Origin of the sequence: Citrobacter sp. ANG330, assembly GCF_047467925.1 — a bacterium.
GTDB lineage: Bacteria > Pseudomonadota > Gammaproteobacteria > Enterobacterales > Enterobacteriaceae > Citrobacter_A > Citrobacter_A amalonaticus_G.
In genome coordinates, this window is sequence record NZ_JASJUI010000013.1 from 57,672 (window position 1) to 107,617 (window position 49,946).

Genomic DNA, 49,946 nt, shown 5'->3' on the forward strand with positions numbered 1-49,946 from the left:
TAATACCTCGCCGGATGACGGTTCGCTTATCCGGCCTACCTAAAAAGCGCAGCGTTGTCATCCGACAACAGGCTCAATCCTTAACGTTGCCTCCGACAACCGCCTCAATCCGTTCCTGCATATAAGCAAAGAACGGATTTGAGGTGACGCGCATTAACGTATCCAGCCCCACCAGCAGCGTGGAGGTCTCCCCACGCAATGCAATCGTGCCCAGACTCAACCCATAGCGATTCAGCTCATCCGGCTTCAACCCATACAGCGAGTCGGTAATCGGAAACGGCACCGCCACATGCGACAGTGAGTACATCTCCTGCGGCCAGGCTTCCTGTAGCGGCTGAACCTGCACGTCACGCGTTCCGGCGAGGGTGTCGCTCGCCACCACGGCCAGCGTTTCCGCTGTGGCGTTGGTGACCACCGTTGTGCGATAAGTACGCGGTACGGATGGCAACAGCGTCGTCGCGGCGGTATAAGAAGACGCCCGCAGAAGAGGACGCAGGTTAGCCGCCTGATTGATATCAAATAGCACCAGTTCGCTGCCGTTAGCGCCCAGATAGCGATATAACGACTCCACCACCGCCCGGGTGCTGACGGTAGAGTCCATCACCGACTGGAAGGTCAGCACCGGCGGCATTTCGTGAAGTCGCGTATTCTGCGCATCCTGAACAATTTGCTGCTGTAGCGCTTTGGTTAGCAGATAAGACTGCCGCGCCGCATTGACCGGAAACGAATTGTATTTGAAGGGATTATACTCTGGCGTGACATTGAGCCACGCCGCTTTGGCAAAGGCGGGGAACATGGCTGGCAGTCCCGCCAGCCCGGCAAAACGGGCGAAGGAGGTGACACCAATCATCGGCGACAGCAACACCAGTTGCTGAGGGCGTCGCAGCGTAACGTCGTCCAGACTGTCCAGCGTGTATTTCAGCGCCAGCGCGCCGCCATTAGAGTATCCCACCAGATGCAGCGGCACGTCTTTACCCGCCAGTCGTGTCGCTTCACGAACCGCCAGGCGCGTCGTGGCCAGCCACGCATCCCAGTCAACCGCCGTTAACGCGCCTGGCGCGGTGCCGTGTCCGGGCAGGCGGGGCACCACGGCGATAAATCCCTGCTGCTGGTAGATCCGGGCGATATATTTCAGGCTGTAGGGCGAGTCGGTCAGGCCGTGCAGCATCACGGCAACGCCGCGCGGTTTGCCATGCGGCATCAACACGAATGAACGGTTCCCGTTGGGGGCAAATTGCATGGGATAAACCCGACTCCCAGACCAGAAACGGTTGATCGGCGTTTGCTCATCCGGGCTCAGTTTGTCACCCACCTGTTTTTGTAAATCGACGAACAGCGCCTCTTCCCGCACCAGATAGTGTGCAAACGTTGCGTTATCCAGCGCTGCCACACTCATTTCATTCCCCTGCCAGGTGTGCCAGGGATGAAGGTCAGGCCCGCTCTCGGTCTGATACACCCGCACGCCGAGGAAAATAATCAGCACCACCAGCAGCGTCAGCGCCACGTGTTTGACCAGCACCAACAGGCCGGAACTGACCCACTTCACCCGGCGAAAGAGGTTTTTAATGACCATGTTTATCCTAATCTTCGCTTATCAGCCGCACCACAACCGGCGTTAGTGTAGGTTAACCAGCGGTTTCCTCAACCATTTCCACCTTTTTCTGCCGGTATGCCTCCTCTTGTCCCTGCATTTAATAATGTTAAATATTTGTTGGTTTTGATCACAAAAAAGAAACAAAAAGTTCATTTTGTGCGCGTTTATCGAAAATGTAGATATTTTTAATTTATGGCTACGAAATGAGCTTCGCCATGTCTCCCTGACCATCTACTGAGAGGATCGATTCTGATGAATGCACTGACTGCCGTTAAACCAAACGCTGAAGATCCAGGCCAATACGACAACGGATTTACGTTGAAACCGTCAGCCCAGTCCCCGCGGCTGCTGGAGCTGACCTTTTCCGCCCGGACGACGGAACACTTTCTCCAGCAGGTCGCACAGTGGCCGGTGCAGGCACTGGAATACAAATCCTTCCTGCGCTTCAAAGTGGGCAAGATCCTTGACGATCTTTGCGACAACCAGTTGCAGCCGCTGCTGCTGAAAACGCTGCTGGATCGCGCTGAGGGTGCGCTACTGATCAACGCAGAGGGCATCAATGACGTGGAACAGGCTGACGATATGGTCAAACTGGCAACGGCGGTGGCGCATCTGGTTGGACGTTCCAATTTCGATGCGATGAGCGGCCAGTACTATGCGCGCTTCGTAGTGAAAAATGTCGATAACTCAGACAGCTATCTGCGTCAGCCGCATCGCGTTATGGAGCTGCATAACGACGGTACTTATCTTGAAGAAGTCACCGATTACGTGCTGATGATGAAAATTGACGAGCAGAACATGACTGGCGGTAACTCGCTGCTGTTGCATCTCGACGACTGGGAGCATCTCGACAAGTACTTTAGCCATCCGCTGGCGCGTCGTCCGATGCGTTTCGCCGCGCCGCCGAGCAAAAACGTCAGCCAGGAGGTATTCCACCCGGTATTTGACGTCGACCAACAGGGTCGCCCGGTCATGCGTTATATCGATCAGTTCGTACAACCGAAAGATTTTGAAGAGGGTGTCTGGCTGAGCGAGCTGTCTGATGCGCTGGAAACCAGTAAAAGCATTCTGTCCGTTCCGGTATCGGTGGGTAAATTCCTGCTGATTAATAACCTTTTCTGGCTGCACGGTCGCGATCGCTTTACCCCGCACCCGGATCTGCGCCGCGAACTGATGCGCCAGCGCGGCTACTTCGCGTATTCCACCCACCACTACCAGACGCATCAGTAAGCGCGAAGGAAAAAAGCGGATGTATGATTTTGTGATCATTGGCGGCGGCATTATTGGCATGTCGACCGCCATGCAGTTAATGGATGTTTATCCGGACGCCCGTATCGCACTGCTGGAAAAAGAGTCCGGTCCGGCCTGCCATCAAACGGGCCACAACAGCGGCGTGATCCATGCCGGGGTTTATTACACCCCCGGCAGTCTGAAGGCGCAGTTTTGTCTCGCCGGTAACCGTGCGACCAAAGCCTTTTGCGATCAAAACGACATCCGCTACGACACCTGCGGCAAGATGCTGGTCGCCACCTCGGAACGGGAAATGGAACGGATGCGCGCTCTGTGGGATCGCACTGCCGCCAATGGCTTAGAGCGCGAATGGCTGAGTGCACAGGAATTGCGCGAGCGCGAACCGAACATTACCGGGCTTGGCGGCATTTTTGTACCCTCCAGCGGGATCGTCAGCTACCGGGAGGTCACGGCGGCGATGGCGAAAATCTTCCAGGCCAGAGGCGGCAAAATTATCTACAACGCCGACGTCATCGCCCTCAAAGAGCATGCCACGGGCGTGGTAGTACACACCCGCCAGGGGCAGGAATTTGAAGGGGCGACGCTAATTACCTGCTCCGGGCTGATGGCTGACCGACTGGTGAAAATGCTTGGCGTCGAACCCGGTTTTATCATCTGCCCATTTCGTGGCGAGTACTTCCGCCTGGCGGCGGAGCACAATCAGGTAGTCAACCATCTGATCTACCCAATCCCCGATCCGGCGATGCCGTTTCTCGGCGTCCATCTCACCCGCATGATCGACGGCAGCGTCACGGTCGGGCCGAATGCGGTGCTGGCGTTTAAGCGCGAAGGCTATCGCAAACGCGACTTTTCACTCAGCGATACGCTGGAGATCCTCGGTTCTTCCGGCATTCGTCGGGTTCTGCAAAACAACCTGCGCTCAGGCTTAAGCGAGATGAAAAACTCGCTGTGCAAGAGTGGCTATTTGCGACTGGTGCAAAAGTACTGCCCGAGCCTGACGCTCAACGATCTGCAGCCGTGGCCCGCTGGCGTCCGCGCTCAGGCGGTGTCGCCGGACGGCAAGCTAATTGACGATTTTCTGTTTGTCACTACGCCGAGATCGATCCACACCTGCAATGCCCCCTCCCCGGCGGCGACGTCAGCGCTGCCTATCGGCGCACACATCGTCAGTCAGGTCCAGACGTTACTGGCAAACCAGAGCACTCCCGGACGCACGCTGCGTGCGGCACGTAGCGTGGACACCTTACACGCCGCTTTCACCCGTTAACCTTTTTTCAGACAGGAAGCCATCATGCAACTAAACGATCCGACGTTGTTCCGCCAGCAGGCCTTGATCGACGGCCAGTGGCGCGATGCCGATAGCGGCGAAGTCATTGCGGTGACTAACCCGGCCAACGGTCAGACGCTGGGCAGCGTGCCGAAAATGGGCAGTGCGGAAACCCGCGACGCCATTGAGGCCGCAAACCGCGCACTGCCTGCCTGGCGCGACCTCACCGCCAAAGAGCGGGCGAATATTCTGCGTCGCTGGTTCAATCTGATGCTGGAGCATCAGGACGATCTCGCCCGCCTGATGACCCTGGAACAGGGCAAGCCGCTGGCAGAGGCCAAAGGGGAAATCAGCTATGCCGCCTCCTTTATTGAGTGGTTTGCCGAAGAGGGCAAACGTATTTATGGCGACACTATTCCCGGACACCAGGCCGACAAACGCCTGATCGTCATTAAGCAGCCGATTGGCGTTACTGCCGCCATTACGCCGTGGAACTTCCCGTCAGCGATGATCACCCGCAAAGCCGGTCCGGCACTGGCGGCTGGCTGCACGATGGTGCTTAAACCCGCCAGCCAGACGCCGTTCTCCGCGCTGGCGCTGGCGGAACTGGCAAACCGCGCCGGGATCCCGCCGGGCGTATTCAGCGTTGTCACCGGTTCGGCGGGCGCCGTCGGTAACGAACTGACCCAAAATCCGCTGGTGCGCAAACTGTCGTTCACCGGCTCGACGGAGATTGGTCGCCAGTTGATGGAACAGTGTGCCAAAGACATCAAAAAAGTCTCCCTGGAGTTGGGCGGTAACGCGCCGTTTATCGTCTTTGACGATGCGTGCCTCGATAAAGCAGTAGAAGGCGCGCTGGCTTCTAAGTTCCGCAACGCCGGGCAGACCTGCGTCTGCGCCAACCGTTTGTATGTCCAGGAGGGCGTTTATGAGCGCTTTGCGGAGAAACTGCAGCAGGCGGTGGAAAAACTGCAACTCGGCGACGGTCTGGCACCCGAGGTCACTACCGGCCCACTGATTGATGAGAAAGCCGTCGCCAAAGTGCAGGAGCACATTGCCGATGCGCTGGAAAAAGGGGCGCGCATCATTACCGGCGGAAAACCGCATGCGCTGGGCGGCAATTTCTTCCAGCCCACCATTCTGGTGGACGTGCCAGACAACGCGAAAGTCGCCAAAGAAGAGACCTTCGGCCCGCTGGCTCCACTGTTCCGCTTTAGGGATGAAGCCGACGTGATCAGACAGGCCAATGACACCGAGTTTGGTCTGGCGGCCTATTTCTACGCTCGTGATTTAAGCCGCGTCTTTCGCGTTGGCGAGGCGCTGGAGTACGGCATCGTCGGCATTAACACCGGCATTATCTCGAACGAAGTCGCGCCCTTTGGCGGAATCAAAGCCTCCGGTCTTGGCCGTGAAGGCTCCAAATACGGCATCGAAGATTATTTAGAAATCAAATACCTGTGCATTGGCCTTTAATAATAAATCGACTGGAGAACACCTGATGAGCACCAATAATGAATTAATGCAGCGCCGCAGTAACGCCGTTCCGCGTGGCGTAGGACAGATCCATCCTATTTTTGCCGAGCGTGCGGAAAACTGTCGGGTCTGGGACGTGGAAGGCCGCGAGTTTCTGGATTTTGCTGGCGGCATCGCGGTGCTGAACACCGGACACCTGCACCCGCAAATTGTCTCGGCAGTCGAAGCGCAGTTGAAAAAACTGTCCCATACCTGCTTCCAGGTGCTGGCCTATGAGCCGTACCTGCAACTGTGCGAAATCATGAACCAGAAAGTGCCGGGCGACTTCGCCAAGAAAACCCTGCTGGTCACCACCGGTTCCGAAGCGGTGGAAAACGCGGTGAAGATCGCCCGCGCGGCAACGAAACGAACGGGGACCATCGCCTTCAGCGGTGCATATCACGGCCGCACCCATTACACCCTGTCGCTGACCGGAAAAGTGAATCCGTACTCCGCCGGAATGGGGCTGATGCCGGGTCACGTCTATCGTGCGCTCTATCCGTGTGCCCTGCACGGCATTAGCGAAGATGACGCCATCGCCAGCATTCACCGCATCTTTAAAAACGATGCCGCGCCGGAAGATATCGCCGCCATTGTGATTGAACCGGTACAGGGCGAAGGCGGTTTTTACGCCGCCTCTCCGGCTTTTATGCAGCGCCTGCGCGCGATTTGTGACGAACACGGGATCATGCTGATTGCCGATGAAGTACAGAGCGGTGCGGGTCGTACCGGTACGCTGTTTGCGATGGAGCAGATGGGCGTGGCGCCGGACATCACCACCTTCGCCAAATCCATCGCCGGGGGCTTCCCGCTGGCGGGCGTCACCGGACGCGCCGAGGTGATGGACGCCATCCCGCCGGGTGGACTGGGCGGTACCTATGCCGGTAACCCGATTGCCTGCGCCGCCGCATTAGCGGTACTGAACATTTTCGAGCAGGAAAATCTGCTGCAAAAAGCCAGCGAACTCGGAGAAACCCTGCGCAACGGTCTGCTGGCGATTGCCGAAACGCATCGTGAAATCGGCGATGTTCGCGGGCTGGGAGCGATGATCGCCATCGAACTGTTCGAAGACGGCGACCACAACAAGCCTGATGCAAAACTGACGGCGGAGATCGTCGCGCGCGCCCGCGACAAAGGGCTGATCCTGCTCTCCTGCGGGCCGTACTACAACGTGCTGCGCGTCCTCGTTCCGCTCACCATTGAAGACGCGCAGATCCGCCAGGGTCTGGACATTATTGCCGAGTGTTTTGATGAGGCGAAGCAGAGTTAACCCTTACAGCCAATTGCCGGATGGCGCTTCGCTTATCCGGCCTACAGAGTCGGCATGGTTTGTAGGCCGGATAAGGCGGAGCCGCCATCCGGCAAACGACTCAATAACAATAACGAGGTCATAAGATGGGGCAAGTGTCACAATCACATGATTTAGGGGGCGGGCTGAAATCACGCCACGTCACCATGCTGTCTATTGCCGGGGTTATCGGCGCAAGTCTGTTTGTGGGTTCCAGCGTGGCGATAGCCCAGGCCGGGCCCGCAGTCCTGCTGGCCTATCTGTTTGCCGGGTTACTGGTGGTGATGATTATGCGCATGCTGGCCGAAATGGCCGTCGCCACGCCGGACACCGGTTCCTTTTCTACGTACGCCGATAAAGCCATCGGACGCTGGGCCGGCTATACCATCGGCTGGTTGTACTGGTGGTTCTGGGTGCTGGTGATCCCGCTTGAAGCGAATATCGCGGCGATTATCCTCAATTCCTGGGTTCCTGGCGTTCCGATCTGGCTGTTCTCGCTGGTCATCACGCTGGCGTTAACCGGCAGTAATTTGCTGAGCGTCAAAAACTACGGTGAGTTTGAGTTCTGGCTGGCGCTGTGCAAAGTGATTGCCATTCTTGCCTTTATTGCGCTGGGCGCCGCGGCAATCAGCGGCTTTTATCCTTACGCTGAAGTCAGCGGGATTTCACGTCTGTGGGATCACGGCGGCTTTATGCCGAACGGCTTTGGTGCCGTACTGAGCGCCATGCTGATCACCATGTTCTCATTTATGGGCGCGGAAATTGTCACCATCGCCGCTGCCGAATCCGACACGCCGGATAAGCACATCGTTCGCGCCACTAACTCGGTTATCTGGCGTATTTCTATCTTCTATTTGTGCTCGATCTTTGTCGTCGTCGCCCTGATCCCGTGGAACATGCCGGGTCTGAAAGAGGTAGGTTCCTATCAGTCGGTGCTGGAACTACTGCATATTCCGCATGCCAAACTGATCATGGATTGTGTGATCCTGCTGTCGGTGACCAGTTGCCTGAACTCTGCGCTGTACACCGCCTCCCGCATGCTTTATTCCCTGAGCCGCCGTGGCGACGCGCCGGCCATGATGGGCAAAATCAATCGCAGCAAAACTCCCTGGGTGGCGGTACTGCTCTCAACCGGCGCCGCATTTTTAACCGTGGTGGTGAATTATTACGCCCCGGCGAAAGTGTTTAAGTTCCTGATCGACAGTTCCGGCGCGATCGCCCTGCTGGTGTACCTGGTTATCGCCGTTTCCCAGTTACGGATGCGCAAAATCCTGCTGGCGGAAGGCGGTGAGATCAAACTGAAAATGTGGCTCTATCCGTGGCTGACCTGGCTTGTGATTGGCTTTATCATCTTTGTGCTGGTTGTGATGCTCTTCCGCCCGGCACAACAGCTGGAAGTAATTTCCACAGGGTTACTGGGGCTGGGGATTATTTGCACCGTGCCGATTATGTCGCGCTGGAAAAAACTGGTATTGTGGCAAAAGACACCGCTACAAAATACCCGTTAAATGATTTCCCGGCGCAGGCCGGGAACACGATTCAGGAGTAAGACCATGACCGCCATTTCCCATCCGACGGCCATAGATGGATACCGCTGGCTTAAGAACGATATTATCCGCGGTATTTATCAGCCTGATGAAAAACTGCGCATGAGTTTATTAACTTCACGTTATTCACTTGGCGTTGGACCGCTCCGGGAGGCGCTTTCTCATCTGGTGGCGGAACGGCTGGTCACGGTGGTGAATCAGAAAGGGTATCGGGTGGCGTCTATGTCAGAGCAGGAGTTGCTCGATATTTTCGACGCCCGCGCCAATATGGAGGCCATGCTGGTAAGGCTGGCGATTGAACGCGGCGGTGACGAATGGGAAGCCGAGATCCTCGCCCGCGCCCACATGCTCAGCAAACTTGAGGCCTGCGACGCCAGCGAACACCTGCTGGATGAGTGGGATTTGCGCCATCAGGCATACCACACCGCCATCGTTGCCGGATGCGGTTCGCAGTATCTGCTGCAAATGCGCGAACGGCTGTTTGATCTCGCGGCGCGCTATCGATTTATCTGGCTGCGAAAAACGGTCTTGTCGGTTGAAATGCTGGAGGATAAACACGTTCAGCATCAGGCGCTAACCGAGGCAATTCTGGCGCGCGATGCGACGCGCGCCAGTGAACTGATGCGTCAACATTTACTGACGCCAATTCCTGTTATCCAGCAGGCCATGGCCGGTAAACTGCTGGCACAAAAATCCTGACGGCACTTATTCTTCCGGAATACGCAGCACCTGGCCGGGATATATTTTATCCGGGCTTTTAAGCATCGGCTTATTCGCCTCGAATATTTTGTTATACAGGTTGGCATTGCCGTAAACCTGTTTCGAAATAGCGCTCAGGGTATCGCCGGATTTCACCGTGTAGAACTGACTCTCGGCGGCAGGCGCGTCGGTTTTAACCTGATCCTCCACGCTGGCAATCCCGGAAATATTCCCGACCGCAATCAGGATTTTTTCTTTCGCTTCCTGGCTTAATCCGTCGCCCGTCACCGTCGCCTTACCATCAGCAATTTGTACATTCACCTTGTCGGCATCCGGAATACCGGTTTTATTCAGGTGGTCCTGCACCTTTTTTGCTAAATCGTCTTTATCGTGATTACCGGTTACTGCATCCCACAGTTTTTCCCCGGCATCTTTTACAAAGTTGAAAAGTCCCATATCCACCTCGATCATTGACAATAAACACTCAGGAAGTGTAGCAGAAAGTTTCACTTAAAATTCTGACGGGGCGGCGACTGGCGTGGCCCGATAACGTCACGCTATCGGGCGGTATCATGACGGTTAAGAAAGAGACGAAGAACGGGTTTGCACCCAGAACGCGTGAATCAGACCAGGAATATAGCCCAGTAACGTCAGAACGATATTAAGAATGAACGCCCAGCCGAATCCTTTACCCAACAGGACACCCAGCGGCGGCAGAATGATCGTAAATACAATTCTCCAGAAACCCATACACACTCCAAAAATAAAATTACTCATTGTTTAAAAAGGGGTTTATTCCTAAGCGTAGCGAGCTTAGCGAAGTTCGCCAGTTATCACTCCTGCTTTTACCCTCTTTTACGATTTTTACGCTGGCAGTCGTTTCATTTTTATTTTAGACTTTACTTAATTTAGAAAAAGCTAAAGTAAATATGAGCGAACTCGAACAACTCCAGGCCAGCGCGGAACAGGCCGCGGCCCTGCTGAAAGCAATGAGCAACCCTAAGCGGCTGCTGATCCTGTGTATGCTTTGCGGTTCGCCGGGAACCAGCGCGGGCGATCTGGCACGTGCTACCGGGCTAAGCCCGTCGGCCACCTCACAGCATCTGGCAAAAATGCGCGAAGAAGGGCTGATTAGCAGCCAGCGCGATGCTCAGCGCATCCTCTATTTCATTAAAAATGCAGCGGTGAACTCACTCATTGCCACATTGAAAAACGTCTATTGTCCATAAGGAGTGAACATGACCATCGGGACGATTTCCCCGCGCGACGCAAAGGCCCGTATCGAGCAAGGCGCCAGACTGATTGATATTCGCGATGCCGACGAATACCGGCGTGAGCATATTCCGCAGGCCCATCTCGCACCGCTGGCGGCACTTGAACAGAGCGGCTTTCCTGCCAGATTGCGGGGTGAGCAAGTCATCTTCCATTGTCAGTCCGGGAAACGGACACAAAACAATGCAGCAACATTGCAGGCTCTTGCCGCACCGGCAGAAGCCTTGTTACTGGAAGGCGGCATTGAAGGCTGGAAAGCGGCAGGTTTCCCCACAGCAGAGGATAAATCGCAACCGCTTCCACTGATGCGCCAGGTACAAATTGCAGCAGGTGGATTGGCGTTACTGGGCGTTGTGCTGGGGTACAGTGTCAGCAGTGGCTTTTTCCTGCTTAGCGGGTTCGTAGGCGCGGGATTATTGCTTGCCGGGCTGACAGGCTTTTGTGGCATGGCGCGACTGCTCGACAAAATGCCGTGGAATCGTCGTCCTCAATAATGACGGGAAATAAGCGGTGAGGAACACCTCACCGCTTACAGAATTAGATCAGAAAATCGTCCAGAGATTGACCTGCCGCCAGTGCCTGGGCAATGGGTTTTGGCGTACGTCCCTGACCAGTCCAGGTTTTACTTTCTCCATTCAGATCGGTATAGCGATATTTCGCCGGACGCGGCTGGCGTTTTTTACCCACTCGTGCGCTCGCCACGTCACCACCCAATAACTCTTCCGGGCTAATTCCGTCGGCCTTCATCAGTTCCAGCAAGGTATTAATTTTCTGCTGCTGTTCAGCGCGCTGACGCTGTAACTGTTCTTCTTCGTCACGTCTTTCTTTAGTGACGACCCTGAATTTTTCCAGCATTTCTTCAAGAACGTCAATGGAGAATTCGCGAGCCATGGCGCGTAATTTACGAATATTATTTAAGTTCTGTAACATCAAATTCATAATAATTAAAACCTTTTAACGCTAAAAAAGTATTACATGGGCAATTGTATTATATTATTAGATACTTTTCCAGACCCTGTCATATAACAAAGAGAATACCTACAGCCTGTCGTAATAATAGGATTACGTCATCCTGAATAATATCCAGACTTATATTTTCATCCCCTGGCAAATAATCTTCATGTCAGGTCCCCACGCCTGAGAGGCGTTTTTTAGCTGATGTGGGAGGACCGCAACCAGCGCATTAACATAACCACTTGATTTTTAATGATTTAAAAGACAACAACAACAAAAACTCTATGTAGAACAAAAATCAGTCGATTACAGAGTATTTTATCGACAAAAAGCGTAAAAATAAAAACATTACGCTAGTTGATAGTTACAACCCAGCAATATACTCTATCATCAAGCGAAAATACTACGCTAAAACACTAAGCCAGGCTCATTTAACGACGATTTTCCCCTTTTTTACAAGGAGCATTAGCATGTTCTCACCACAGTCACGCTTGCGTCATGCGGTAGCAGACACGTTCGCGATGGTTGTTTATTGTTCTGTTGTGAACATGCTGATCGAGATATTCCTCTCCGGAATGACCTTTGAGCAATCACTTTCTTCCAGACTGGTCGCCATTCCGGTCAACATACTGATCGCCTGGCCTTACGGAATGTATCGCGATCTCTTTATGAAAGCGTCACGTAAAATGGGTTCTGCCGGGTGGCTGAAAAACCTGGCGGACGTGCTGGCTTATGTCACCTTCCAGTCCCCGGTTTATGTCGCTATTCTGCTGACGGTGGGCGCTGACTGGCATCAAATTACCGCCGCAGTCAGTTCTAATATCGTCATATCGATGTTGATGGGGGCGGTATATGGCTATTTCCTGGATTATTGCCGCCGCCTGTTTAAAGTGAGTCGCTACCAGCAGGTTAAAGCCTGAAGCCACTTAGCGACTGGCATCGCCAGTCGCTAAATTAATTCGCCTCGCCAAACAAACCATTCAAATAACGCTCAAGCGCAATACGCGAACTAAAGCCGTGGGGAATACCGTAGTGTTCGTGTGTGTCCCCGGCTAAATAAAGCGGAAAATGCTGATAATGATCGCAGGTTTTAATATCCGATGCTGGTTCAGCCAGAGAAGAACTCCGCTCTTTTAATGTCGGATGGATAACCAGCGCTGTGCGTCCCATACGCGCTTCGCGATTAACATAGACATAATTCTCGCCACGTCGATAACCGTACGTTTTCTGTGTCACCACATCAACGGTAAACCCCACTTTTTCAAGTACGCGCGCCACCTCGTCAGGTCGTAAATACATATGTTTTCCTCGTTATCTTTTACTGCGGGCTTACCTTACCTGATTCAGCATTAGCAACGCTTTCAGAAAAGTCCATAAACGCGTAATAACGGCGTGAACGGCCTCATAAGTTAAAAATATCGACTAAACTAAAAGTCACATCGAAATCACAGGAGGATCATATGTTTAACCGACCTAACCGAAACGACGTTGATGATGGCGTGCAGGATATTCAAAACGACGTCAATCAACTGGCCGATAGTCTGGAAGCCGTTTTGAAATCCTGGGGCAGCGATGCGAAGGATGAAGCAGAGGCTGCGCGACATAAAGCACAAGCGCTACTGAAGGAAACCCGCGCCAGAATGCATGGCCGGACCCGCGTACAACAGGCTGCCCGGGATGCCGTAGGCTGCGCCGATACGTTTGTCCGTGAGAAGCCCTGGTGTAGCGTCGGGACTGCCGCCGCGGTAGGGATCTTTGTCGGCGCGCTGTTGAGCCTTCGTCGCTAACGCTCTCAGGCGTATCCGGCCTGCAACGACTCTTGCTTACCGGATACGCTTCGTTTACGCAATCGCCTGTCGCAGCCGTTTTGCCACCTGACTCGCCATCTCTGGAGACGTGATATTCGTAAATGAAAGCAGCATTCCCCCCTGTCCGGCTGATTTGACCCGCCAGCGGCTAAGCGCCTGAACAGCCAGATTTGCCTCATTGGCTTTACGTACCCGCGCGACATCATCACCATCAACCGCAATTACCAGTTGTATCCCACCCTGTTGGGGCACGACCTGAAAACCTTGTTCGCCCAGCGCCTTTTCAGTCCATTCTCTTCGCTGTACATAGTGCTGACGCATTTTTTTCAGGTGTCGCCAGAAATGGCCATCGTGGATGAAATCCGCCAGTGTTTGCTGCCAGAGCAGCGGTACGCTACAGGCCATTCGTACTGCCTGCTGACGAAATCGTTCAACCTGGTTTACTGGCACCACTAGCCACGCACAGCGTAAGGCGGGGAACAACGATTTGCTGAACGTACCCGCGTAAATCACCCGCTGTGGCGCATCAAGACTTTTTAACGGCGGCAGCGGTTTACCGTGATAGCGAAATTCACTGTCATAATCATCCTCAACAATCCACGCCTGGGTATGGGATGCCCACTCCAGGAGTTGATGACGCCGTGATAATGACAGCGCGACGCCAAGCGGACTTTGATGTGCCGGAGTAAGCAACGCAAAACGCGCATTTGGATAGTCGCGGATCCCGACCGCCACATTCAGCCCGTCGTCATCCACCGGAACCGGCAGCAGCTTGACATTTTCCTGTTCAATCACCGGGCGGATCAACGGAAAGCCGGGATCTTCAATCCACATGCCATCGCCTGGCGTTGCCAGCGCACGCAGGATGAGGGTCATCGAAGCCGCATAGCCAGAAGTGATAAAAATCTGCCCGGGCAAACATTCAATACTGCGCGACACGCGCAGATAATCCACGATCGCCTGGCGCAATACGGCTTCACCGCACACGTCGCCGAGAGCCAGATCAAAACGTGTCTGCGTGCGTAATCGTCGCCCCATCACCCGCGCCCAGATATCCCGCGGAAAGAGATCCAGTGCGGGAAGCCCCATCTGAAAAGGCTGAGGGATTGTACTTTCCCCGGCAAAGACCAACGGTTCACTGATCGCCTGTTCCGGCTGCAATTGGGCGCTGACAAACGTTCCGGCCTGCCCGCGCCGTTCAAGCCAGCCCTGCGCCACCAGCTCCGCATAGGCGCTTTCCACCGTTGAACGTGAAATTCCCAGTTCCTGTGACCAGGTACGGCTGGATGGCAATCTGGCGCCGGGCTTGAGTTCCCCGCGCGCAATGGCGGTTTTTAACTGACGAGCAATGTCCTGGTAGCGCGGCATATGGTCTGCTTTTTCTATAAAAATATGGCTCTCTGATGCAGGCCATTATAGTGCTACATTGCCGGCCATCAACATGAGGAGATGCACAATGACGACGTTACGCCAACCCTACTACGAACTCAGCCCTGAAGTTTATAACGCACTGGTACAGGCGAAAACGGCACTGGAAAACAGCGCGCTGGATACCACGCTGATGGAATTAATATACCTGCGGATTTCGCAAATTAATGGCTGCGCGTTTTGTCTGGAGATGCACAGCAAAGCGCTGCGTAAAGCGGGCGTCGCGCAAAGCAAACTGGACGCGCTGGCCGGTTGGCGAGTCAGCCATCATTTCAGCGCGCAGGAGCAAGCGGCGCTGGCGTGGGCCGAATCAGTCACCGACATCGCCAGAACTCATGCCGAAGATGACGTTTATCTGCCGCTGCTCACGCATTTCAGCGCCCGCGAAATCAGCGACCTGACTTTTGCGATCGGCCTTATGAACTGTTTTAACCGCCTGGCCGTAAGCATGCGGATGTAATCCGGCGATTTTTCAGCATAAACTCCCGCTCCCCGCCGGGCTCATCGGTGGGGAGAAATCAATCGATAATTCCCATATCTTGTATGGTTGAAACTTATTTCAACTACATCTAGTATTCTCTCTATCAGTACACACCCAATCCGACGCGACTCATCGCGCCGTTTTCTCATTTTAGATGGAAATACGAATCATGCGCATTACTATTTACACTCGAAATGATTGTGTTCAGTGCCACGCCACTAAACGGGCGTTGGAAAGCCGTGGATTTGAATTTGAGATGGTAAACGTCGATCTGGTGCCCGACGCGGCCGATACCCTGCGCGCGCAAGGTTTTCGTCAGTTGCCGGTTGTCATTGCCGGCGAAACCCGTTGGTCAGGATTTCGTCCGGATATGATCAACCGTCTGCATCCGGAGCCTCGGGTAGCCAGCGCATGAACCCGCTCGTCTACTTTTCCAGCAGCTCCGAAAATACGCACCGCTTTATGCAGCGTCTGGGGCTGCCCGCTATTCGCATTCCGCTGAATGAACGCGAACGGATCCGGGTAGACGATCCCTACATTCTGGTGGTGCCTTCCTACGGTGGCGGCGGCACGGCTGGCGCAGTGCCGCGACAGGTGATCCGCTTTTTAAATGATGCTCACAACCGGGCGTTAATTCGCGGCGTCATTGCCTCTGGCAATCGTAACTTCGGCGAGGCGTATGGTCGCGCAGGGGAAGTGATCGCCCAAAAATGTGCCGTGCCCTGGCTCTATCGTTTTGAACTGATGGGAACCCCCGCCGACATCGACAACGTTCGAAAAGGAGTAAGCGAATTTTGGCAACGACAACCGCAGAACGCGTAACGCAGGAATCGCTGGATTACCATGCGCTGAACGCCATGCTGAATCTGTACGATAAAGCAGGCCGTATTCAGTTCGATAAGGACCGGCAGGCGGTAGACGCCTTTTTTGCCGCCCATGTTGTCCCCCACTCTGTCACGTTTAGCAGTCAGGAGGAACGTCTGCAAACGCTGGTGCGCGAAGGGTATTACGACGAAAGCGTTCTGGCACGCTACGATCGCGCTTTCGTGGTATCGCTGTTTGCCCGCGCCCACGCCAGCGGTTTTCGTTTCCAGACCTTCCTTGGCGCCTGGAAGTTTTACACCAGCTACACGCTGAAAACCTTTGATGGCAAACGCTACCTGGAAGATTTTGAAGACCGGGTGGTGATGGTCGCGTTGACGCTCGCGCAGGGTGATGAAGCGCTGGCGTCACAACTCACCGATGAGATGCTCTCGGGGCGTTTCCAGCCCGCCACGCCCACCTTCTTAAACTGCGGTAAACAGCAGCGCGGTGAACTGGTCTCCTGCTTCCTGCTGCGGATTGAAGATAACATGGAGTCGATTGGCCGGGCGGTGAACTCCGCGCTTCAGCTCTCCAAACGCGGCGGCGGCGTGGCGTTTTTACTCTCAAATCTGCGCGAAGCCGGCGCGCCCATCAAGCGCATCGAAAACCAGTCTTCCGGGGTGATCCCGGTGATGAAGATGCTGGAAGACGCCTTTTCCTATGCCAACCAGCTCGGCGCGCGTCAGGGGGCGGGCGCAGTCTATTTACATGCTCATCACCCGGATATTCTGCGTTTCCTCGATACCAAACGCGAAAACGCCGACGAAAAGATCCGCATTAAAACGCTCTCGCTTGGCGTGGTTATTCCGGACGTGACGTTCCGTCTGGCGAAAGAGAATGCGCAAATGGCGCTGTTTTCGCCGTATGACGTCGAGCGTCTTTACGGTAAACCCTTCGGCGATATCGCGATAAGCGAACAGTATGACAAGCTGGTTGCCGACGAACGCGTGCGCAAGAAATACATTAATGCCCGCGACTTTTTCCAGACACTGGCAGAAATTCAGTTTGAATCCGGCTATCCCTACATTATGTATGAGGATACGGTGAATCGCGCCAACCCGATTGCAGGCCGCATTAATATGAGCAATCTGTGTTCGGAAATTTTGCAGGTCAACAGCGCCTCTACCTGGGAGGAGAATCTTGACTACGCCCAAATCGGGCATGACATCTCTTGCAACCTCGGCTCGCTGAATATTGCCCACACCATGGATTCTCCGGACTTTGGCCGGACGGTTGAGACGGCGATTCGCGGGCTGACGGCGGTGTCAGATATGAGCCATATTCGCAGCGTCCCGTCGATTGCCGCCGGTAATGCCGCCTCCCACGCCATCGGACTGGGACAGATGAATCTGCACGGCTATCTGGCGCGTGAAGGTATTGCTTATGGTTCGCCAGAAGGACTCGATTTCACCAATTTTTACTTTTACACCATCACCTGGCATGCCCTGCATACATCGATGATGCTGGCGCGCGAGCGTGGACAGACATTTGCCGGATTCGCGCAGTCGCGCTACGCCAGCGGCGAGTTCTTCACGCAGTATCTGGAGCAGAACTGGACGCCGAAAACCGAAAAAGTCCGTGCGCTGTTTGCCCGTAGCGGCATCACGCTGCCGACGCGTGAAATGTGGCTGCAATTGCGCGACGAAGTGATGCGCTATGGCATCTACAACCAGAATTTACAGGCGGTGCCGCCGACCGGTTCGATCTCCTACATCAATCATGCGACGTCGAGCATTCACCCGATTGTTTCGAAAATAGAGATCCGCAAAGAGGGCAAAACCGGGCGCGTCTACTATCCGGCCCCGTTCATGACCAATGAGAATCTGGATATGTATCAGGACGCCTGGGAAATCGGCGCACAGAAAATCATTGATACCTACGCCGAAGCCACTAAACACGTCGATCAGGGCCTGTCGCTTACGCTGTTTTTCCCCGATACCGCCACCACTCGCGATATCAACAAAGCGCAGATTTACGCCTGGCGAAAAGGCATTAAGTCGTTATATTACATTCGCTTGCGACAGCTGGCGCTGGAAGGTACTGAAATAGAAGGCTGCGTCTCGTGCGCACTGTAAGGAGAGCGGTATGACATTATCACGCGTGAGCGCCATCAACTGGAATAAGATTCAGGACGACAAGGATCTGGAAGTCTGGAACCGCCTGACGAGTAATTTTTGGCTGCCGGAAAAGGTGCCATTGTCTAACGACATTCCGGCATGGCAAACCCTGAGAGCCGCTGAGCAGCAGCTCACCATCCGCGTTTTCACCGGGTTGACATTGCTCGACACCATCCAGAATATCGCGGGTGCGCCATCGCTGATGGCAGATTCCCTGACGCCGCACGAGGAGGCAGTGCTGTCGAATATCAGTTTTATGGAAGCGGTGCATGCCCGCTCCTACAGCTCCATCTTCTCTACACTGTGCCAGACTAAAGATGTCGACGCCGCTTACGCCTGGAGTGAAGAAAATGCGCCGTTACAGCAGAAGGCGCAAATTATCCTCGCGCATTACGCCAGCGACGACCCCTTAAAGAAAAAGATTGCCAGCGTATTTCTGGAATCGTTTCTGTTCTATTCCGGCTTCTGGCTACCAATGTATTTCTCCAGCCGCGGTAAGCTCACCAATACCGCCGATCTTATCCGTCTGATCATTCGTGATGAAGCGGTTCATGGCTATTACATTGGGTATAAGTACCAGAAAGGGCTGGAAAAACTGCCTCAATCCAGACGTGATGAGCTGAAGAATTTCGCCCTCGAGCTGCTGATGGAACTGTACGATAACGAAGTCCGTTATACCGAACAACTGTATGCCGACACCGACTGGGCTGAAGAGGTTAACGCGTTCCTTTGCTATAACGCCAACAAAGCGTTAATGAATCTGGGCTATGAGGCGTTGTTCCCGGCGGAAATGGCGGAGGTGAATCCAGCGATCCTTGCCGCATTGTCACCCAACGCCGACGAAAACCACGACTTTTTTTCCGGCTCGGGATCGTCTTATGTGATGGGAAAAGCCGTCGAAACGGAAGACGAAGACTGGAATTTTTAACGAAAATTAATACGGGGAATATCATTACAATATTTACGTTAATATTTTAAGCGGATCACGTTTTTATCACCCAACTATTTCAGGGTGATCTACACTCAATAGTTGCTGTCATATTCGCCTGAATTGCTGAAATTCAGGCGCATTTTTAGTGGTCTTGACAAAAAATATTGATCGGCGGTGGCTTGCTCTCAGCCCTTATATCATGGGAAGTCCCGGCAATTTGCCTTCTCTTCTATTTCCCCTCATGTCACATTCAGGGTTGTCTCAGATTCTCAGTATGTTAGGGTAGAAAAAGGTGACTATTTCTATCAGGTATCATATCGACATAAATAAATAACAGGAATCTTTCTATTGCATGGCAATTAAATTAGAAGTGAAAAATCTATATAAAGTATTTGGAGAGCATCCACAGCGCGCCTTCAAATATATTGAAAAAGGACTTTCGAAAGAACAAATTCTGGAAAAAACAGGGCTATCGCTTGGCGTTAAAAACGCCAGTCTGGCCATTGAAGAAGGCGAGATATTTGTCATCATGGGATTATCCGGTTCGGGTAAATCCACAATGGTACGCCTTCTCAATCGCCTGATTGAACCCACCCGCGGACAGGTACTGATCGACGGCGTCGATATCGCCAAAATATCGGATGCCGAACTCCGCGAGGTGCGCAGAAAAAAGATTGCGATGGTCTTCCAGTCATTTGCGCTGATGCCGCATATGACCGTTCTCGACAATACTGCATTCGGCATGGAATTAGCCGGAGTAAGTGCTGAGGAACGTCGCGAAAAAGCGCTGGATGCCCTGCGCCAGGTGGGACTTGAGAATTACGCCCACGGCTATCCGGATGAACTTTCCGGCGGGATGCGTCAACGTGTTGGTCTCGCCCGCGCATTAGCCATTAACCCTGACATCTTATTAATGGATGAAGCCTTCTCCGCGCTCGATCCCTTAATTCGTACCGAGATGCAGGATGAACTGGTGAAACTGCAGGCGAAACATCAGCGCACCGTGGTCTTTATTTCCCACGATCTCGACGAAGCAATGCGTATTGGCGACCGAATTGCCATTATGCAAAATGGCGAAGTGGTTCAGGTCGGTACACCGGATGAAATTCTGAATAATCCGGCGAATGATTATGTTCGCACGTTCTTCCGTGGCGTTGATATTAGCCAGGTCTTTAGCGCGAAAGATATTGCCCGCCGTAGCCCGGTCGGATTGATCCGTAAAACGCCGGGCTTTGGCCCGCGTTCTGCGCTGAAATTATTGCAGGATGAAGACCGGGAATATGGTTACGTCATCGAACGCGGTAATAAGTTCGTTGGCGTGGTCTCTATCGACTCATTAAAAGCGGCATTAAGTCAGGCCCAGGGCATTGAAGGGGCGTTGATCGACGAGCCACTGGCCGTCGATGCGCAAACCCCGCTTAGCGAATTGCTCTCTCATGTCGGACAAGCGCCGTGCGCGGTGCCGGTTGTCGATGAGGAACAACAGTATGTCGGCATTATTTCAAAACGCATGCTGCTGCAGGCTTTAGATCGCGAGGGGACAAACAATGGCTGATCAATCTAATCCGTGGGATACCGCACCGGCGGCCGATAGCGCCGCACAATCCGCTGACGCATGGGGCACGCCGTCCGGGACGCCTGCCGATAGCGGCAGCGCAGACTGGCTGACCAGCGCACCTGCGCCAGCACCGGAACATTTCAACATTATGGATCCCTTCCATAAAACGCTGATCCCGCTCGACAGTTGGGTCACCGATGGGATCGACTGGGTAGTCACTCATTTTCGTCCTGTCTTCCAGGGCATTCGCGTTCCGGTGGATTACATTCTTAACGGTTTCCAGCAACTGCTGCTGGGAATGCCGTCTCCGGTGGCGATTATCGTTTTCGCCCTGATCGCCTGGCAGATTTCCGGGGTGGGGATGGGGGTTGCAACGCTTGTTTCCCTGATTGCCATTGGCGCTATCGGCGCCTGGTCGCAGGCGATGATTACCCTGGCGCTGGTGCTAACCGCCCTGCTCTTTTGCGTGGTGATCGGCCTGCCGATGGGGATTTGGCTGGCGCGCAGCCCACGGGCGGCGAAGATTGTCCGTCCGTTGCTCGACGCCATGCAGACAACGCCGGCGTTTGTCTATCTGGTGCCGATTGTGATGCTGTTCGGTATCGGGAACGTGCCGGGGGTAGTCGTGACGATCATCTTTGCGTTGCCGCCGATTGTGCGCCTGACGATCCTCGGGATTAACCAGGTTCCGGCTGATTTGATCGAAGCGTCACGCTCGTTCGGAGCCAGTCCGCGTCAGATGCTGTTCAAAGTTCAGTTACCGCTGGCGATGCCCACCATTATGGCGGGGGTTAACCAGACGCTCATGCTTGCGCTCTCGATGGTCGTGATCGCCTCTATGATTGCCGTCGGTGGTCTGGGCCAGATGGTACTGCGCGGTATCGGTCGTCTCGATATGGGGCTGGCTACCGTCGGCGGGGTCGGCATTGTGATCCTCGCCATCATTCTGGACCGTCTGACCCAGGCCGTGGGTCGTGACTCACGCAGCCGCGGCAACCGTCGCTGGTACACCACCGGTCCCGTCGGGCTCATCACGCGCCCTTTCATTAAGTAATTCACCTGTTGCCCGGTGGCGCTGCGCTTACCGGGCCTACACGTCCCTCCAATAATTAAGGAACAACGATGCGACAGAAAATCATGATTGCCACAGCGTTTGCCACCCTTGTCTCTACCAGCGCTTTCGCTGCCGACCTGCCAGGCAAAGGCATTACCGTCCAACCGGTACAGAGCACCATCACCGAAGAAACCTTCCAGACGCTGCTGGTGAGCCGTGCGCTGGAGAAACTCGGTTATACCGTAAACAAACCGAGCGAAGTCGACTATAACGTGGGCTACACCTCTATTGCCTCTGGCGACGCCACCTTTACCGCCGTCAACTGGCAGCCACTGCACGACGATATGTACTCTGCGGCTGGCGGGAATAAGAAGTTCTGGCGCGAAGGCACGTTCGTCACCGGCGCCGCGCAGGGTTACCTGATCGATAAGAAAACCGCTGAGCAGTACAACATCACCAATATCGCCCAGTTGAAAGACCCCAAAATTGCGAAGATTTTTGACACCAACGGCGACGGCAAAGCGGACATGATGGGCTGCTCGCCAGGCTGGGGCTGTGAAGCCGTGATTAACCACCAGAACAAAGCGTTTGATCTGGAAAAAACCGTCGACGTCAGCCACGGTAACTACGCGGCGATGATGGCCGATACCATCACCCGCTTTAAAGAAGGTAAACCGATTCTCTATTACACCTGGACGCCTTACTGGGTGAGTGACGTAATGAAGCCAGGTAAAGATGTGGTCTGGTTACAGGTGCCGTTCTCCTCACTGCCGGGCGAACAGAAAGATATCGATACTAAACTGCCGAATGGCGCGAACTATGGCTTCCCGGTAAACACCATGCACATCGTTGCCAACAAGGCCTGGGCAGAGAAAAACCCGGCGGCGGCGAAACTGTTTGCCATCATGAAACTGCCGCTGGCGGACATTAACGCGCAGAACGCGATGATGCATGAAGGCAAAGCGTCGGAAGCTGACGTTCAGGGCCATGTTGACGGCTGGATCAAAGCCCACCAGCAGCAGTTCGACGGCTGGGTGAACGACGCGCTGGCAGCGCAGAAGTAATAGCCTCCTGAATGCCGGATGGCGCGCGATGCGCTTATCCGGCCAGGGATGGCCGGAAACGCGGTTCCCGGCCTGTTCCCTTCATTCTTCTCCCCTGACCGCACAATCCGGCACGCAACAAATTCCCCGCATTCATAAATGTCCGCTATGATTGATTCCCAAAGAAATCATCACCTGACTCACGATTGCGAACATAATGACCAAAACATCTCACGGGCTGAACCCGGCACTGATCGTTCTCATGTCAGTGGCAACCGGTCTGGCCGTCGCCAGCAACTATTATGCACAGCCACTGCTCGAAACCATCGCACGCAACTTTTCGCTTTCCGCAAGCTCAGCCGGTTTTATTGTTACCGCAGCACAGTTAGGCTACGCCGCCGGTTTGCTGTTTCTGGTTCCGCTTGGCGATATGTTTGAACGCCGGACGCTGATCGTCTCTATGACGCTGTTGGCGGCGGGCGGGATGCTCATTACCGCCAGCAGTCAGTCGCTGGCGATGATGATCCTCGGCACGGCGCTGACCGGGCTCTTTTCCGTGGTCGCACAGATTCTGGTACCGCTGGCGGCGACGCTTGCCACGCCGGATAAACGCGGCAAAGTGGTCGGGACCATCATGAGCGGTCTGCTGCTGGGCATTTTGCTGGCGCGAACCGTGGCGGGACTGCTGGCGAATCTCGGAGGTTGGCGCACCGTCTTCTGGGTCGCCTCCGTATTGATGGCGCTGATGGCTATCGCGCTGTGGCGCGGCTTGCCAAAGGTGAAGTCAGAAACCCATCTGAACTACCCGCAGTTGCTGGGTTCGGTATTCAGTTTGTTTGCCCGCGATAAACTGCTGCGCACGCGTGCGCTACTGGGCTGCCTGACCTTTGCTAATTTCAGCATTCTCTGGACCTCAATGGCCTTTTTACTGGCCGCCCCACCGTTTAACTATTCTGAAGGGATGATTGGCCTGTTTGGGCTGGCGGGTGCCGCTGGCGCGCTCGGCGCACGTCCGGCTGGCGGTTTTGCGGATAAAGGACATTCTCACCTCACTACCACCTATGGCCTGCTGTTATTGTTGCTTTCCTGGCTCGCTATCTGGCTGGGACACGCCTCAGTACTGGCGCTGATTGTGGGGATCCTGGTTCTGGATCTCACCGTACAGGGGGTTCACATCACTAATCAGACGGTGATTTACCGTCTTTATCCGGAGGCCCGAAACCGTCTGACCGCCGGGTATATGACCAGTTACTTTATCGGCGGCGCAGCAGGGTCATTGATCTCCGCCTCGGCCTGGCAGCATGCCGGATGGCTGGGCGTTTGCCTGGCAGGGACGACCGTTGCCGTACTGAACCTGCTGGTCTGGTGGCGAGGATTTCACCGACAAGAAGCTGCAATTTAAGCGCCCGGCAAGCGTTTGGGCTCCTGAGGGTGTTAAGGAGCCCCCCAGTCTGTTAAGGTGATAGGGATTATTAACCCTGATAATTTTAACATTGGTGATAACGCGCAAAACTCTATGGAAAGGCCCGCTTCTCTGCCCAATATCCCTCCGGCTACCTGCGCGGAAGGATTCAAAGACAGCTTACCCATCGTCATCAGCTATATTCCTGTTGCCTTTGCATTTGGTCTCAATGCCACCCGTCTCGGGTTTAGCCCGATTGAGAGCGTATTTTTCTCCTGCATTATTTATGCCGGCGCCAGCCAGTTCGTTATCACCGCCATGCTCGCCGCAGGCAGCACATTATGGGTTGCCGCCCTGACCGTCATGGCGATGGATGTACGCCATGTTTTATACGGTCCTTCCCTGCGCAGTCGTATCGCTCAGAAACTCAGTAAACCGAAAACCGCCCTGTGGGCGTTTGGTCTCACCGACGAAGTCTTTGCCGCTGCCACCGCGAAGCTGGTGCGGGATAACCGTCGCTGGAGCGAGAACTGGATGATTGGCATCGCGTTTTGCTCCTGGGCCTCCTGGGTGCTGGGAACCGTGCTCGGCGCCTTTTCCGGCAGCGGTTTATTGAAAGGATTCCCGGCGGTCGAAGCGGCGCTCGGTTTTATGCTCCCCGCGCTGTTTATGAGTTTTCTGCTGGCGTCATTCCAGCGTAAACAGTCCCTGTGCGTGACCGCCGCATTAGCGGGCGCACTGGCGGGCGTGACGCTGTTTTCCATCCCCGCAGCCATTCTTGCGGGGATTGTGTGTGGTTGTCTGACCGCGCTGATTCAGGCTTTCTGGCAAGGAGTTCCCGATGCGCTATGAGGTGCTGCTGCTCGGATTGCTGGTCGGCTGTGTAAATTATGGGTTTCGCTATTTACCGCTACGTCTGAAGATGGGCAATACCCGTCCGGGCAAGCGTGGCGCAACCGGCGTTTTACTCGACACCATCGGCATTGCATCAATTTGCGCCCTGCTGGTGGTGTCAACGGCCCCCGAGGTAATGCACGATGCCAGTCGCTTCGTGCCGACGCTCGTGGGTTTTGCTGTACTGGGTGCAAGTTTTTATAAAACGCGCAGTATCATCATTCCTACGCTATTAAGTGCTCTGGCCTATGGATTAGCGTGGAAAATGTTGGCGGTTTTATAGGTTGGAAAAATCATTTTAATTTAATAATACATTTACTTTATTTGTCACTGTCGTTACTATATCGGCTGAAATTAATGAGGTCATGCCCAAATGGATAGTTCGTTTACGCCCATTGAACAAATGCTAAAATTTCGCGCCAGCCGCCACGAGGATTTTCCGTATCAGGAAATCCTGCTGACTCGTCTTTGCATGCATATGCAAGGGAAGCTGCTGGATAACCGCAATAAAATGCTGAAAGCTCAAGGGATTAACGAGACGTTGTTTATGGCGTTGATTACGCTGGAGTCTCAGGAAAACCACAGCATTCAGCCTTCTGAACTGAGTTGTGCCCTGGGGTCATCCCGTACTAACGCGACACGTATCGCTGATGAGCTGGAAAAGCGTGGTTGGATCGAGCGCCGTGAAAGCGACAACGATCGTCGTTGCCTGCATCTGCAGTTAACCGATAAAGGCCATGCTTTTTTGCGCGAAGTATTACCGCCGCAGCATAACTGCCTGCATCAACTGTGGTCCGTTCTTAACACCGCAGAAAAAGAACAGCTTGAGCACATCACTCGTAAGCTTCTGACGCGTCTCGATCAGATGGACCAGGATGGGGCTATCCTTGAGGCGCTGAGCTAACGCGTCGACTCGCTCAATAATCCAGATTACCAAAGAAAATTGACTGGCCAGCACCTGAACGTGCTGGCCTTTCTGATAAACAGCTCGGCTCAGCCGACGAAAAAATAAGATCGTGGAGAACAACATGAGCGCAAATGCGGAGACCCAAACCCCGCAGCAACCGGTTAAGAAGAAAAGCAAACGTAAAAGTACGCTGCTCCTCCTGACCTTGCTCTTTATCATTATTGCCGTGGCATATGGGATTTATTGGTTTTTGGTACTGCGTCACGTCGAAGAGACCGATGATGCGTACGTGGCAGGGAACCAGGTTCAAATCATGGCACAGGTATCCGGCAGTGTGACGAAAGTCTGGGCGGATAATACGGACTTTGTTAAACAGGGTGACGTGCTCGTCACGCTCGATCAGACGGATGCCAGACAGGCATTTGAAAAAGCGAAGACCGCGCTGGCCTCCAGCGTCCGTCAGACGCATCAGTTAATGATCAACAGCAAGCAGTTGCAGGCGAACATTGCGGTGCAGAAAACAGCCCTCGCCCAGGCGCAAAGCGATTTTAACCGTCGCGTACCGCTCGGTAACGCCAACCTGATTGGTCGCGAAGAACTGCAACACGCGCGGGATGCCGTGGCCAGCGCTCAGGCGCAGCTTGATGTTGCCATTCAGCAATACAATGCCAATCAGGCGATGATTCTGGACAGCAAGCTGGAAGATCAGCCCGCCGTTCAACAGGCCGCCACCGAAGTGCGTAACGCCTGGCTGGCGCTCGAGCGAACGAAGATCGTCAGCCCGATGACCGGCTACGTGTCGCGCCGCGCCGTGCAGCCTGGCGCGCAGATCAGCCCCACCACACCGCTGATGGCTGTGGTTCCGGCCACTAATCTGTGGATTGACGCTAACTTCAAAGAGACGCAGCTTGCCCACATGCGCATCGGCCAACCGGCAACCGTGATCAGTGATATCTACGGCGATGACGTTAAGTACACCGGTAAAGTGGTCGGTCTGGATATGGGAACCGGTAGCGCCTTCTCTCTGCTGCCGGCTCAGAACGCAACCGGCAACTGGATTAAAGTGGTTCAGCGTCTGCCTGTCCGTATCGAACTGGATGCACAGCAACTGGCGCAACATCCGCTGCGGATTGGTTTATCGACGCTCGTCACCGTCGATACCGCGAACCGCGACGGCCAGGTGCTGGCCAGCCAGGTTCGCACCACGCCGGTGTCTGAGAGTAACGCCCGTGAAATCAGCCTTGCCCCGGTCAACAAACTGATCGAAGAGATTGTGCAGGCCAACGCAGGCTAATCTGAGGTGCGTGTGATGCAACAGCAAAAACCGCTGGAGGGCGCGCAACTCGTCATTATGACGATTGCGCTGTCGCTGGCGACATTCATGCAGGTGCTGGACTCCACCATTGCTAACGTGGCGATCCCCACTATCGCAGGGAACCTGGGCTCATCGCTGAGCCAGGGGACGTGGGTGATCACCTCTTTCGGGGTGGCAAACGCCATCTCGATTCCCATCACCGGCTGGCTGGCGAAGCGCGTCGGGGAAGTGAAGTTGTTCATGTGGTCAACGGTGGCGTTTGCCATTGCCTCATGGGCGTGCGGTGTCTCCAGCAGCCTGAACATGCTGATCTTCTTCCGCGTCGTCCAGGGCGTGGTTGCCGGACCGCTGATCCCGCTTTCGCAAAGTCTGCTGCTTAATAACTACCCTCCCGCTAAGCGCTCAATTGCGCTGGCGCTGTGGTCGATGACGGTGATCGTCGCGCCGATTTGCGGCCCGATTCTGGGCGGCTATATCAGCGATAACTATCACTGGGGCTGGATCTTCTTTATCAACGTGCCGATCGGGATTGCGGTGGTACTGATGACGCTGCAAACCCTGCGCGGTCGTGAAACGCGTACCGAGCAACGGCGCATCGACGCCATCGGGTTGGCGCTGCTGGTAATTGGCATCGGTAGCCTGCAGATTATGCTCGACCGGGGGAAAGAGCTGGACTGGTTCGCCTCACAAGAGATCATCATTCTGACCGTGGTGGCGGTGGTCGCCATTAGCTTCCTGATTGTCTGGGAGCTTACCGACGATAACCCCATTGTCGATCTCTCGCTGTTTAAGTCGCGAAACTTCACCATTGGCTGCTTGTGTATCAGCCTGGCCTATATGCTTTACTTCGGGGCAATTGTTCTGCTACCGCAGCTTTTGCAGGAGGTCTACGGCTATACCGCGACGTGGGCGGGTCTGGCCTCCGCGCCGGTAGGGATCATTCCGGTGATCCTGTCGCCGATTATTGGCCGCTTTGCCCATAAGCTGGATATGCGCAGGCTGGTGACGTTTAGCTTTATTATGTACGCCGTCTGCTTTTACTGGCGTGCGTGGACGTTTGAACCGGGAATGGACTTCGGCGCTTCTGCCTGGCCACAGTTTATTCAGGGCTTCGCGGTGGCGTGCTTCTTTATGCCGCTGACGACCATCACGCTGTCTGGCTTACCGCCCGAGCGTCTGGCGGCGGCATCGAGTTTGTCTAACTTTACGCGAACGCTGGCGGGTTCTATCGGGACATCGATCACCACCACCATGTGGACCAACCGGGAATCGATGCACCATGCACAGTTAACCGAGTCGGTGAATCCGTATAACCCGAATGCGCAGGCAATGTACGATCAGTTACAGGGACTGGGCATGACGCAGCAACAGGCGTCTGGCTGGATAGCCCAGCAGATAACAAATCAGGGGCTGATTATTTCAGCTAACGAGATCTTCTGGATGTCGGCGGGGATCTTCCTGGTGTTGCTCGGTCTGGTCTGGTTCGCCAAACCCCCGTTTGGTGCAGGCGGTGGCGGCGGTGGCGCGCATTAGATGACAGCGATAAAAAAGCCCGTTCATAGACTGAACGGGCTTTTTTTGCCGGTAACCACACCGACAGCTAGATGTGGAGTTCCTGCAACTTCTCTTTCGGCAGAGCCAGCTCTTCATTGCTGTTGACGCGGACGTCGTGCTCCAGGATATGACGTGCGATATCCTGTGCTTCGCTCAGGGAGTGCATCTGATACGTGCCGCACTGGTAGACGTTCAGTTCCGGGATCTGATTCTGATCCTGCACTTTCAGCACATCGGCCATCGCCGCTTTCCAGGCATCTGCCACGCGCTGCTCATCCGGCGTACCAATCAGGCTCATATAGAAACCGGTACGGCAACCCATCGGGGAGATATCGATAATCTCGACGCCGTTACCGTTGAGATGATTACGCATAAAGCCTGCGAACAGATGCTCCAGCGTGTGAATCCCTTTCTCCGGCATCACCTCTTTGTTTGGAATGCAAAAACGCAGGTCAAACACGGTAATAGCGTCGCCATGCGGGGTATTCATCGTTTTCGCCACGCGGACTGCAGGTGCTTCCATCCGGGTATGATCGACAGTGAAACTATCTAACAACGGCATTTAGCCACCTCCGATAATTTTTTTTAAATAAACTGAACTCTTTGTTCCGGTGCGAGTCTGAGTATATGAAAGACGCGCATTTGTTATCATCATCCCTGTTTTCAGAGATGAAATTTTGGCCACTCACGAGTGGCCTTTTTCTTTTCTGTCAGGCCTGTTTTTCCAGCCAGCTTTCAAACGGCTCGGTATCCGCCGCTTCAATCTCACGCTGGCGGCGTTTTGAAGCCTCACGTTCAGCGACAAAGTCTTCTTCCTGCAATAATTCCAGCGGCTCTTCACGCAACAGATTGCGATAAGCTTCGCCCAGCGCCTTGCCCGTACCGCCAATGCCTGTATCAAGCATAGAACGCAAAATGCGTGCAGAGAACGTCAATTCCGGATTATCAAAGCAGGCGACCAGTTCGTCACAGACTTTCTGATAATCCTCTCCGCCGTGGATGCTGTCCAGCGTTTGCGCCACGCGTTTCAGATCGCGGAACAAATCTTTGCCCACCTCAGGCAGCGGGAACTGTGCGGTTTCACAACCGATACCTAACGTCAGGCCCGGCTTACGCCCTTCCAGAATCACACGGTTCCAGTTGGTGCGCGTACACAACAGCTCACTGCTGCTCATTTCCGGCGCATCGGCCAGCACGCACCAGACCATAAACAGGTCAAGGAAGCGCACCTGCTGCTCGTCCACGCCAATCGGCGAGAACGGGTTGATATCCAGCGAACGCACTTCGATATACTCAATACCGCCACGCAGAAGCGCATCTGAAGGCGACTCACCACTGCGCGTAACGCGTTTCGGACGAATCGGCGCGTACAGCTCATTTTCAATTTGCAGCACATTACTGTTGATTTGCAGACGCTTACCGTCTTTTTCCAACCCTACCGCCGCATACTCTTCAGAAGGCGTTTTAATCGCCCGCTTCAATCCTGCCACATATTCGTAGAGATCGTTAAACGTAATACCGAGATTGCTTTGCGACTTATTGGTATAACCCAGGTCGCTCAGACGCAATGAGGTCGCGTACGGAAGGTAGTACATCCCGCAATCGGTTTTCTCAAACGGCAGCGTGGTCGGTTTGCCCTGCAGGAAGGAAGAACAAATCGCCGGGGATGCGCCAAACAGATAAGGGATGACCCAACCGAAGCGGTAATAGTTGCGGATCAGGCGGAAATAGCCCGCAGAGATTTTCTCTTTTGCCTCTTCGCCTTCCGCAACGCCGCACTTCGCCTGCCAGAATGCCATCGGCAGCGAGAAGTTGTAATGTACGCCGGAGATGGTTTGCATCAGTGCGCCGTAACGGTTCTTCAACCCTTCACGATACAGCGTTTTCATGCGCCCCATATTCGAGGTGCCGTATTGCGCCAGTTCAATATCCTGCCCTTCGGCAATGTAGCAAGGCATACTCAGGGGCCACATACGCTCATCGCCCATATTTCTGGCAGTATAACGATGCAGGTCACGCATGAAGGTCAGCATATGCTGGATATCGCCATCGACTGGCGTAATAAACTCCAGCAACGCTTCAGCGAAATCTGTGGTTACCCATTTATGCGTTAACGCTGAGCCTAACGCTTCAGGGTGCCCCGTTGTCGCCAACGAGCCATCCGCATTCACGCGCAATGTTTCGCGCTCCAGCCCACGCTGAATCCCCTGTAATGCCTGAGGATGCTTTTCCAGCCAGGCCAGAGCCTGTGATACGTCCGGGATCAAATCGACCTCCCGCCTGTCAAAATCGTAGTAATTAGCATAATTGTAGTGGTTACCCTAAAGGCTAATCCCCAGGCACAATTAGTGCCACCAGGTAATGCCCTGAACGGTAGCAGCCGCGACAACAATATAGCGCAGCGCTTTGCCAAGGCATAAAAAAAAGAGTACCGGCCCCCATGAGAGGCGCATCCATCCCGCTAACAGGCACAGTAAATCACCCACAACCGGCATCCAGCTTAAGAGTAGTGTGACCGCACCATAGCGGCTAAGCCAGCCTGTGGCTTTCTCCTGCCAGCGCGATGTCTTGCGTAGCGGAAAGAAACGCCCAAGGATAACGTTAGTTAACCCTCCAAGGCTATTACCCATTGTTGCTGTTAAGACTAAGACCCAGGGATGACTGAGCCCGGCCAGTAACATGGCGACCAGAACGATTTCCGAGTTGCCGGGCAACAGCGTAGCGCTGAGAAAACTGCTGGCGAACAATGAAAGGAGCGACAGTCCGTCACTCACAAGTGTCGAACGTCCACGGCATCCATTCCAGCGGCGCGTGCTGCCTGAATACCAAAATCAGCATCTTCGAAAACCACGCACTGTGCCGGGGGCACACCCATACGTTCTGCACACAGCAGGAAGGTATCGGGTGCAGGTTTATGGTGTTGAACATGATCGGCGGCGACAACCGCTGCAAAATAGCGGCGTAGCCCCAGATGGGCCAGCAGTGCTTCTGCAATCGCACTTTCACTGCCGGTGCCTACGGACATTGGTCGACGGCCATGCCACGCTTTTACCACCTCAACAAGCGGCAACGGCTCGACGCTGTCGAGGAGCATCATTTTTACCGCATCGGTTTTTTCACGGGCTAACGCATGAGGATCGAGATCCGCATGATTCAGCTCAATGATGGACTGAGCAATACGCCAGGTGGGAGAGCCATTCAGGGCGATCATCGCCTGCAGATCAAAGTGCATACCGTAACGACCTAATACCTCAACCCACGCCTTACGGTGCGTCGGTTCAGTATCAAGGATAGTACCATCCATATCGAAAATCAGACCCGCATAGCGTTCGTACATAGCGCTCTCACCCGGCAAATAAACAGACGTTACTTTATCGTAAATGAGGAATTTTGTCGCTGACGACGATGCTGAGGATTGTTCAGGAGATGAATGCAAAGGAGTAAGGAAAGGAGAAAATGGTGCATCCGGGAGGATGACTCGACTGCGCTTCGCCCTACGGGCCGTTGCTGAAGCAACGTTATCCCCCCTGGTGCTTGCGACTCTCTCGCAGACCATGAAACAACATCTTTGTTGTTATCGAGGAGAAAATGGTGCATCCGGGAGGATTCGAACCTCCGACCGCTCGGTTCGTAGCCGAGTACTCTATCCAGCTGAGCTACGGATGCATTAGGAAACTTATTTTACTGCCGATATTGATACTGCACAAAAGCGGTATCAAGTAAGAGATGGTGCATCCGGGAGGATTCGAACCTCCGACCGCTCGGTTCGTAGCCGAGTACTCTATCCAGCTGAGCTACGGATGCATCGGGAAACTTACTTTACTGCAGATTTTGATACCGCTACTAAAGCCGTATCAAGTAAGAGATGGTGCATCCGGGAGGATTCGAACCTCCGACCGCTCGGTTCGTAGCCGAGTACTCTATCCAGCTGAGCTACGGATGCAAATGGCGGTGAGGCGGGGATTCGAACCCCGGATGCAGCTTTTGACCGCATACTCCCTTAGCAGGGGAGCGCCTTCAGCCTCTCGGCCACCTCACCACACGCCTCTTACGAGTGCTTCGAAGAACTTGTTTCTGCTCATCGTCGCTGCGTGGCGCACATATTACTTTCTGGGACTTATAAGTCAAACAATTTTTCCTGAGCTTTTATCGTTTGCACACTTCACGTTCAATTAGTCTGCAAAAACGGCAAAAAGAGTGTTTTATCAACAGATAAATCGGCCTCTGGCAAGCGCAATGCAAAAGCCTTATCACTGCAGGAGAGTCATGCGGAACAGGAAAAGAGTCACAGAAGAACGAAAAAGTCAGGGATGTGCGAAGGAGTCAGGTTGCGCCTCACCCGGTCAGGTGAGACGCGGAAACCTTAGTAACTGGACTGCTGGGATTTTTCAGCCTGGATACGCTGGTAGATCTCTTCACGATGGACAGAAACTTCTTTCGGGGCGTTTACGCCGATGCGTACCTGGTTGCCCTTCACCCCTAAAACTGTCACGGTGACCTCATCGCCAATCATGAGGGTCTCACCAACTCGACGAGTCAGAATCAGCATTCTTTGCTCCTTGAAAGATTAAAAGAGTCGGGTCTCTCTGTATCCCGGCATTATCCATCATATAACGCCAAAAAGTAAGCGATGACAAACACATTACATGTAAGCAGTCACGGCATCACATTCTGTTAAACCTAAGTTTAGCCGATATACACAACTTCAACCTGACTTTATCGTTGTCGACAACGTTGATGCAAACGCCGCGGAATGCGTATCCGCGGCATCGGCTAACGCTTATAGTTATTACAATTTTGCGCTGACCCAGGCTTGCACACTGGCTAACGCCGCAGGCAGAGCAGATGCATCCGTACCACCGGCTTGCGCCATATCCGGACGACCACCACCCTTACCGCCCACCTGCTGAGCGACCATACCGACCAGCTCCCCTGCTTTGACACGGTCGGTCACATCCTTAGACACACCAGCAATCAGAGAAACCTTACCTTCAGCCGCCGTTGCCAGCACGATAATTGTCGACCCCAGTTGATTTTTCAGATCATCAACCATAGTACGCAACATTTTCGGCTCAACACCCGCAAGCTCACTCACCAACAGCTTAACGCCATTGATATCAACCGCTTTGCTGGAAAGATTCGCACTTTCCTGCGCCGCAGCGTGTTCTTTCAACTGCTGAAGCTCTTTCTCGAGCTGACGAGTACGTTCCAGTACTGAACGCACTTTGTCGCCCAGGTTCTGGCTATCGCCCTTCAACAGATGCGCGATATCGGTTAAGCGATCGCTTTCTGCATGCACAGTCGCAATGGCGCCTTCACCCGTTACCGCTTCAATACGACGAACCCCGGCGGCTGTACCTGATTCCGAGACGATGCGGAACAGGCCGATATCACCCGTACGGCTGGCGTGAGTTCCGCCACACAGTTCGGTAGAGAAATCCCCCATACTCAGCACGCGAACGCGTTCGTCATATTTCTCGCCGAACAGCGCCATTGCGCCTTTTGCTTTCGCCGCTTCCAGATCCATCACATGGGTTTCAACCGGCAGGTTGCGACGAATCTGCGCATTCACCAGATCTTCAACCGCACGGATTTCCGCCGGCTTCATCGCTTCATTATGCGAGAAGTCGAAACGCAGCATTTTGTCGTTCACCAGCGAGCCTTTCTGTGCCACATGCGTGCCCAGAATCTGGCGCAGCGCCGCATGCATCAGGTGCGTGGCGGAGTGATTCAGACGGATACGCGCACGACGCGCTTCATCGACGTCAGCCTGAACCGCGTCGCCCACTTTCAGAGAACCCGCAGACAGTTTGCCGAGGTGACCAATCGCCTGACCATATTTTTGCGTATCGCTTACGATAAAGGCAAAACCCGCGCCTTTCAGTTCACCTTTGTCGCCAACCTGACCACCGGATTCCGCATAGAATGGGGTCTGATCCAGTACGACAACCGCTTCCTGACCGGCACTAATCGTATCAACCGCTTTACCATCGACGAACAGCGCGGTCACTTTACCGTTCAGTTCCAGATGGTCATAACCTTTAAATTCAGAGGCGCTATCCACGCGGATCATCGCGTTATAGTCCGCGCCAAAACCGCTGGCTTCGCGCGCGCGACGGCGCTGCTCTTCCATGGCGGCTTCAAAACCGGCTTCATCCACTTTGATGTTGCGCTCACGGCAAACGTCAGCCGTCAGATCAACCGGGAAACCGTAAGTATCATACAGACGGAATGCCGTTTCGCCGTCCAGCGTATCGCCGGACAGTTTCGCCAGTTCTTCGTCCAGCAGCGCCAGGCCGCGCTCAAGCGTACGGGCAAACTGCTCTTCTTCGGTTTTCAGAACTTGCTCAACCTGAGCCTGCTGACGCTTCAGTTCTTCGCCCGCCGATCCCATCACCTCAACCAGTGGACCCACCAGTTTGTAGAAGAAGGTCTCTTTCGCGCCCAGCATGTTGCCATGCCGTACCGCGCGACGAATGATACGACGCAGAACATAGCCACGGTTTTCGTTCGACGGAACCACGCCATCAGCAATCAGGAACGCACAGGAACGAATGTGGTCCGCAATCACGCGCAGCGATTTGTTGCTCAGGTCGGTCGCTCCGGTCACTTTTGCAACGGCTTCAATCAGCGTGCGGAACAGATCAATTTCGTAGTTGGAGTTAACGTGCTGCAGCACGGCCGCAATACGCTCAAGCCCCATACCGGTATCGACAGAAGGTTTCGGCAGCGGTTCCATTGTACCGTCAGCCTGACGGTTGAACTGCATAAAGACGATGTTCCAGATCTCAATGTAGCGATCGCCGTCTTCTTCCGGGCTTCCCGGAGGGCCTCCCCAGATGTGATCGCCATGATCGTAGAAAATTTCGGTGCAAGGGCCGCACGGACCGGTATCACCCATCTGCCAGAAGTTGTCGGACGCATAGGCCGCACCTTTATTATCACCGATGCGGATAATACGTTCGCGCGGGATACCGACTTCTTTTTCCCAGATTTCGTAGGCTTCATCGTCTGTTTCATAGACGGTCACCCACAGACGTTCTTTCGGCAGGGCAAACCAGTTTTCACCGGTCAGCAGTTCCCATGCGTACTGAATCGCATCATGTTTGAAATAGTCGCCGAAGCTGAAGTTGCCCAGCATTTCGAAGAAGGTATGGTGACGTGCAGTGTATCCAACGTTTTCCAGATCGTTGTGTTTACCGCCTGCGCGCACGCAGCGTTGGGACGTGGTCGCGCGGGAATAATTACGCTTGTCGAGCCCAAGGAAAACGTCCTTGAACTGGTTCATCCCGGCGTTGGTAAACAACAAAGTGGGGTCATTGTTCGGAACCAGGGAGCTGCTGGCAACTACCTGATGTCCCTTACTATGGAAAAAGTCGAGAAACGCCTGACGGATCTCAGCGGTGCTCTTGCTCATAATTATCCTGAAATCTTGCTAACGAAAAATCATTACCAGCAACAACTCTTGATTGACTGGGCCGCCGGCAACTGAAAAGTGGGAATAAGATAAGTTTTCTTTACGGGGAAGTAAAATCCCGTATGCGCTCAATCGTCAAAATTTCGCCATATTTGCTGGATATCCTCCATCAGATACCCGCGATACAGCAAAAACCGCTGTACTTTAACCTTTTCTGAAAATGCAGTGGGCAGCGGTTCACCGTATTTGCGATGGGCCTGTTCACGTGCGATGGCGCTCCAGTCGATCTCACATTCCCGCATCGCTTTTTCGGTCGATTCACGGGCAATGCCTTTTTGATTCAACTCCTGACGGATGCGCGCCGGGCCATAACCTTTGCGACTGCGGCTGGCGATAAAGCGGGCAATAAACCGGTCGTCATCGAGATACTGATGCTCGTAACACCAGGCGATCACCCGATCATAATCTTCTGGTGTGGCAACAATTTCTTCCGGTCCATTTTTTCCCATCACCGGGGCGGCAAGTTTACGTCGCAACTCTTGTTCACTGTGGTCACGAACCGCGAGGATACGTACTGCGCGATCTAACAGCCGGGAATACGCGGGTCGGCGCGGTGTGGATTCACTCATAACAACCTTCGAAATCAGAAATGCAAAAGGGCTGCATCAATGCAGCCCTTGAGTGTAATTCAACTTTTTTCCGGATGGCAGCTTTGCGTTATCCGGACGCACGACACCTGACGATTAAAAATCTTCGTTGGTTTCCGCAACGCCTTCACCGTCATCAACAGCGAAGTCAGGTTTGGCATCCTGGTTATTGAGCAGCATTTCGCGGACTTTCTTCTCAATTTCCTTCGCAGTAGCCGGGTTGTCTTTCAGCCAGGCGGTTGCATTCGCTTTACCCTGACCAATTTTCTCGCCGTTGTAGCTGTACCAGGCGCCTGCTTTCTCGATCAGCTTCTCTTTCACGCCCAGGTCAACCAGTTCGCCATAGAAGTTGATGCCTTCACCGTAAAGGATCTGGAATTCAGCCTGTTTAAACGGTGCCGCAATTTTGTTTTTCACCACCTTCACGCGGGTTTCGCTGCCCACCACGTTGTCGCCCTCTTTCACCGCGCCGATACGACGGATGTCCAGACGAACAGAAGCGTAGAATTTCAGTGCGTTACCACCGGTCGTGGTTTCCGGGTTACCGAACATCACGCCAATTTTCATACGGATCTGGTTGATGAAGATCAGCAGCGTGTTGGACTGCTTCAGGTTACCGGCCAGTTTACGCATCGCCTGACTCATCATACGCGCCGCGAGGCCCATGTGAGAGTCACCGATTTCGCCTTCGATTTCCGCTTTCGGCGTCAGTGCCGCGACGGAGTCGACAACGATAACGTCGACGGCGCCAGAACGCGCCAGCGCATCACAGATTTCCAGTGCCTGTTCACCGGTGTCCGGCTGAGAACAGAGCAGATTGTCGATATCAACGCCCAGCTTACGTGCATAGATCGGGTCCAGCGCGTGTTCTGCATCGATAAACGCACAGGTTTTACCTTCGCGCTGCGCCGCGGCAATCACCTGCAGCGTCAGCGTGGTCTTACCGGATGATTCCGGCCCGTAGATTTCGACGATACGGCCCATCGGCAGGCCGCCTGCGCCCAGCGCGATATCCAGTGAAAGCGAACCGGTGGAGATCGTTTCCACATCCATAGAACGGTCTTCACCCAGGCGCATGATGGAGCCTTTACCGAATTGCTTTTCGATCTGGCCCAGCGCTGCCGCCAACGCTTTCTGTTTGTTTTCGTCGATAGCCATTAATTACTCCTGTCATGCCGGCTGAAACCGGATAGTGATTCTGTACTGTTGTCGCAATTATACTGTATGGTCATACAGTATCAAGTGTTTTGTAGAAATTGTTGCCACAGGGTCTGCAACGCATAAACCGTCGCTTGTCGACGCACCGCATCGCGGTCGCCGTGAAAGCATTCCCGACGGGTGATCCCTTCTCCGCTCACGCTGGCGAAGGCAAACCAGACGGTGCCGACCGGTTTCTCTTCGCTGCCGCCGTCCGGTCCGGCAATCCCGCTGATGGAAACGGCAAAATCGGCGCGTGCCGCTTTCAGCGCGCCAATCGCCATCTCAACCACCACCGACTCACTGACCGCACCGTGCTGTGCCAGCGTCTCTTCGCGCACGCCGATCATCTGCGATTTCGCTTCGTTACTGTAGGTGACAAAACCGCGTTCGAACCAGGCAGAACTGCCAGCGATATCGGTAATGGCTTTCGCCACCCAACCGCCGGTGCAGGACTCTGCGGTGGTCACCGTCGCACCACGCGCTTTTAGCGCCAGCCCGACCTGCTCACTTAACTGCATCAGTTCACTGTCCGTCATATCAGCCTCTGTCAGTTAAAAAATATGTCGGACAAGATAGCACTTTCCCAACAGAGATGGGGATGAGGTAACAAATTTACGAGGGGGATTCCGGAAAAACGAGTGAGACCCAGGGAAGCCGAAGCAACCCTGGGTAAAAACGGTTACTGCACGCGCGCCAGCGCCACTGCCTGCCCTAACTGCCACACCGCCATCGCGTAATGGGTGCTGTGGTTGTAACGGGTAATGGCATAGAAGTTCGGCAAACCGTACCAGTACTGGTATCCCGTACCGATATCCAGGCGCAACAAGCTCACCTGCTGATGGTTGCCCAGCGGCTGCTGCGGCGTTAATCCGGCAGCCGCCAGTTGCGAAGGGCTGTACTGCGTTTTAAAGCCATTCGCCAGCCCCGGCGCCTGGCCGTTCGCCATCACCGCCACCGCGTCGCCCTTCACCCAACCATGGGCTTTGAAGTAGTTCGCCACGCTGCCAATCGCATCGACCGGATCCCACAGGTTGATGTGTCCGTCGCCGTTGAAATCCACCGCGTACTCTTTGTAGGAAGACGGCATGAACTGTCCGTAACCCATCGCGCCGGCAAAGGATCCTTTCAAATCTAACGGGTCATCCTGTTCGTTACGCGCCATCAGCAGGAACGTTTCCAGCTCGCCAGAGAAATATTCCGCGCGGCGTGGGTAGTTAAACGACAGCGTCGCCAGCGCGTCCAGAATGCGCGTTTTCCCCATCACGCGACCCCAGCGGGTTTCCACGCCAATAATGCCCACGATGATTTCCGGCGGAACGCCGTAAACCTGCCAGGCGCGGTTGAGCGCGTCTTCATACTGATTCCAGAATGCCACGCCGTTTTGCACATTATCCGGAGTAATAAACTGTTTGCGATAACGCAGCCATGCGCCATTAGGCCCGGCCGGCGGTTGCGTGGTCGGCGCCTGCCTGTCCATCAGACGTAAAACGTAGTCCAGACGCTTTGCCTGCGACAGAATCTCCTGCAGCTGCTGGCGGTTAAAACCATGCTTGTTCACCATCTTGTCGATGAACTGCTGCGCATTCGGGTTGTTGGCAAAGTCGCCGCCCATCTGCATCACGTTGTGTTGCGGCTCAAGCAGGAAGCCGCCGGAAGGCGTACCCGTTGTCGTTTGAGGCTCTTGAGGTTTCGGTTTGCTGCTACAGGCAGCCAGTAACACAAACAGGGGGAGTAATGCTACGTAACGACGCTTGAACATGAGACATCCATTAAACAGATTCAGCCAGAGGGAAGTATGGTAAAGCATCGCCCGCCATACAAGGAAGCGCCAACCGCGCTCCTTCACACAATATTTACGTATCGCTTCCGGACGTTTGATCCTCAGCAGATTCTTTCTCACCTGCAAAAACTTTCAAATTAAAATATTTTACTTTCATTTTGAGATCAAAATAACACTTTTATTTCTTTCAATCTGATTAAAATAAGTCACCCATTCGCAAGATAACGATAAATCCCTACAGGAGAGAACAATGATCGAAACCATTACACATGGAGCAGAGTGGTTCATCGGGCTGTTTCAGAAAGGTGGAGAAGTCTTTACCGGGATGGTCACCGGCATTCTTCCGCTGCTGATCAGCCTGCTGGTCATCATGAATGCGCTGATCAATTTCATCGGCCAGCAGCGGATCGAACGCTTCGCCCAGCGCTGCGCCGGAAATCCGATATCCCGTTACCTGATTCTGCCTTTTATCGGCACATTTGTGTTTTGTAACCCCATGACCCTGAGCCTGGGGCGTTTTATGCCAGAGAAATACAAGCCCAGTTACTACGCGGCAGCGTCTTACAGCTGCCACTCGATGAACGGTCTGTTCCCGCACATCAACCCCGGTGAATTGTTCGTTTATCTCGGTATTGCCAGCGGTCTGACCACGCTTGGCCTGCCGCTCGGACCACTCGCCGTGAGCTATCTGCTGGTCGGTCTGGTTACTAACTTTTTCCGTGGCTGGGTCACCGACCTCACGACCTCCATTTTTGAGAAAAAAATGGGCATCCAACTTGAGCAGAAAGTCCACCTTGCAGGAGCAGCATCATGACGCGTATTCGTATTGAAAAAGGGACCGGCGGATGGGGTGGTCCGTTAGAGCTGGACGTGACGGCCGGCAAGAAAATTGTCTATATCACCGCAGGCACGCGCCCGGCGATTGTCGACAAACTGGCGCAGTTAACCGGCTGGAAGGCTGTCGATGGCTTCAAAGAGGGAGAACCGCCAGAAGACGAAATTGGCGTCGCCATCATTGACTGTGGTGGGACGCTGCGCTGTGGCATCTATCCAAAACGCCGTATCCCGACCGTGAACATTCACTCAACCGGGAAATCCGGCCCGCTGGCCCAGTACATCGTCGAAGACATTTATGTCTCTGGCGTCAGGGAAGACAACATTACCGTCATCGGCGACGCGTCTGTTGCACCACAACCACAATCACAACCGGCAAGCGCAACCGCCGGGCGCGATTACGACGCCAGCAAAAAGATCACCGAACAGAGCGATGGCCTGCTGGCAAAAGTCGGCATGGGGATGGGCTCGGCGGTGGCCGTACTGTTCCAGTCCGGTCGCGACACCATTGATACGGTGCTGAAAACCATTCTGCCTTTCATGGCGTTCGTTTCGGCACTGATCGGCATCATCATGGCCTCGGGTCTGGGTGACTGGATAGCCCACGGCCTGGCGCCGCTTGCCAGCCATCCGTTGGGTCTGGTGACGCTGGCGCTGATCTGTTCGTTCCCGCTGCTGTCGCCGTTCCTCGGCCCAGGTGCGGTCATTGCGCAGGTTATCGGCGTTCTGATCGGTGTGCAAATTGGTCTGGGCAACATTCCGCCGCATCTGGCGCTGCCCGCCCTGTTCGCCATCAACGCCCAGGCAGCCTGTGACTTTATCCCGGTCGGTTTGTCGCTGGCAGAAGCCCGCCAGGACACCGTTCGCGTCGGCGTGCCGTCGGTTCTGGTGAGCCGCTTCCTGACCGGTGCGCCTACTGTTCTCATCGCCTGGTTTGTTTCCGGCTTTATTTATCAATAAGAGGGTTCGACATGACCGTTATTTATCAGACCACCATCACCCGTATCGGCCAGAGCGCGCCGGATGCCCTCTGCGATCAGATGCTGATTACCTTTCGTGAAGGCGCGCCTGCGGATATCGAGGAGTTTTGCTTTATCCATTGTCATGGCGAACTGAACGGCCCGCTGCAGCCCGGCGCGCAGTTCGAACTGGGCCAGCATCGTTATCCGGTCACCGCCGTTGGCAGCGTGGCCGAACAGAATTTACGTGAACTGGGGCATATCACCCTGCGCTTCGACGGACTGAGCGAAGCGGAATTTCCCGGCACCGTGCATGTCGCGGGGCCTGTACCGGACGATATCGCACCGGGCTGTATTTTGAAGTTTGTCGCTTAAGGAGAGAAAAATGAATCAGGTTGCCGTTGTCATTGGTGGAGGACAGACCCTGGGGGCGTTCCTCAGCCGTGGGCTTGCAGCAGAAGGATATCGCGTTGCGGTGGTAGATATTCAGAGTGATAAAGCCGCAAACGTTGCACAGGAGATTAACGCAGAATTTGGCGAAGGCATGGCCTATGGTTTTGGCGCCGACGCCACCAGCGAACAGAGCGTGCTTGCGCTCTCTCGCGGTGTGGATGAAATCTTTGGCCGCGTGGATCTGCTGGTTTACAGCGCCGGGATTGCGAAAGCGGCGTTTATCAGCGACTTCCAGCTCGGTGATTTTGACCGCTCGCTGCAGGTAAATCTGGTTGGCTACTTCCTGTGCGCACGTGAATTCTCCCGTCTGATGATCCGCGATGGTATTCAGGGACGTATTATCCAGATCAACTCCAAATCCGGTAAAGTGGGCAGCAAACACAATTCCGGCTACAGCGCGGCGAAGTTTGGCGGCGTGGGGTTAACGCAGTCGCTGGCGCTGGATCTGGCGGAATATGGTATTACCGTGCATTCGCTGATGCTCGGCAACCTGCTGAAGTCACCGATGTTCCAGTCGCTGCTGCCGCAGTACGCCACCAAGCTGGGTATCGAGCCTGACGAAGTGGAGCAGTATTACATTGATAAGGTTCCGCTGAAGCGCGGCTGTGATTATCAGGATGTGCTGAACATGCTGTTATTCTATGCCAGCCAGAAAGCGTCGTACTGCACCGGGCAGTCGATCAACGTTACCGGTGGACAGGTGATGTTTTAATGGATGTCGCCCGGTGGCGCTACGCTTACCGGGCCTACCCGCAGACCAGATAAGGTGAAACCGCCATCTGGCAAAATAAAAGGAACACATTATGGTATCTGCACTCGTTACTGTCGCTGTCATTGCCTGGTGTGCGCAACTGGCGCTGGGATACTGGCAAATATCACGCTTTAACAAAGCGTTTGACCAACTTTGCCTGCAAGGACGTGTCGGCGTAGGCCGTTCCGGAGGACGCTTTAAACCCCGCGTTGTGGTCGCCGTCGCCCTCAATGACGATGAGCGAGTGACCGATACGTTGTTTATGAAAGGTCTCACCGTATTCGCCAGACCAGGAAAAATCGCCGACATTCAGGGCAAACATCTTAATGAATTACAGCCTGATGTGATCTTTCCCCATGATCCGCTATCGCAGAATGCACTATCATTGGCGCTTAATCTGAAACATGGGTAATTTCGTTGTGAATGCTATTAGCTTGCGAAATTATCATTTCGCAAATTTAATTCAGGGTTATTTCGCCTATGAAACCTCGTCAGCGTCAGGCCGCCATTCTGGAGCATCTGCAAAAACAGGGTAAAAGCTCTGTGGAAGAACTGGCCCAGTACTTTGACACCACGGGCACGACCATTCGCAAAGATCTTGTCGTTCTGGAAAATGCCGGTACCGTCATTCGCACCTATGGCGGCGTGATGTTAAATAAAGATGAGTCCGATCCGCCTATCGATCACAAAACGCTGATCAATACGCATAAGAAAGAGCGTATTGCCGAAGCTGCGGTCCGCTTTATCCACGATGGCGACTCCATCATTCTGGATGCCGGCAGTACCGTGCTACAAATGGTGCCGATGCTTACCCGCTTTAGCAATATCACCGTCATGACCAACAGCCTGCACATCGTCAACGCGCTGTCCGAGTTAGATAACGAACAAACCATCCTGATGCCGGGCGGCACATTCCGTAAAAAATCGGCCTCATTTCACGGACAACTGGCCGAAAACGCCTTCGAGCAGTTCAGTTTTGATAAACTCTTCATGGGCACCGACGGCATTGATCTCAACGCTGGCGTAACCACCTTTAATGAGGTCTACACCGTCAGTAAAGCGATGTGCAATGCCGCTCGCGAAGTGATCCTGATGGCGGATTCATCGAAATTTGGCCGCAAGAGTCCGAATGTTGTGTGCAGTCTGGAAAGCGTCGACAAACTGATTACCGACGCGGGTATTGATCCCGCATTTCGTCAGGCGCTGGAAGAGAAAGGGATTACAGTTATCATAACCGGAGAAACCAATGAGTGATGCACTACTGAACGCGGGCCGTCAGACGTTAATGCTGGAATTACAGGAAGCAAGCCGTCTGCCGGAACGTCTGGGCGATGATTTTGTCCGTGCCGCCAATACCATTATCCAGTGTGAAGGCAAAGTGATTGTCTCGGGTATCGGCAAATCGGGCCATATTGGTAAGAAAATCGCCGCGACGCTCGCCAGTACCGGCACCCCGGCCTTTTTTGTTCACCCTGCCGAAGCGCTGCATGGCGATCTGGGGATGATCGAAAGCCGCGACGTGATGTTGTTTATCTCCTATTCCGGCGGCGCAAAAGAGCTGGAGCTCATCATCCCGCGTCTGGAAGATAAATCCATCGCCCTGCTGGCAATGACCGGTAAACCCAATTCACCGCTGGGTCTGGCGGCGAAGGCCGTTCTGGATATCTCCGTTGAGCGCGAAGCCTGCCCAATGCACCTGGCGCCGACCTCCAGCACCGTCAATACCCTGATGTTGGGCGACGCGCTGGCAATGGCGGTCATGCAGGCGCGCGGCTTCAATGAAGAAGATTTTGCCCGCTCACATCCGGCTGGCGCGCTGGGCGCACGTCTGCTCAATAAAGTGCATCACCTGATGCGCCGTGACGACGCCGTCCCACAGGTTCAGCTCGCAACCAGCGTGATGGACGCGATGCTGGAATTAAGCCGTACCGGTCTGGGTCTGGTCGCCGTTTGCGACGATCAGATGCAGGTGAAAGGCGTCTTTACCGACGGCGACCTGCGTCGCTGGCTGGTCGGCGGCGGCGCGCTCACTACGCCGGTCAGTGAAGCGATGACCCAGAACGGCATCACCTTGCAGTCAGAAAGTCGGGCGATTGATGCCAAAGAGCTGCTGATGAAGCGCAAAATCACTGCCGCACCGGTGGTGGATGAGAACGGAAAACTGACTGGCGCCATCAACCTGCAGGATTTCTATCAGGCCGGGATACTCTAATCCTTCAGCCCCAGACGCTTCGCCAGCCGGTGCAGGTTGGCGACGTCCGTTTCAAGCGCCCGCGCGCTGGCCGCCCAATTGTGATTATTTTGCGCCAGCGCCTGGCGAATCATCTCCCGCTGGAACGTCTCCGTCGCATCACGCAGATTGTGATTGCGCGGTAAATCCGCTGTCACTTCCGGCTGCGGCATCATTGCCTCCTCCTGCAGCGCGAAATGCTGCGCTTCCAGTACCACTTCGTCTGCGGATCGGGTCGCTCGCGCCAGCACCACCGCTCGATGTATCGCATGTTCCAGTTCACGCACGTTACCCGGCCAGCCGTAATTTAGCAGATGGCGACGCGCACCAGGGCTGAGCACAACGCGGGAAAGCCCCAGTCGCAATCGACACTGCTCGCAAAAATAGCCCGCCAGCAACACCACATCTTCCCCACGCTCCCGTAGCGGAGGAACTAAAAGCGGAAACACGCTCAGACGATGAAAAAGATCGGCACGAAAACGGCCCGCCAGCACCTCTTCACGCAGATCGCGGTTGGTTGCCGCCAGCACCCGCACATCCACACGCAGGCTGCGATCATCGCCGACACGCTGAATATCACCATACTGCAATACGCGCAGCAGTTTGGCCTGTAGCGCCAGCGACAGCTCGCCAATTTCATCGAGAAACAATGTGCCGTTATCGGCCATTTCAAACTTCCCGCTGCGGTTGCTGATAGCCCCGGTAAACGCCCCTTTCACGTGACCAAACAATTCGCTCTCCGCCACGCTTTCCGGTAGTGCGGCACAGTTCAGATAAACTAACGGGTTAACGGCGCGGGGTGAGCCTTCATGAATCGCCTTCGCCACAAGTTCTTTTCCGGTGCCGGTTTCGCCACTGATCAACACGTTGAGATCGGAGCCTGCCACAATCTCAATCTCTTTTTTCAACTGCATCATGTTTGGCGAAAGACCAATCATCTGCGTCTCTTTTACCTGCCCGAAATCGGTACGCGACCCCGGCAGCATATTCTGGCTTTCCAGTTGTTCAATCAGCAGCGCATTGCTCAGCGCACCAGCGGCCAGCGCTGCGATGAGCCGTAACTCTTCGTCGCTAAAGACGTCAAACTGATCCGGCTTCATGCCATCGAGGGTCAGCGCGCCGATCAGGTTTTGCCCGGCAAAAAGCGGCAACCCAATGCAGGCGTGCACTTTCAGGCTCTCCTGACCAGGAATCAATCCGTCATACGGGTCAGGCAGGTCGCTGTCCGCCGGAAATCGCACCACGTCCCCGGCACGGGCAATGGCTTCGAGGCGCGGATGCCCTTCCAGGGTAAAACGCCTTCCCAGTACGTCACGCGCGAGACCGTCAATCGCCAGCGGGATAAACTGACGCGCCTCATAGCGCAGCAGCGCAGAGGCGTCGCACTCCAGCACCTGGCGTAGCGTGGTGATCAGACGCTGAAAACGATCCTGATGCCCCACCCCGCGCTGTAATTCAATGGCGATCCCCGCCAGCACATCAACGGAAAAACTCATGGCTACCTCATGGTCATTTTGACAATCCATAGTGTCATATTGACAGCGTTCATAACAGTCATTTTGACTACCATTTAATGAGTATTCACGCATAACAACATGATTATCAATGAAATAAAAAACTGGCACGCAACCTGCAAAGCAAGACAACGTATTTAAACCATGCTGAATTAATTGAGGTTGTTATGTCTATTCTGGTTAAAAATAATATCCATTGGGTTGGCCAACGTGACTGGGAAGTGCGTGATTTCCACGGAACCGAATACAAAACGCTGCGCGGCAGCAGCTACAACAGCTATCTCATCCGCGAAGAAAAAAATATCCTGATCGATACCGTCGATCATAAATTCAGCCGTGAGTTTGTGCAGAACCTGCGTAATGAAATCGACCTCGCCGACATCGACTACATCATTATTAACCATGCGGAGGAAGATCACGCCGGGGCACTGACCGAGCTGATGACGCAGATCCCGGATACCCCTATCTACTGTACCGCCAACGCAATTGACTCGATTACCGGTCACCACCACCATCCGGAGTGGAATTTTAACGTCGTGAAAACCGGCGATACGCTGGACATTGGCAACGGCAAACAGTTGATCTTCGTGGAAACCCCAATGCTGCACTGGCCGGACAGCATGATGACCTACATGACCGGCGACGCAGTGCTGTTCAGTAATGACGCCTTCGGTCAGCACTACTGCGATGAACGTCTGTTTAACGATGAAGTGGATCAGACCGAACTGTTCGAGCAGTGCCAGCGCTACTACGCCAATATCCTCACGCCGTTCAGCCGTCTGGTGACGCCGAAAATTACTGAAATCCTCGGCTTCAACCTGCCGGTCGATATGATTGCCACCTCACACGGCGTGGTCTGGCGCGATAATCCGACCCAGATTGTTGAGCTGTATCTGAAATGGGCGGCGGATTATCAGGAAGATCGCATCACAATCTTCTACGACACCATGTCCAATAACACCCGCATGATGGCGGATGCGATTGCGCAGGGAATTAACGAAGTCGACCCGAACGTGGCGGTGAAAATCTTTAACGTCGCCCGCAGTGATAAAAACGAAATCCTGACCAACGTTTTCCGCTCTAAAGGCGTGCTGGTCGGCACCTCCACCATGAACAACGTGATGATGCCGAAAATTGCCGGTCTGGTGGAAGAGATGACCGGGCTGCGTTTTCGTAACAAACGCGCCAGCGCTTTTGGCTCCCACGGCTGGAGCGGCGGAGCGGTTGACCGCTTATCCACCCGTTTACAGGACGCCGGTTTTGAGATGTCGCTCAGCCTGAAGGCCAAATGGCGCCCGGATCTGGATGCACTGGAACTGTGCCGCCAGCACGGTCGGGACATTGCCCGTCAGTGGGCGCTCGCGCCGTTGCCGGAAGCGACAGTGAAAGCGACAGTGAAAGCGACAACCAAAGAAGAAGCATGCGCCTGCGCCGCCGCAGCGGCAGCCGACCTCGGCCCGAGCATGCAGTGCAGCGTATGCCAGTGGATTTACGATCCGACAAAAGGTGAACCGTTGCAGGACGTCGCCCCAGGTACGCCGTGGAGCGACGTGCCGGACAACTTCCTGTGTCCGGAATGTTCGTTAGGCAAAGACGTCTTCGACGTGCTGGCTACGGAGGCAAAATGAGCCGGGGAATCGTCATCATTGGTTCGGGCTTCGCCGCCCGCCAGTTAGTCAAAAACATTCGTAAACAGGATGCGGATATCCCGTTAACCCTGATTGCGGCTGACAGCATGGATGAGTACAACAAGCCCGATCTCAGTCATGTGATAAGCCAGGGGCTGCACGCCGACGATCTCAGCCGTCAGTCGGCGGGAGAGTTTGCTGAACAGTTCAATCTGCGTCTGTTTCCTCATACCTGGGTCACCGACATTGATGCCGATGCTCACGTGGTGAAAAGCCAGGACAAGCAGTGGCAGTATGACAAACTGGTGCTGGCCACGGGCGCTGCGGCCTTTGTTCCTCCAATAGCAGGACGTGAGTTAATGCTCACATTGAACAGCCAGCAGGAATATCGCGCCTGCGAAACGCAACTGCGCGATGCCCAACGGGTGCTGATTGTCGGCGGCGGGTTGATTGGAACCGAACTGGCGATGGATTTCTGCCGCGCAGGTAAAGCGGTCACGCTGATAGATAACGCCGCCAGCCTGCTCGCCTCGCTGATGCCACCGGAAGTGAGCAGTCGCTTACAGCATCGTCTTACCGATATGGGCGTACACCTGTTGCTGAAATCACAGTTACAAGGGCTGGAGAAAACCGCATCAGGAATTCGCGCCACCTTTGATCGCCAACGCAGCATTGAGGTTGATGCGGTGATTGCCGCCACGGGTCTGCGCCCGGAAACGGCGCTGGCACGTCGCGCCGGTTTAACCCTCAACCGCGGCGTTTGCGTCGACAGCTACCTGCAAACCAGCCACCCGGATATTTATGCGCTTGGCGACTGCGCGGAGATCAACGGTCAGGTGCTACCGTTCCTACAGCCCATTCAGCTCAGCGCGATGTATCTGGCGAAAAATCTGCTCGGCGGCAACACGCCGCTGAAGCTGCCTGCCATGTTAGTCAAAATCAAAACACCGGAATTGCCGCTGCATCTGGCAGGGGAAACCCAGCGTCGCGATCTGAACTGGCACATTGCCGCAGAATCTGACGGCATGGTGGCCAAAGGGATAAACGGAGAAGGTCAGCTCTGCGCCTTCGTGGTCAGCGAAGACCGGATGAAGGAGGCTTTCGCCCTGCTTAAAACGTTGCCCCTGTAGGCCGGAGAAGACGCTCTGCGTCGACATCCGGCGATATCACCACTGATTGATTAACCTCACGCACACGGAAGTGCGATATTGCTTGTCGTTTCGCCCCGCCTGCCCCGGGGCTTTTTTCCTCCCGCCTAAACGTTTTCCGAATCCGGGCTATATTGCTCTCCCCTCGCAGTTTTTTCCCCTGATGCCGACTTAAGGTAATCCTTCTGATTTTTATGCAAAAAGGAACTGAGCATGAGCGGAAAACCAGCGGCGCGTCTGGGCGACATGACGCAGACGGGCGGTAGCATTGTCCAGGGTTCGGCGGGCGTGATGATTGGCGCGCCCACCGGTGTGGCCTGCTCGGTCTGCCCCGGTGGCAGAACCTCCGGCAATCCGGTTAATCCCCTTCTCGGTGCCAAAGTCCTGCCCGGCGAAAGCGATATCGCCCTGCCCGGTCCTTTACCGTTTGTACTCTCCAGAACCTACAGCAGCTACCGGACGAAAACGCCTGCCCCGGTGAGTATTTTTGGTCCCGGCTGGAAAGCTCCTTTCGATATTCGCTTACAGCTTCGCGATGAGAAACTTATCCTCAACGACAACGGCGGCAGAAGCATTCACTTTGAACCGCTGTTTCCCGGTGAAACCGCCTTCAGTCGCAGCGAACGCTTCTGGCTGGCGCGGGGC

Annotated in this window: 52 protein-coding genes and 4 tRNA genes (1 of these 56 only partly in view); 35 read left to right on the plus strand and 21 right to left on the minus strand. The window is 54.4% G+C overall.

Annotated features, from left to right (window positions below):
* Positions 1-3: the 3' portion of a tripartite tricarboxylate transporter permease gene (locus QNN88_RS20910; RefSeq protein WP_414241886.1), read on the plus strand. It extends 1,512 nt beyond the left edge of the window; the window shows 3 of its 1,515 coding nt (coding positions 1,513-1,515); its start codon lies off the left edge, out of view; the stop codon is at positions 1-3.
* Positions 4-73: 70 nt separating this feature from the next.
* On the opposite strand, the gene QNN88_RS20915 is transcribed toward QNN88_RS20910, so the two are convergent.
* The gene (locus QNN88_RS20915) at positions 74-1,567 is read right to left on the minus strand and encodes an alpha/beta hydrolase (protein WP_414241931.1); all 1,494 of its coding nucleotides are present in this window, start codon (positions 1,565-1,567) and stop codon (positions 74-76) included.
* A 279-nt stretch (positions 1,568-1,846) separates the two neighbouring features.
* On the opposite strand from QNN88_RS20915, the gene glaH reads away from it, so the two are divergent.
* The 6 genes from glaH (at position 1,847) to csiR (ending at position 9,158) form a co-directional block, all read left to right on the plus strand.
* A complete protein-coding gene (gene glaH, locus QNN88_RS20920; RefSeq protein WP_414241887.1) occupies positions 1,847-2,824 on the plus strand; it encodes a glutarate dioxygenase GlaH in 978 nt (325 codons plus the stop codon).
* A 19-nt stretch (positions 2,825-2,843) separates the two neighbouring features.
* A complete protein-coding gene (gene lhgO / locus QNN88_RS20925; protein ID WP_414241888.1) occupies positions 2,844-4,112 on the plus strand; it encodes an L-2-hydroxyglutarate oxidase in 1,269 nt (422 codons plus the stop codon).
* A 24-nt stretch (positions 4,113-4,136) separates the two neighbouring features.
* Positions 4,137-5,585, plus strand: coding sequence for an NADP-dependent succinate-semialdehyde dehydrogenase (gabD, locus tag QNN88_RS20930; protein ID WP_414241889.1), 1,449 nt, complete (start codon positions 4,137-4,139; stop codon positions 5,583-5,585).
* Positions 5,586-5,610: 25 nt separating this feature from the next.
* Positions 5,611-6,894, plus strand: coding sequence for a 4-aminobutyrate--2-oxoglutarate transaminase (gene gabT / locus QNN88_RS20935; RefSeq protein WP_414241890.1), 1,284 nt, complete (start codon positions 5,611-5,613; stop codon positions 6,892-6,894).
* 125 nt (positions 6,895-7,019) lie between these two features.
* A complete protein-coding gene (gene gabP, locus QNN88_RS20940) occupies positions 7,020-8,420 on the plus strand; it encodes a GABA permease (RefSeq protein WP_414241891.1) in 1,401 nt (466 codons plus the stop codon).
* Between the two features lie 45 nt (positions 8,421-8,465).
* Positions 8,466-9,158, plus strand: a complete 693-nt coding sequence (csiR, locus tag QNN88_RS20945) for a DNA-binding transcriptional regulator CsiR (RefSeq protein ID WP_414241892.1) — start codon at positions 8,466-8,468, stop codon at positions 9,156-9,158.
* 6 nt (positions 9,159-9,164) lie between these two features.
* Here the strand turns inward: csiR and lysM are convergent, their stop codons facing one another.
* Both lysM and QNN88_RS20955 read right to left on the minus strand, forming a co-directional pair.
* A complete protein-coding gene (lysM, locus tag QNN88_RS20950) occupies positions 9,165-9,614 on the minus strand; it encodes a peptidoglycan-binding protein LysM (protein WP_061077921.1) in 450 nt (149 codons plus the stop codon).
* Between the two features lie 123 nt (positions 9,615-9,737).
* Positions 9,738-9,908, minus strand: coding sequence for a YqaE/Pmp3 family membrane protein (locus tag QNN88_RS20955; protein WP_414241893.1), 171 nt, complete (start codon positions 9,906-9,908; stop codon positions 9,738-9,740).
* A gap of 179 nt (positions 9,909-10,087) precedes the next feature.
* Between QNN88_RS20955 and QNN88_RS20960 the strand changes: the two genes are divergently transcribed.
* Positions 10,088-10,387, plus strand: coding sequence for an ArsR/SmtB family transcription factor (locus QNN88_RS20960; RefSeq protein WP_414241894.1), 300 nt, complete (start codon positions 10,088-10,090; stop codon positions 10,385-10,387).
* A 9-nt stretch (positions 10,388-10,396) separates the two neighbouring features.
* Positions 10,397-10,924, plus strand: a complete 528-nt coding sequence (locus tag QNN88_RS20965; RefSeq protein ID WP_414241895.1) for a rhodanese family protein — start codon at positions 10,397-10,399, stop codon at positions 10,922-10,924.
* A 43-nt stretch (positions 10,925-10,967) separates the two neighbouring features.
* Here the strand turns inward: QNN88_RS20965 and stpA are convergent, their stop codons facing one another.
* On the minus strand, positions 10,968-11,369 hold the full coding sequence (stpA, locus tag QNN88_RS20970) for a DNA-binding protein StpA (RefSeq protein WP_414241896.1): 402 nt from the start codon (positions 11,367-11,369) through the stop codon (positions 10,968-10,970).
* A gap of 485 nt (positions 11,370-11,854) precedes the next feature.
* Here stpA and alaE point away from each other — a divergent pair, with 485 nt between their 5' ends.
* The gene (gene alaE / locus QNN88_RS20975; RefSeq protein WP_414241897.1) at positions 11,855-12,304 is read left to right on the plus strand and encodes an L-alanine exporter AlaE; all 450 of its coding nucleotides are present in this window, start codon (positions 11,855-11,857) and stop codon (positions 12,302-12,304) included.
* A 34-nt stretch (positions 12,305-12,338) separates the two neighbouring features.
* On the opposite strand, the gene QNN88_RS20980 is transcribed toward alaE, so the two are convergent.
* On the minus strand, positions 12,339-12,683 hold the full coding sequence (locus tag QNN88_RS20980; protein WP_042326015.1) for a DUF2002 family protein: 345 nt from the start codon (positions 12,681-12,683) through the stop codon (positions 12,339-12,341).
* A 161-nt stretch (positions 12,684-12,844) separates the two neighbouring features.
* On the opposite strand from QNN88_RS20980, the gene QNN88_RS20985 reads away from it, so the two are divergent.
* Positions 12,845-13,171, plus strand: a complete 327-nt coding sequence (locus QNN88_RS20985) for a DUF883 domain-containing protein (protein WP_414241898.1) — start codon at positions 12,845-12,847, stop codon at positions 13,169-13,171.
* Positions 13,172-13,225: 54 nt separating this feature from the next.
* Here QNN88_RS20985 and QNN88_RS20990 read toward each other — a convergent pair whose 3' ends face one another.
* Positions 13,226-14,560 carry a PLP-dependent aminotransferase family protein gene (locus QNN88_RS20990; protein WP_414241899.1) on the minus strand — a complete coding sequence of 445 codons (1,335 nt, stop codon included), beginning with the start codon at positions 14,558-14,560 and terminating at the stop codon, positions 13,226-13,228.
* 88 nt (positions 14,561-14,648) lie between these two features.
* On the opposite strand from QNN88_RS20990, the gene QNN88_RS20995 reads away from it, so the two are divergent.
* The 14 genes from QNN88_RS20995 (at position 14,649) to emrB (ending at position 28,719) form a co-directional block, all read left to right on the plus strand.
* Positions 14,649-15,080: a carboxymuconolactone decarboxylase family protein gene (locus QNN88_RS20995; protein WP_414241900.1), complete on the plus strand. Its 432-nt coding sequence runs from the start codon at positions 14,649-14,651 to the stop codon at positions 15,078-15,080.
* A 190-nt stretch (positions 15,081-15,270) separates the two neighbouring features.
* Positions 15,271-15,516 (plus strand): glutaredoxin-like protein NrdH, encoded by a 246-nt coding sequence (nrdH, locus tag QNN88_RS21000; protein WP_414241901.1) that lies wholly within the window; start codon positions 15,271-15,273, stop codon positions 15,514-15,516.
* Entirely contained in the window at positions 15,513-15,923 is a 411-nt protein-coding gene (gene nrdI, locus QNN88_RS21005; protein WP_042999632.1) for a class Ib ribonucleoside-diphosphate reductase assembly flavoprotein NrdI, read from the plus strand. The genes nrdH and nrdI overlap by 4 nt, the downstream gene beginning before the upstream one ends.
* A complete protein-coding gene (gene nrdE, locus QNN88_RS21010) occupies positions 15,896-18,040 on the plus strand; it encodes a class 1b ribonucleoside-diphosphate reductase subunit alpha (protein WP_414241902.1) in 2,145 nt (714 codons plus the stop codon). Before nrdI ends, nrdE begins: the two co-directional genes overlap by 28 nt.
* 10 nt (positions 18,041-18,050) lie before the next feature.
* Positions 18,051-19,010 (plus strand): class 1b ribonucleoside-diphosphate reductase subunit beta, encoded by a 960-nt coding sequence (gene nrdF, locus QNN88_RS21015; protein WP_414241903.1) that lies wholly within the window; start codon positions 18,051-18,053, stop codon positions 19,008-19,010.
* 355 nt (positions 19,011-19,365) lie between these two features.
* Complete coding sequence (proV, locus tag QNN88_RS21020; RefSeq protein ID WP_414241904.1) at positions 19,366-20,568, plus strand: glycine betaine/L-proline ABC transporter ATP-binding protein ProV; 1,203 nt, start codon at positions 19,366-19,368, stop codon at positions 20,566-20,568.
* Positions 20,561-21,625 (plus strand): glycine betaine/L-proline ABC transporter permease ProW, encoded by a 1,065-nt coding sequence (gene proW / locus QNN88_RS21025; RefSeq protein ID WP_414241905.1) that lies wholly within the window; start codon positions 20,561-20,563, stop codon positions 21,623-21,625. Before proV ends, proW begins: the two co-directional genes overlap by 8 nt.
* A gap of 68 nt (positions 21,626-21,693) precedes the next feature.
* The gene (proX, locus tag QNN88_RS21030; protein WP_414241906.1) at positions 21,694-22,689 is read left to right on the plus strand and encodes a glycine betaine/L-proline ABC transporter substrate-binding protein ProX; all 996 of its coding nucleotides are present in this window, start codon (positions 21,694-21,696) and stop codon (positions 22,687-22,689) included.
* 196 nt (positions 22,690-22,885) lie between these two features.
* Positions 22,886-24,070, plus strand: a complete 1,185-nt coding sequence (locus tag QNN88_RS21035; protein WP_414241907.1) for an MFS transporter — start codon at positions 22,886-22,888, stop codon at positions 24,068-24,070.
* 114 nt (positions 24,071-24,184) lie between these two features.
* Entirely contained in the window at positions 24,185-24,922 is a 738-nt protein-coding gene (locus QNN88_RS21040; RefSeq protein ID WP_414241908.1) for an AzlC family ABC transporter permease, read from the plus strand.
* Positions 24,912-25,247 (plus strand): L-valine transporter subunit YgaH, encoded by a 336-nt coding sequence (gene ygaH, locus QNN88_RS21045; RefSeq protein ID WP_042326037.1) that lies wholly within the window; start codon positions 24,912-24,914, stop codon positions 25,245-25,247. The genes QNN88_RS21040 and ygaH overlap by 11 nt, the downstream gene beginning before the upstream one ends.
* A 90-nt stretch (positions 25,248-25,337) precedes the next feature.
* Complete coding sequence (mprA, locus tag QNN88_RS21050) at positions 25,338-25,868, plus strand: transcriptional repressor MprA (RefSeq protein ID WP_414241909.1); 531 nt, start codon at positions 25,338-25,340, stop codon at positions 25,866-25,868.
* Between the two features lie 124 nt (positions 25,869-25,992).
* On the plus strand, positions 25,993-27,165 hold the full coding sequence (gene emrA / locus QNN88_RS21055; protein ID WP_414241910.1) for a multidrug efflux MFS transporter periplasmic adaptor subunit EmrA: 1,173 nt from the start codon (positions 25,993-25,995) through the stop codon (positions 27,163-27,165).
* Positions 27,166-27,180: 15 nt separating this feature from the next.
* On the plus strand, positions 27,181-28,719 hold the full coding sequence (emrB, locus tag QNN88_RS21060; protein WP_042999623.1) for a multidrug efflux MFS transporter permease subunit EmrB: 1,539 nt from the start codon (positions 27,181-27,183) through the stop codon (positions 28,717-28,719).
* A 67-nt stretch (positions 28,720-28,786) separates the two neighbouring features.
* Here emrB and luxS read toward each other — a convergent pair whose 3' ends face one another.
* From luxS to mltB, 14 genes are all read right to left on the minus strand, one after another.
* Positions 28,787-29,302 (minus strand): S-ribosylhomocysteine lyase, encoded by a 516-nt coding sequence (gene luxS / locus QNN88_RS21065; RefSeq protein WP_016154160.1) that lies wholly within the window; start codon positions 29,300-29,302, stop codon positions 28,787-28,789.
* A 148-nt stretch (positions 29,303-29,450) separates the two neighbouring features.
* Complete coding sequence (gene gshA / locus QNN88_RS21070) at positions 29,451-31,007, minus strand: glutamate--cysteine ligase (protein WP_414241911.1); 1,557 nt, start codon at positions 31,005-31,007, stop codon at positions 29,451-29,453.
* 78 nt (positions 31,008-31,085) lie between these two features.
* Positions 31,086-31,514: a YqaA family protein gene (locus QNN88_RS21075; protein ID WP_414241912.1), complete on the minus strand. Its 429-nt coding sequence runs from the start codon at positions 31,512-31,514 to the stop codon at positions 31,086-31,088.
* Positions 31,511-32,077 carry a fructose-1-phosphate/6-phosphogluconate phosphatase gene (yqaB, locus tag QNN88_RS21080; RefSeq protein ID WP_414241913.1) on the minus strand — a complete coding sequence of 189 codons (567 nt, stop codon included), beginning with the start codon at positions 32,075-32,077 and terminating at the stop codon, positions 31,511-31,513. Before yqaB ends, QNN88_RS21075 begins: the two co-directional genes overlap by 4 nt.
* A 252-nt stretch (positions 32,078-32,329) precedes the next feature.
* Positions 32,330-32,406: transfer RNA gene (locus QNN88_RS21085), tRNA-Arg, on the minus strand.
* 61 nt (positions 32,407-32,467) lie between these two features.
* Positions 32,468-32,544: transfer RNA gene (locus tag QNN88_RS21090), tRNA-Arg, on the minus strand.
* A gap of 62 nt (positions 32,545-32,606) precedes the next feature.
* Positions 32,607-32,683, minus strand: a tRNA-Arg gene (locus QNN88_RS21095).
* A 3-nt stretch (positions 32,684-32,686) separates the two neighbouring features.
* Positions 32,687-32,779 (minus strand) — tRNA-Ser (locus QNN88_RS21100).
* Positions 32,780-33,103: 324 nt separating this feature from the next.
* Positions 33,104-33,289 (minus strand): carbon storage regulator CsrA, encoded by a 186-nt coding sequence (csrA, locus tag QNN88_RS21105; RefSeq protein WP_000906486.1) that lies wholly within the window; start codon positions 33,287-33,289, stop codon positions 33,104-33,106.
* A gap of 240 nt (positions 33,290-33,529) precedes the next feature.
* Complete coding sequence (gene alaS / locus QNN88_RS21110) at positions 33,530-36,157, minus strand: alanine--tRNA ligase (protein ID WP_414241914.1); 2,628 nt, start codon at positions 36,155-36,157, stop codon at positions 33,530-33,532.
* Positions 36,158-36,285: 128 nt separating this feature from the next.
* Positions 36,286-36,786 (minus strand): recombination regulator RecX, encoded by a 501-nt coding sequence (recX, locus tag QNN88_RS21115; protein ID WP_414241915.1) that lies wholly within the window; start codon positions 36,784-36,786, stop codon positions 36,286-36,288.
* Positions 36,787-36,900: 114 nt separating this feature from the next.
* Entirely contained in the window at positions 36,901-37,962 is a 1,062-nt protein-coding gene (gene recA / locus QNN88_RS21120) for a recombinase RecA (RefSeq protein WP_102603716.1), read from the minus strand.
* Between the two features lie 80 nt (positions 37,963-38,042).
* Positions 38,043-38,540 (minus strand): nicotinamide-nucleotide amidase, encoded by a 498-nt coding sequence (gene pncC / locus QNN88_RS21125; protein WP_414241916.1) that lies wholly within the window; start codon positions 38,538-38,540, stop codon positions 38,043-38,045.
* 143 nt (positions 38,541-38,683) lie between these two features.
* Positions 38,684-39,763 (minus strand): lytic murein transglycosylase B, encoded by a 1,080-nt coding sequence (gene mltB, locus QNN88_RS21130; RefSeq protein ID WP_414241917.1) that lies wholly within the window; start codon positions 39,761-39,763, stop codon positions 38,684-38,686.
* A gap of 271 nt (positions 39,764-40,034) precedes the next feature.
* Between mltB and srlA the strand changes: the two genes are divergently transcribed.
* The 7 genes from srlA to gutQ all read left to right on the plus strand — a co-directional run bounded on the left by srlA (position 40,035) and on the right by gutQ (position 44,993).
* The gene (gene srlA / locus QNN88_RS21135; RefSeq protein WP_414241918.1) at positions 40,035-40,598 is read left to right on the plus strand and encodes a PTS glucitol/sorbitol transporter subunit IIC; all 564 of its coding nucleotides are present in this window, start codon (positions 40,035-40,037) and stop codon (positions 40,596-40,598) included.
* Positions 40,595-41,578 carry a PTS glucitol/sorbitol transporter subunit IIB gene (locus QNN88_RS21140; RefSeq protein WP_414241919.1) on the plus strand — a complete coding sequence of 328 codons (984 nt, stop codon included), beginning with the start codon at positions 40,595-40,597 and terminating at the stop codon, positions 41,576-41,578. Before srlA ends, QNN88_RS21140 begins: the two co-directional genes overlap by 4 nt.
* 11 nt (positions 41,579-41,589) lie before the next feature.
* Positions 41,590-41,952 carry a PTS glucitol/sorbitol transporter subunit IIA gene (srlB, locus tag QNN88_RS21145; protein WP_042322676.1) on the plus strand — a complete coding sequence of 121 codons (363 nt, stop codon included), beginning with the start codon at positions 41,590-41,592 and terminating at the stop codon, positions 41,950-41,952.
* 10 nt (positions 41,953-41,962) lie between these two features.
* Positions 41,963-42,742 (plus strand): sorbitol-6-phosphate dehydrogenase, encoded by a 780-nt coding sequence (gene srlD, locus QNN88_RS21150; RefSeq protein WP_414241920.1) that lies wholly within the window; start codon positions 41,963-41,965, stop codon positions 42,740-42,742.
* A gap of 91 nt (positions 42,743-42,833) precedes the next feature.
* Positions 42,834-43,193, plus strand: coding sequence for a transcriptional regulator GutM (gene gutM, locus QNN88_RS21155; protein WP_414241921.1), 360 nt, complete (start codon positions 42,834-42,836; stop codon positions 43,191-43,193).
* Between the two features lie 68 nt (positions 43,194-43,261).
* Positions 43,262-44,035, plus strand: a complete 774-nt coding sequence (srlR, locus tag QNN88_RS21160) for a glucitol operon DNA-binding transcriptional repressor SrlR (protein WP_414241922.1) — start codon at positions 43,262-43,264, stop codon at positions 44,033-44,035.
* Positions 44,028-44,993, plus strand: coding sequence for an arabinose-5-phosphate isomerase GutQ (gutQ, locus tag QNN88_RS21165; protein ID WP_414241923.1), 966 nt, complete (start codon positions 44,028-44,030; stop codon positions 44,991-44,993). Before srlR ends, gutQ begins: the two co-directional genes overlap by 8 nt.
* On the opposite strand, the gene norR is transcribed toward gutQ, so the two are convergent.
* Positions 44,990-46,507, minus strand: a complete 1,518-nt coding sequence (norR, locus tag QNN88_RS21170) for a nitric oxide reductase transcriptional regulator NorR (RefSeq protein ID WP_414241924.1) — start codon at positions 46,505-46,507, stop codon at positions 44,990-44,992. The genes gutQ and norR overlap by 4 nt on opposite strands.
* A 185-nt stretch (positions 46,508-46,692) precedes the next feature.
* Here norR and norV point away from each other — a divergent pair, with 185 nt between their 5' ends.
* The 3 genes from norV to QNN88_RS21185 form a co-directional block, all read left to right on the plus strand.
* Positions 46,693-48,153, plus strand: coding sequence for an anaerobic nitric oxide reductase flavorubredoxin (gene norV / locus QNN88_RS21175; protein ID WP_414241925.1), 1,461 nt, complete (start codon positions 46,693-46,695; stop codon positions 48,151-48,153).
* Positions 48,150-49,283, plus strand: a complete 1,134-nt coding sequence (gene norW / locus QNN88_RS21180) for an NADH:flavorubredoxin reductase NorW (protein WP_414241926.1) — start codon at positions 48,150-48,152, stop codon at positions 49,281-49,283. Before norV ends, norW begins: the two co-directional genes overlap by 4 nt.
* Positions 49,284-49,514: 231 nt before the next feature.
* Positions 49,515-49,946 (plus strand): DUF6531 domain-containing protein (locus tag QNN88_RS21185; protein ID WP_414241927.1); only part of this gene is annotated, 432 nt, incomplete at its 3' end.

Excerpts from the sequence above, each read along its gene's own strand:
- srlD (WP_414241920.1), top strand. The coding sequence starts at position 41,963 with ATGAATCAGGTTGCCGTTGTCATTGGTGGAGGACAGACCCTGGGGGCG.
- proV (WP_414241904.1), top strand. The coding sequence starts at position 19,366 with ATGGCAATTAAATTAGAAGTGAAAAATCTATATAAAGTATTTGGAGAG.
- alaE (WP_414241897.1), top strand. The coding sequence starts at position 11,855 with ATGTTCTCACCACAGTCACGCTTGCGTCATGCGGTAGCAGACACGTTC.
- proW (WP_414241905.1), top strand. The coding sequence starts at position 20,561 with ATGGCTGATCAATCTAATCCGTGGGATACCGCACCGGCGGCCGATAGC.
- QNN88_RS21040 (WP_414241908.1), top strand. The coding sequence starts at position 24,185 with ATGGAAAGGCCCGCTTCTCTGCCCAATATCCCTCCGGCTACCTGCGCG.
- yqaB (WP_414241913.1), bottom strand. The coding sequence starts at position 32,077 with ATGTACGAACGCTATGCGGGTCTGATTTTCGATATGGATGGTACTATC.
- mprA (WP_414241909.1), top strand. The coding sequence starts at position 25,338 with ATGGATAGTTCGTTTACGCCCATTGAACAAATGCTAAAATTTCGCGCC.
- gabT (WP_414241890.1), top strand. The coding sequence starts at position 5,611 with ATGAGCACCAATAATGAATTAATGCAGCGCCGCAGTAACGCCGTTCCG.
- QNN88_RS20955 (WP_414241893.1), bottom strand. The coding sequence starts at position 9,908 with ATGGGTTTCTGGAGAATTGTATTTACGATCATTCTGCCGCCGCTGGGT.
- norR (WP_414241924.1), bottom strand. The coding sequence starts at position 46,507 with ATGAGTTTTTCCGTTGATGTGCTGGCGGGGATCGCCATTGAATTACAG.
- luxS (WP_016154160.1), bottom strand. The coding sequence starts at position 29,302 with ATGCCGTTGTTAGATAGTTTCACTGTCGATCATACCCGGATGGAAGCA.
- QNN88_RS21035 (WP_414241907.1), top strand. The coding sequence starts at position 22,886 with ATGACCAAAACATCTCACGGGCTGAACCCGGCACTGATCGTTCTCATG.
- lhgO (WP_414241888.1), top strand. The coding sequence starts at position 2,844 with ATGTATGATTTTGTGATCATTGGCGGCGGCATTATTGGCATGTCGACC.
- norW (WP_414241926.1), top strand. The coding sequence starts at position 48,150 with ATGAGCCGGGGAATCGTCATCATTGGTTCGGGCTTCGCCGCCCGCCAG.
- QNN88_RS20985 (WP_414241898.1), top strand. The coding sequence starts at position 12,845 with ATGTTTAACCGACCTAACCGAAACGACGTTGATGATGGCGTGCAGGAT.
- mltB (WP_414241917.1), bottom strand. The coding sequence starts at position 39,763 with ATGTTCAAGCGTCGTTACGTAGCATTACTCCCCCTGTTTGTGTTACTG.
- csrA (WP_000906486.1), bottom strand. The coding sequence starts at position 33,289 with ATGCTGATTCTGACTCGTCGAGTTGGTGAGACCCTCATGATTGGCGAT.
- QNN88_RS20995 (WP_414241900.1), top strand. The coding sequence starts at position 14,649 with ATGACGACGTTACGCCAACCCTACTACGAACTCAGCCCTGAAGTTTAT.
- norV (WP_414241925.1), top strand. The coding sequence starts at position 46,693 with ATGTCTATTCTGGTTAAAAATAATATCCATTGGGTTGGCCAACGTGAC.
- QNN88_RS21140 (WP_414241919.1), top strand. The coding sequence starts at position 40,595 with ATGACGCGTATTCGTATTGAAAAAGGGACCGGCGGATGGGGTGGTCCG.
- QNN88_RS20965 (WP_414241895.1), top strand. The coding sequence starts at position 10,397 with ATGACCATCGGGACGATTTCCCCGCGCGACGCAAAGGCCCGTATCGAG.
- QNN88_RS20960 (WP_414241894.1), top strand. The coding sequence starts at position 10,088 with ATGAGCGAACTCGAACAACTCCAGGCCAGCGCGGAACAGGCCGCGGCC.
- proX (WP_414241906.1), top strand. The coding sequence starts at position 21,694 with ATGCGACAGAAAATCATGATTGCCACAGCGTTTGCCACCCTTGTCTCT.
- glaH (WP_414241887.1), top strand. The coding sequence starts at position 1,847 with ATGAATGCACTGACTGCCGTTAAACCAAACGCTGAAGATCCAGGCCAA.
- emrB (WP_042999623.1), top strand. The coding sequence starts at position 27,181 with ATGCAACAGCAAAAACCGCTGGAGGGCGCGCAACTCGTCATTATGACG.
- recA (WP_102603716.1), bottom strand. The coding sequence starts at position 37,962 with ATGGCTATCGACGAAAACAAACAGAAAGCGTTGGCGGCAGCGCTGGGC.
- QNN88_RS20990 (WP_414241899.1), bottom strand. The coding sequence starts at position 14,560 with ATGCCGCGCTACCAGGACATTGCTCGTCAGTTAAAAACCGCCATTGCG.
- gutQ (WP_414241923.1), top strand. The coding sequence starts at position 44,028 with ATGAGTGATGCACTACTGAACGCGGGCCGTCAGACGTTAATGCTGGAA.
- nrdF (WP_414241903.1), top strand. The coding sequence starts at position 18,051 with ATGACATTATCACGCGTGAGCGCCATCAACTGGAATAAGATTCAGGAC.
- alaS (WP_414241914.1), bottom strand. The coding sequence starts at position 36,157 with ATGAGCAAGAGCACCGCTGAGATCCGTCAGGCGTTTCTCGACTTTTTC.
- pncC (WP_414241916.1), bottom strand. The coding sequence starts at position 38,540 with ATGACGGACAGTGAACTGATGCAGTTAAGTGAGCAGGTCGGGCTGGCG.
- recX (WP_414241915.1), bottom strand. The coding sequence starts at position 36,786 with ATGAGTGAATCCACACCGCGCCGACCCGCGTATTCCCGGCTGTTAGAT.
- gabP (WP_414241891.1), top strand. The coding sequence starts at position 7,020 with ATGGGGCAAGTGTCACAATCACATGATTTAGGGGGCGGGCTGAAATCA.
- csiR (WP_414241892.1), top strand. The coding sequence starts at position 8,466 with ATGACCGCCATTTCCCATCCGACGGCCATAGATGGATACCGCTGGCTT.
- nrdI (WP_042999632.1), top strand. The coding sequence starts at position 15,513 with ATGAACCCGCTCGTCTACTTTTCCAGCAGCTCCGAAAATACGCACCGC.
- srlB (WP_042322676.1), top strand. The coding sequence starts at position 41,590 with ATGACCGTTATTTATCAGACCACCATCACCCGTATCGGCCAGAGCGCG.
- QNN88_RS20980 (WP_042326015.1), bottom strand. The coding sequence starts at position 12,683 with ATGTATTTACGACCTGACGAGGTGGCGCGCGTACTTGAAAAAGTGGGG.
- gabD (WP_414241889.1), top strand. The coding sequence starts at position 4,137 with ATGCAACTAAACGATCCGACGTTGTTCCGCCAGCAGGCCTTGATCGAC.
- stpA (WP_414241896.1), bottom strand. The coding sequence starts at position 11,369 with ATGAATTTGATGTTACAGAACTTAAATAATATTCGTAAATTACGCGCC.
- ygaH (WP_042326037.1), top strand. The coding sequence starts at position 24,912 with ATGCGCTATGAGGTGCTGCTGCTCGGATTGCTGGTCGGCTGTGTAAAT.
- nrdH (WP_414241901.1), top strand. The coding sequence starts at position 15,271 with ATGCGCATTACTATTTACACTCGAAATGATTGTGTTCAGTGCCACGCC.
- lysM (WP_061077921.1), bottom strand. The coding sequence starts at position 9,614 with ATGGGACTTTTCAACTTTGTAAAAGATGCCGGGGAAAAACTGTGGGAT.
- emrA (WP_414241910.1), top strand. The coding sequence starts at position 25,993 with ATGAGCGCAAATGCGGAGACCCAAACCCCGCAGCAACCGGTTAAGAAG.
- srlR (WP_414241922.1), top strand. The coding sequence starts at position 43,262 with ATGAAACCTCGTCAGCGTCAGGCCGCCATTCTGGAGCATCTGCAAAAA.
- srlA (WP_414241918.1), top strand. The coding sequence starts at position 40,035 with ATGATCGAAACCATTACACATGGAGCAGAGTGGTTCATCGGGCTGTTT.
- gutM (WP_414241921.1), top strand. The coding sequence starts at position 42,834 with ATGGTATCTGCACTCGTTACTGTCGCTGTCATTGCCTGGTGTGCGCAA.